Source organism: Streptomyces sp. NPDC037301 (genome assembly GCF_055602785.1).
On sequence record NZ_JBVJWD010000003.1, the window covers coordinates 267931 to 325601 of the forward strand.

The following is a 57671-nucleotide window of genomic DNA, read 5'->3' on the forward strand; positions in this document are numbered from 1 at the left end:
GTCCGTTGTTGACCGTGCCCATGACATTTACTTCTACGGTGTAAGTAGATGTAAATATGACTGATTGCGAATCTAGCCACAGACACCAGTAAAAGGGAAGAAAACCCGCCAAATAGGGCATACCTTCATGTGAAGTTTCGGTTGACGGTTGGATGATCCGCGTCGCTCTCCTCCGTGTGCGGGTCCTCACGTAGAGTGCCGAACTCGGCCGTCCGACCCGTAACTCTTTCGAGTGACCATCGTTGAGAGGGCGGAGGCGGTTGACAGAAAAAGCGATCGGGCAGATGTCCGAGAGCGTCAACCGCTCAGGTGACGACTTGTAACAGCCTGGAGGCTCAAGGTGACGCGCATCAGCTGCGGAGGACGGTCATGACATCCGTCCTCGTCTGCGACGACTCCCCGCTTGCCCGAGAAGCGCTCCGTCGCGCGGTCGCGACCGTGCCCGGCGTCGAGCGTGTGACGACGGCGGCCAACGGCGAGGAAGTCCTCCGCCGCTGGGGCGCCGACCGTTCGGATCTGATTCTGATGGACGTACGCATGCCCGGTCTGGGGGGTGTGGAGACGGTCCGGCGGCTGCTCTCCGCCGACCCCGGCGCCAGGATTATCATGCTGACCGTCGCCGAGGACCTGGACGGTGTCGCGCTCGCGGTCGCCGCCGGTGCCCGCGGCTATCTGCACAAGGACGCCTCCCGCGCGGAGCTGCGGGCCACCGTCACTCAGGCGCTGGCCGATCCGACGTGGCGGCTCGCCCCCCGCCGGCTGCGGTCGGCCGAGATGGGTGCGGCGCCGACGCTCACCGCGCGTGAGATCCAGGTGCTCGAAGGAATGAGCCACGGCCGCTCGAACGCCGAGATCGGCCGTGAGCTGTTCCTCTCCGAGGACACGGTGAAGACGCACGCCAGGCGTCTGTTCAAGAAGCTCGGCGCCTCGGACCGGGCGCATGCCGTGGCGCTCGGCTTCCGCTGGGGCCTGGTCCGCTGAGGACCGGCCATGGCCGGCAGTCCTCGATTCCCCGTCCGCACACCGGCGGACGGGGCGATGTGACCGACGTGCGCGGGGCGGGCTCCGCCCCGCCGGTGGAGCCCTCCGCGCCGGCGGTATGTGACGCTTCCCGGCCGATGCCGCATCCTTGAGATGTGGAGTTCCTCGGGAACGATTCGGTCGAGCGGAAGGGGAGGGCGCAGGACATGACTTCCGGCGCACCCGCTCATAACGCTTCGGTGCACAACTACGGACCCGGCGGCACGGATGACGCGGCTCCGGGGCAACATGGTCCGATGCGCGACGACGAGACGACAGCGATCGGTGCACTGGTGCACCGTGCCGTCGAGGGCGACGCGCAGGCCACCCATGATCTGCTGGCCCATGTCCACCCCCTCGCGCTGCGCTACTGCAGGTCCCGGCTGAACCGGCTGCCCGGTGATGCTCGCCACTTCGTGGAGGACCTGGCGCAGGAGGTCTGTGTCGCGGTGCTGATGGCTCTGCCGCGCTACAAGGACACCGGCAGACCCTTCGAAGCCTTTGTCTTCGCCATCGCGGGCCACAAGGTCGCCGATCTCCAGCGGGCCGCCATGCGGCACCCGGGATCGACGGCCGTGCCCTCCGACGAGATGCCCGAGCGGCCGGACGATTCGCTCGGGCCCGAGGAGCGCGCACTGCTCAGCAGCGATGCGGCCTGGGCCAAGAAGCTTCTTGCCAACCTCCCGGACAACCAGCGTGAGCTGCTCGTTCTGCGGGTCGCGGTCGGTCTGACCGCCGAGGAGACCGGACAGATGCTGGGCATGTCTCCGGGTGCGGTCCGGGTCGCTCAGCACCGGGCGCTCAGCAGGCTGCGGGCCCTCGCGGAGCAGTGAGCCGGGCCCTGCCCGGGTCCTGTACGAAGTTACAGAACCGCTAGGTGATCTTGCTCGTGGAATGAGACACCCCCGGAGGCCGTTAGCATGGACATCCGCACCGATCAAGGCTATTTGGGGAAGGTGTCATGACTGCAAACGTCGACGGAGTGCCCGAGAAATTCGCGACGCTCGGGCTGACATACGACGACGTGCTGCTGCTGCCCGGCGCGTCCGACATGACGCCCGACCAGATCGATACCTCCTCGTACATCTCCAAGAACGTGCGGGTGAACATCCCGCTGCTCTCCGCCGCGATGGACAAGGTCACCGAGGCCCGCATGGCGATCGCCATGGCCCGGCAGGGTGGCGCCGGTGTGCTGCACCGCAACCTCTCCATCGCCGACCAGGCCAACCAGGTCGACCTGGTGAAGCGCTCCGAGTCCGGCATGGTCACCGACCCGATCACGGTGCACCCGGACGCGACGCTGCGCGACGCCGACGAGCTGTGTGCCAAGTTCCGTATCAGCGGTGTCCCGGTCACCGACGGCGCGGGCAAGCTGCTCGGCATCGTCACCAACCGTGACATGGCCTTCGAGTCGGACCGCACGCGCCAGGTGCGCGAGGTCATGACGCCGATGCCGCTGGTCACCGGCAAGGTCGGCATCTCCGGCGTGGACGCCATGGAGCTGCTGCGCCGCCACAAGATCGAGAAGCTTCCGCTGGTCGACGACGCGGGGGTCCTCAAGGGCCTCATCACCGTCAAGGACTTCGTCAAGGCCGAGCAGTACCCGAACGCCGCCAAGGACAAGGAAGGCCGGCTGCTGGTCGGCGCCGCCGTGGGTGTCGCGGGCGACGCGTACGAGCGGGCCCAGGCGCTCATCGAGGCGGGCGTCGACTTCATCGTCGTCGACACCGCCCACGGTCACTCCCGGCTGGTCGGCGACATGGTCGCCAAGATCAAGTCGAACTCCTCGGTCGACGTCATCGGCGGCAACATCGCCACCCGTGACGGCGCCCAGGCGCTGATCGACTCGGGCGTCGACGGCATCAAGGTCGGCGTGGGCCCCGGCTCCATCTGCACCACCCGCGTCGTCGCCGGCATCGGCGTCCCGCAGGTCACCGCGATCTACGAGGCCTCGCTCGCCGCCAAGGCGGCCGGTGTCCCGGTCATCGGTGACGGCGGCCTGCAGTACTCCGGCGACATCGCCAAGGCCCTGGTGGCCGGTGCGGACACCGTGATGCTCGGCTCGCTCCTCGCGGGCTGCGAGGAGTCCCCGGGCGAACTGCTCTTCATCAACGGCAAGCAGTTCAAGTCGTACCGCGGCATGGGTTCCCTCGCCGCGATGCAGACCCGTGGCGACCGCAAGTCGTTCTCCAAGGACCGCTACTTCCAGGAGGGCGTCGCCTCCGACGAGAAGCTGGTCCCCGAGGGCATCGAGGGCCAGGTCCCCTACCGCGGCCCGCTCTCCGCGGTCGTCCACCAGCTCACCGGCGGTCTGCGCCAGTCGATGTTCTACGTCGGCGGACGCACCGTCCCGGAGCTCCAGGCCAACGGCCGGTTCGTCCGGATCACCTCGGCGGGTCTCAAGGAGAGCCACCCGCACGACATCCAGATGACGGTCGAGGCGCCGAACTACAGCAGGAAGTAACGCAACAGCGCAGCTGAGGGGCGGCCCGGGGTTCCCGGGACCGCCCCTCAGCCGTGTGTCGGGGATACTGGACAACGCAGACGTAGAGGGAAAGGCCACACCATCGTGACTGAGATCGAGATCGGGCGCGGCAAGCGCGGCCGCCGGGCGTACGCATTCGACGACATCGCCGTCGTTCCGAGCCGTCGTACCCGCGACCCGAAGGAGGTCTCGATCGCCTGGCAGATCGACGCCTACCGTTTCGAGCTGCCGTTCCTGGCGGCCCCCATGGACTCCGTGGTCTCCCCGCAGACCGCGATCCGCATCGGTGAGCTGGGCGGCCTCGGTGTCCTCAACCTCGAGGGCCTGTGGACCCGGCACGCCGACCCGCAGCCGCTGCTCGACGAGATCGCCGAGATGCCCGTGGAGTCCGCGACCCGCCGCCTCCAGGAGATCTACTCCGCTCCGATCCAGGAGGAGCTGATCGGGCAGCGCATCAAGGAGGTGCGCGACTCCGGTGTCGTCACCGCCGCCGCGCTCTCCCCGCAGCGCACCGCGCAGTTCTCCAAGGCCGTCGTCGACGCGGGTGTGGACATCTTCGTCATCCGCGGTACGACGGTCTCCGCCGAGCACGTCTCGGGTGCGGCCGAGCCGCTCAACCTCAAGCAGTTCATCTACGAGCTGGACGTCCCGGTGATCGTCGGCGGCTGCGCCACGTACACCGCAGCCCTGCACCTGATGCGTACCGGTGCGGCCGGTGTCCTGGTCGGCTTCGGCGGCGGCGCCGCGCACACCACGCGCAACGTCTTCGGTATCCAGGTCCCGATGGCGACCGCGGTCGCCGATGTGGCCGGGGCCCGGCGCGACTACATGGACGAGTCCGGCGGCCGGTACGTGCACGTGATCGCGGACGGCGGCGTCGGCTGGTCCGGCGACCTGCCGAAGGCCATCGCCTGTGGTGCGGACGCCGTGATGATGGGCTCCCCGCTGGCCCGCGCGACGGACGCGCCGGGCCGCGGCCGCCACTGGGGCATGGAGGCCGTCCACGAGGACGTGCCGCGCGGCAAGCTGGTGGACCTGGGCTCCGTCGGCACGACCGAGGAGGTCCTCACCGGTCCTTCGCACACCCCCGACGGTTCGATGAACATCTTCGGTGCGCTGCGCCGGGCGATGGCGACGACGGGGTACAGCGACCTCAAGGAGTTCCAGCGCGTCGAGGTGACGGTGGCGGACTCGCAGCACCGCCGCTGATCGCTCTCGGCAGCACGGAAGGAGGCCCGGACCGCAGGCGCGGTCCGGGCCTCCCGTATGTCGTGGGCGACGGCTTCGATCAGTCGGACACCTTGCGCGCGGCCGAGAAGGCCACGACGCCGGCGATCACGATGAAGACGAAGGTCAGCGGGTCCGCGTCTTCCTTCCACACCTTGTTCAGGTCGCTGAAGTGGTCGAAGAAGATCTCGCTGACCGAGAGCGGGAGCTGCTTGCTGATGATGATGGCCTCACCGAGCAGCTGGCCGAAGTAGACACCGATCAGCGCGAGGACGGCGCTGATGACCGGCAGGACGGGGTTGCGGCCGCCGAGCTTGCCCGCGGCGAAGCCGACGATGGCGCCGACACCCACGGCCGCGTAGCCGATCTCGTGCTTGGTGGCGCCGACGATCCCGCCGTAGATGCCCGCGGCGACGAGGGCCGCGACGACGGCGGCGATCAGGCCGAGGCCCAGGTTGTTGCGGGCCGGGGCCGGCGGGGCGAACGGTGCGCCGCCGAACGGAACGCCGGGCTGACCGGGCTGGCCGTACGGACCGGGCTGCTGGCCCGCGAACGGGTTGCCGGTCGGGGCGGCGGGCTGGCCGGGCTGCTGGCCTGCGTACGGGTTGCCGCCGGCAGGCTGGGCGCCGTTCGGCTGGTTCGCCGGTGGCACGGGCTGGCTCATGGTGGAATCCCCCCTGGGACGGAAGCGCACGACTGTGCGAGAAGTGACGCCGCAGGCTAGCAGCCGCCTACGACATCGCCCACCGAAATCCTTGGGGAGCTCTTCACCGACCCTTGGGAACCCTTTTCTCACAACCGGTGTGCGGCCCCCGCCGGGGTCGCGCCCCGGGTGTCCAGGAGGAGCTGGGCCTTCACTGCGAGGCCCTGGAGATCGTACGTACGGTGGTGCTGGAGCAGCACCGTGAGGTCGGCGCTCGATGCCGCCTCGTACAGCGAGTCGGCGCGCGGGACCGGGAGTTCACGCACCCGCCAGTCCAGGACATGCGGGTCGTGGTAGCCGATCTGGGCGCCCATGTCCATCAGCCGGGTCGCGATCTCCCGGGCGGGGGAGGCCTCCTGGTCGGCGAGGTCCGGCTTGTAGGTGACGCCGAGGAGCAGCACCCGGGCGCCGCGCACGGACTTGCCGTGCTCGTTCAGGAGGGTGGCGCAGCGCTGGATCACATACTGCGGCATCCGGTCGTTGATCTCCTGGGCGAGCGAGACCATCCGCAAGGGGTGGCCCGGGGTGCGGCTGTTGTAGGGGAGGTAGCCCGGGTCGACGGGGGCGCCGTGGCCGCCGACGCCGGGGCCCGGACGGAACGGCTGGAAGCCGAAGGGCTTGGTCTCGGCGCATCTGATGACGTCCCAGAGGTCGACGCCGAGATCGTGGCAGAGCACCGCCATCTCGTTGACCAGGGCGATGTTGACGTGCCGGAAGTTGGTCTCCAGGACCTTCGTCATCTCGGCCTCGCGCGGCCCGCGGGCCCGGACGACCTTGTCGGTGAGCCGGCCGTAGAAGGCGGCGGCGGATTCCGTGCAGGCGGGGGTGAGGCCGCCGATGACCTTGGGGGTGTTGGCGTAGACGTGGGTCCTGTTGCCGGGGTCGAGGCGGCTGGGGGAGTAGGCGAGGTGGAAGTCGCGTCCGGCGCGCAGCCCCGAGCCCTCTTCGAGGAGGGGCAGTACATAACTCTCGGTGGTGCCGGGCTGCACGGCCGATTCCAGCAGGACGGTGGTGTGCGGGCGCAGCCGGGCGGCGAGCGCGCGGGCCGCGTCGCCGACGGCGGTGAGGTCGAGGGTGCGGTCGGCGCCGAGCGGGGTGGGCGCGCAGATCACCGCGGTACGGACCCGGCCCAGTTCGGCCGGGTCGGTCGTGGGCCGGAAACCCCCCGAGAGCATCCGGCGCACGTCCGAGGCGGTGAGCGACCCCTCGACGGGGGTGTGGCCCGCGGCGAGTTCCGCGTAGGCGCGTGGGTCGGTGTCGTAGCCGACGGTCTGGACACCGGCGGCTACGGCGGTTTGGGCGAGGGGCAGGCCGAGGTGGCCGAGTCCGATGACTGCGAGGTCTGCGGGCATGTGGATGGGCCGTCCTTCCCTTGGACCGACCGGCAGATGGAGGGCGCCACCCTCCGTTTGCCGGTCGGTCCAAGACCATGAGAGCAGAAAGCGCAACCGCTGGGGACAGCGCAATGTCAGACTAGGCGTAAATATGACCTATATGTCGCATTGTGAGGCCTCAGCCGTCCTGGTGTTGTCCACAGGCGGTGGCCGAAGTCGTGTACGGCGGACAGAATCGAGAGGTGGGCACGGGTCGCCCGACCGCTCGGTCGGGTCGCACCGCGTGTCGGACCACCCCGATCTACCCGGGAGGCAGCAGTGAGGACAGCGACACTGGGACCTGCGGAGCGCGCCGAGGCGCTTGCCGCGATGGCCGAGCGCGAACTGGACGTGCTGGTCGTGGGGGCGGGCGTGGTCGGCGCCGGTACGGCGCTGGACGCGGCGACAAGGGGACTCTCGACCGGCCTCGTCGAGGCGCGCGACTGGGCCTCGGGCACATCGAGCAGGTCGAGCAAGCTGATCCACGGCGGGCTGCGGTATCTGGAGATGCTCGACTTCGCGCTCGTCCGGGAGGCGCTGAAGGAGCGCGGGCTGCTCCTGGGACGGCTGGCCCCGCATCTGGTGAAGCCCGTGCCGTTCCTCTATCCGCTGCAGCACAAGGGCTGGGAGCGGCTCTACGCCGGTTCCGGCGTGGCGCTCTACGACGCGATGTCGGTGTCGTCGGGGCATGGCCGCGGCCTGCCCGTCCACCGGCATCTCTCCCGCCGCCGCGCCCTGCAGGTCGCCCCGGCGCTGCGGAAGGACGCCCTGGTCGGGGCGTTGCAGTACTACGACGCGCAGATGGACGACGCCCGCTATGTGGCGACCCTGGTGCGCACCGCCGCCGGATACGGCGCCCATGTGGCGAACCGGGCACGGGTGATCGGCTTCCTCCGGGAGGGTGAGCGGGTCGTCGGCGCCCGCGTGGAGGATGTCGAGGCGGGCGGGGAGTACGAGGTCAGGGCCAAACAGGTGGTCAACGCGACCGGGGTCTGGACGGATGACACCCAGGCGCTGATCGGGGAGCGCGGGCTGTTCCACGTCCGGGCGTCCAAGGGCATCCACCTGGTCGTCCCGAAGGACCGCATCCACTCCTCGACCGGCCTGATCCTGCGGACCGAGAAGTCCGTCCTCTTCGTCATCCCGTGGGGGCGGCACTGGATCGTCGGGACGACGGACACGGACTGGGACCTGGACAAGGCGCACCCGGCGGCGTCCAGCGCCGATATCGACTATCTGCTCGAACACGTCAACTCGGTCCTGGCCACACCCCTGACCAGGGACGACGTCCAGGGCGTCTACGCGGGGCTGCGGCCGCTGCTGGCCGGCGAGTCGGATGCGACCAGCAAGCTCTCGCGCGAGCACACGGTGGCGCACCCGCTGCCGGGCCTCGTGGTCGTGGCGGGCGGCAAGTACACGACGTACCGGGTGATGGCGAAGGACGCCGTGGACGAGGCGGTGCACGGCCTCGACCAGCGAGTGGCGGAGTGCGTCACCGAGGACGTTCCGCTCCTGGGCGCGGAGGGATACCGCGCGCTGTGGAACGCCCGGGCGAGAATCGCGGCCCGTACGGGGCTCCATGTCGCCCGGGTGGAGCATCTGCTCAACCGCTACGGCTCCATGACGGAGGAGCTGCTCGATCTGATCGTCGACGACCCGGCGCTGGGCGAGCCGCTGCCGTCGGCGGACGACTATCTGAAGGCCGAGATCGTCTACGCCGCCTCGCACGAGGGGGCCCGCCACCTCGACGACGTACTGACCCGCCGGACCCGGATCTCCATCGAGACCTTCGACCGGGGCACGCTCAGCGCCCGGATCTGTGCGGAGCTGATGGCGCCGGTGCTGGGCTGGGACGCGGGGCAGATCGACCGGGAGGCCGAGCACTACGAGAAGCGGGTGCAGGCGGAGCGGGAGTCGCAGCGGCAGCCGGACGATCTCACGGCGGACGCCGCACGGCTCGGGGCGCCGGACATCGTGCCGCTCTAGGCCAGGTCAGGTGTGGGATGCGCGGCCGCAGAACTCCGCGTCGAGGAGCGCCGGTTCGAGTGTCGTCGCAGCGGTCAGGGTGTCCGTGTCGATGCGGTACGTCAGGGTGTGCCGGCCGTCGCGCGTGGCGGCGGTACGGACGTAACTGCCTGCTATGTGGCCGTTGTGGCCCCAGACGGTGGTGCCGCAGGAGAGTTTCTGCGGATAGATGCCCAGGCCGTAGACGCCGTGCGTGGCACCGGTGTTCAGCAGGGTCGCCAGCTGGGCGGGCGGGAGGAGACGCCCGCCCAGCAGCGCCGCGTAGAAGCGGTTCAGATCGGTGAGCGTGGAGATCAGCTCCCCGGCCGCACCTGCCGTGCGCGGGTCGAGCGCGGTGACATCGCGCAGGCTGCCGTCGGCCGGGTCGCGGGCATAGCCGCGGCCGTGCGGGGCGGGCAGGGAGGTACGGGCGCCTGGCAGGGAGGTACCGGTGAGACGGAGGGGGGTGATGATGCGGTGGCGGATCTCGGTGGCGTAGTCGTGTCCGGTGACGCGCTGAACGACGAGTCCGAGAACGACGTAATTGGTGTTGGAGTAGGCGTAGCCGCCGGGGGCATTCGTCGGACGGTGAGCCATGGCGACACGGACCGCGGCGGTGGCGGAGACGGGGTGGGCGGAGGTGTCGGCGGTGTAGTTGTAGAGGCCACTGGTGTGGCTGAGCAGGGCGCGCAGGGTGATGCGGCGGCCGTCGTTGCCGTTGCCCTGGATCAGGCCCGGCAGCAGTCGGTCGACGGTGTCCGAAAGCTGCAGCCTTCTCTCCCGGGCGAGTTGGAGTACGACCGTCGCGACGAAGGTCTTGGTGATGCTGCCGGCCCGGAACCGGTCCGTCCTGCGGATGCCCGGGCCCGTCGAGCGATAGGTGTCGTACGGTGCGGAAGAGGCGCGATGGGCCAGCAGTGCCGCCGTGGGAGCACCGCCCCGGGCGACGAGCCGGGGAAGATAGGCCGCTGCGGGCGTGAGGTGTGGTTCGCTGGGCAGGGTTGCTGTTCCCAGGCCGAGCAGCGCTAGCAACAACGGGGTGGCGAGCAGCGCCCTGAGTGTCGGCATGGCGGGGAATCCCTTCCTCGGGCCACATCATGACGGGCCTGTGGACCCGGCACCACGGCCGGTCCCGGGGTGAGGGACAATGAACGCTCTGCCAGGGCGGGTTGATCGCAGAGGGGACGCATGTCGGAGGCGGAGCAGGCACGGGAGCCCCAACGGGACAAGGACGGACGTCTTCTTGCGGGGCGGTACCGGCTCGGGGAGGTGCTCGGCCGGGGCGGTATGGGCACGGTCTGGCGTGCCGTCGACGAGACGCTGGGCCGCACGGTCGCGGTCAAGGAGCTGCGGTTCCCTTCGGCCATCGACGAGGACGAGAAGCGCCGGCTCATCACGCGCACGCTGCGTGAGGCGAAGGCGATCGCCAGGATCCGCAACAACGGCGCAGTGACGGTCTACGACGTGGTCGACGAGGACGACCGGCCGTGGATCGTGATGGAACTCATCGAGGGCAAGTCCCTCGCCGAGGCCATCCGCGAGGACGGGGTGCTGACACCGAAGCGCGCCGCCGAGGTCGGGCTCGCCATCCTCGACGTGCTGCGATCGGCGCACCGCGAGGGCATCCTGCACCGCGATGTGAAGCCGTCCAACGTACTGATCGCCGAGGACGGCCGGGTCGTGCTGACCGACTTCGGTATCGCGCAGGTCGAGGGCGACCCGTCGGTCACCTCGACGGGCATGCTCGTCGGCGCCCCGTCGTACATCTCCCCGGAGCGCGCCCGGGGGCACAAGCCGGGACCGCCCGCCGACCTGTGGTCGCTCGGCGGACTGCTGTACGCCAGCGTCGAGGGCTCCCCGCCGTACGACAAGGGGTCGGCCATCGCCACCCTGACCGCGGTGATGACCGAGCCGCTCGACCCGCCGAAGAACGCCGGTCCGCTGGAGGAGGTCATCTACGGCCTGCTCGCCAGGGACCCCGATCAGCGGCTCGACGACGCCGGTGCGCGCGCCTTGCTCAACGGCGTGATCCACGCTCCCGAGAAGCCGGACCCGGTGGTGCCCCCGCCCGCCGACGCCACCCAGATCATGGCGCTGCCCGGCCAGGCCGCCGAACCGGGCACCAAGGCGGCGTCGAAGTCCGGGGAGTCGGGCGAGGGCGCCCGGGACCGGCTGCGGGGCGCACTGCGCTCCGCACGGAACGCGAAGGCGACACCCGCCGCAGCGGTGGGTGCGGCCGCAGCATCGAGCACTGCGCCGCCCCCTCCCTCGACTGCTCCCTCGACTGGTTCCTCGAAGCCTGCCCGGCCTTCGGCTCCGGCGAAACCGGCCGCGGCCTCCGCCGCCGTACCGTCGCCGCGTCCCGCCACGTCGCCGACCACCCCGCCCCGTGCTTCCCTCACGGACGTGGTGTCGCGCCGCACCCTGGCGATCATCGCGGCCGTGATCGTGCTCGCCGTGATCGGTACGGTCCTCGCCCTCACGCTCGACGGAGGCGGCAAGGACGACGCGAGCGGCGGCAATGGCAAGGACGGCAAGTCCACCTCGGCCGGGGCCTCGACGACCGGCGGCTCCGCGGACACCGAAAGCGGCAGTGGCGGTGACAAGGCCCAGGGCCAGGGCGACAACCAGGGCAAGGGCGACAACTCGGACAAGGGGTCTGGCGGTTCGAAGGGTGACGCCGCTGACGCGCTGCCCGCGGGATACGGAGCCATCAAGAACAAGCAGTTCCACTTCGCGATGGCGATGCCCGAGGACTTCCGGCTCACCGACACAGCCGGTCGTAACTCCGGTGGCATCTACAACGTCGACAAGGGCGCCTTCCCGCGCGTCCAGGTCGACTACACCGATTCGCCCGGCGACGACGCCGCCGCAGCCTGGAACGCCGCAAAGGGCGCCGTCGCGGCCAGCAGCAACGGCTACCGCCACCTCGGCGTGAAGGCGGTCCAGTACAACGGCTACCCGACCGTCGCCGACTGGGAGTTCGAGCGCACCCAGCAGGGTCAGCCGGTCCGGGTGCTGAACCGGGGCTTCAAAGTCGATGCCACCCACGGCTACGCGATCATGATCAGCTGCAAGGTGAGCGAGTGGGACAGCAAGGAGTGCCGGACGCTGCGCAAGGCCGCGTTCGACACGTTCGAGCCCACCGACTGATCCATGGGGTGAAAAGGGCCGGGATGTGCCGACCCTGACGCGCGGCCGTCACTTGCCACGTATCGTGAGAGCCTGAAGACCGTACGCAGCCGCAACGGCGCGTCAATTGCACGGTAAGTGACCGCAATTGATGGATTCGTGCGGTCTTCGTGGCCGGGGGGGACAGCGCGCTCTGGGGAGGCGTCGTGGATGACTATGCGGGTCGGGTACTTGCCGACCGCTATCGCCTTCCGCTACCCCCGTCCGACGAGTACGAACTGGTCGAGACCCGGGCGTTCGACACCTACAGCGGGCAGGAAGTCCTGGTCCGACAGGTGCCGTTGCCCGAAGTGGTGGACGCCGAGGTGCTCGATGCCGACGGTCCGGCCCCGGCGGCCCGGCGGGTCACCGGGCGCGCCGTGCGACGGTCCACGGACCCGGCGGTCCGGCGCGCCATCGAGGCGGCGCAGGCGGCGGCCCAGGTCCCTGACCATCCCAGGCTCGACCAGGTCTTCGACGTGTTCGACGAGGCCGGTTCGCTCTGGATCGTGAGCGAATTCGTCATGGCCCGCCCGCTCGCGGCCCTGCTGGCGGAGCGCCCGCTCAATCCCTTCCGGGCCGCAGAGATCGGCTCCGACGTGCTGACGGCGCTGCGGGTGCTGCACGCCCATGGCTGGACCCACCGCAACATCACCGTCCGCACGGTGCTGGTCTGCGACGACGGCCGCGTCGTGCTGACCGGTCTGGCGGCCGGGGCGGCGGAGGAGGCGCTCTGCGGGTACGTACCGACGCCTCAGCCCGACGACGAGGACGACGACGGGTACGGCGGCCGCCCGGCGTACGAGACGGGCCCGACCGGGCCGTACGCACCGCCGCCCACGCCGGCCCCGCCCGTTGCTCCGGCCGAGGTGCCGGCTCCGCGCGGCCCTGCGGCGATCGAGACGGGCCGGGCGACCGTTGATCCGTACGGCGATGACGATCCGTACGCCGACGATCCGCACCCCGACGACCGGTACGCCGATGACCCCCATGACGGTGTGCCGGGCGAGCTGGAGGCCGTACGGCGGCCGGTGAATCCCGCCCTCCCGGCGCCTGCCCCCGCAGCGGCCGGCGCCGCGCAGTCGCAGGCCGAGCGAGCCGGAGCCGTCGCCGCCTACCGTGCGGGCGCCCGCGCCGCCGCCCGCGTCGGCGAGGACCGGCGCCGGGCCGGGGCGGGCGAGGCGGAGGACACCGGCAGTCTCCCCGTCCAGCGCGCCGCGCGGCCGGAAAGCGCGGGGCCGCCAGGCCCGGACCACGGTCACCCGCAGCCGACCGGCCCCTGGAACCAGCCCGCCGAGGACCCGTACGAAGACGACCCGTACGACGACGAGGACGACGACGGCTACGGAGGCGACGGCCAGTCGCCGCCCGGCCGACGGCTGCATCTCACCGGTATTTGGAGCGACGGCCCGGGATCCGGGCGCCCCGTCCCCGCCGGAGGTTCGGGCGAGGACGCCCTGCGCGCCGATGCCAGCCGCCACGGCAACTCCCCGGCGCCGCCCGCGCACCGGCCCGAGCCGCAGCAACAGCCGGGCCGCTGGGACGAGATCGTCGCCGGCGGCCGTACGGGCCCCGCCTACCGAGGCCCCGCCACCACCCTCGCTGCCGAGCGCGCCCGGCAGGCACGGATCGCCGTCGTCGGCGCGGTCACCGAGCGCTGGGCGCCCGAGCAGGCCGGACCCGTCCACGAGAATTGGCAGCTGGCGCCGCCGATCGGCCCCGCCACCGACCTCTGGGCGCTGGGCGCGCTGCTCTACCGCGCCGTCCAGGGCCACGCCCCGTACCCCGAGGAGAACGCGGCCGAGCTTGTCCAGATGGTGTGCGGGGAGCCGCCCGCATTCGCCGAGGAGTGCGGTCCGCTGCGCCCCGTCGTCGAGTCGCTGCTGCGCCAGGACCCCACCGAGCGGCCGGACTTCGAGGAGCTGCGAGGCTGGCTGCGCTCCCTCGTACGGTCGGCGCCCGAGCCCGAGGCCGGTCTGGACGTCGTGCCACTGCCGTCCGTCGACAGCGCCCGGCTTCCCGTCGTACGCCGCCGGGGCGAGCTGGTCCGCAGGCGCCGGGGCCGCCTGGGGCAGAGCACGGCCCACGGCCGCCACCGTCACACGAAGGAGAAGTCCGACCGCCACGACAGACCTCGGGCGGAAAAAGCACCCAGGGCGCCGCGCGAGCCCAAGGGCCCCAAGGAGCTGCGCACCCTGCCGCCCCGCCCCCGCCCGGGCGAGGGGCGGGCGCCGCGACGGCTCGGGCGGCTGTTTCTGGTGCTGATCCTGCTGGCCCTGGTCGCGGCCATCGCGTACGCCCTGATGTTCATGCCCAAGGCGGACAGCGACTCCGGCACCCGTTCCTCGGGCCCGGCGTCGTCGACGTCCGGTTCGCCGGAGCCCGGCGCCGGTGAGACCGGCGGGCAGTCGCCCTCGCAGCCGTCCGGCGCGCAGCAGCCGCAGACCAGCCGCTCCGCCGTCGCGCTCGCCCCCGGCTACGCCCTGCGCAAGGACCCGGAGGGTTTCGAGGTCGGCGTGCTCAAGGGCTGGCAGCGCAGCCCCGCCAACGCGGACCGTCAGATCCGGTACGGCAGCGACGGCTTCAGCCTGCTGATCGTCCCCGGACGCGACACCGTCAAGGCCAACGGCGACGACCCGCTGGCGTACCAGGCCGACAAGGAACTGGAGTTGCAGCCGTTCCGCGACTCCAGCTGGTCGGGGTCGAGCGGGCTGCGCCGGATCGATGTCGGCCGACAGGCCATGGCCGAGGGCCAGTTCACCTGGCAGGATGCCTCCGGCCGCGAGGTGTTCGCCCGTAATCTCGCGATGATTGTCGACGGCCGCTACCACATTCTCCAGGTCATCGGCCCGGAGGACCGGCGCGACAAGGTTTCGGACATCTACGAACAAGCCATCGCCTCTTACCGCGTGACACCCTGAAGCATCCCGGTACGGCACCCGAAGGGTGGCGGAGCGACAAGCATCACAGTGCGGTCTCTTGGGGGATGCGAGGTTCCGTGGCCTGCATCCCCTCCGTAATCTGGCCTCCGAAGGAACGGGGCGGGGATACGTGGATCGATCACAGGGCACGGAAGCGGGACTGGTACTGGCCGGAAGGTACCGGCTCGGCGAAGTCCTCGGGCGCGGCGGCATGGGCAAGGTCTGGCGCGCCCACGACGAGGTGCTCCACCGCACGGTCGCGGTCAAGGAGCTGACTGCCGGGCTGTACGTCGCCGAGGCCGACCGGATCGTGCTGCACGCCCGCACGCAGAAGGAGGCCCGCGCGGCCGCCCGGATCACGCACCCGGGCGTGGTCACGGTCCATGACGTGATCGAGTACGACAACCGGCCCTGGATCGTCATGCAGTACGTCGACGGCCCGTCACTCGCCGACGCGGCCAAGGAGTCCGGCGAGATCGAGCCGCGCGAGGCCGCCAGGATCGGCCTCCATGTGCTGGGCGCCCTGCGCGCCGCACACGGTGCGGGGGTCCTGCACCGGGACGTGAAGCCCGGCAACGTACTCCTGGCCAGTGACGGGCGGGTGCTGCTCACCGACTTCGGGATCGCCGCGATAGAGGGCGACTCGACCATCACCAGGACCGGTGAACTGGTCGGCTCCATCGACTATCTGGCGCCCGAGCGGGTACGCGGCGGCGATCCGGGCCCCGCCTCCGACCTGTGGTCCCTCGGCGCCACGCTCTACACCGCGGTCGAGGGGCGCTCGCCGTTCCGTCGTACGTCCCCGATCTCGACCATGCAGGCCGTCGTCACCGAGGAACCGCCGCCGCCCGGGCGGGCGGGCCCGCTGGCCCCCGTGATCACCGCGCTGCTCCGCAAGGACCCCGAGGACCGGCCTTCGGCGGCGGAGGCGGAACGGATGCTGCTGGACGCCATGGAGGGTCGCGAGCCCCAGGCCGCTCAGGCGTACGTACCGACGCAGCGCGTCCCGGACGAGGTCCTGCGTTCGCTGGGCCCGGACGGCACGTCGGGGGCGGCTACGGATCAGCCGCCCCACCCCGTGGCCGCTTCCACCGCCCCGTTGTCGCCCCCGGTGACCCGGCGCAGCCGGGGCCGGTGGCGTACGGCGGTGCTGGTCATCGCCGCAGCCGCGCTGGTCGGCGGCGGCGCGGGGCTCGCCGCGATGAAGTACGGGGACCGTGCGGACAGCGCCGCCGAACGGAGCAGCACGGGCACGCACGCGACCGACACCCCCAAGAGGACCGACACCCCCGAGAGTCCCGGCACTTCGCCCGCGCCGAAGCCCGATCCCTCGGGGAACGGCGTACCCAAGGGCTGGCAACGGGTGAACGACCCCGAGGGCTTCAGCCTGATTGTCCCCGACGGCTGGGAGCGCCGGGCGGACGGCAACCAGATCGACTACACCCCGGACAACGGTGTGCATTACATCCGGATCAGCATCGACCCGGCGCCCGACTTCGAGAACCCCTACATGCACATGCTGAACCTGGAGAAGCAGCTCGCCAAGCGGCTGCCCGGGTACCAGCGCAAGACCCTGCACTCCAATACGTACCGCGACCGGGAGGGCTCGCTCTGGGAGTTCACCTGGACCGAGACCAAGGACCATCCGGGCCCGCGCCATGCGATCGACCAGATGTACTACGGGGAGACGGGCGGCCCGGAGTACGCGATGTACATGACGGGTCCGGCTTCGGACTGGGACACGACCCGGGAACAGTTCGACACGATGCTGCGCGGATGGCGTGCGCCCGGCAGCTCCGGCTGAGGCTGCCGGACCGTGCCGGCGACCACAGGGGTCCTGATCAGGGGCTTTGTTGCCAGTGATCACTGGCTTGTTTGTGGGGACTGTGAAAACCCATTACTCACGGGTACCCAAAGCGTGCGGCTGGACGTACTCTCGCCCTCATGACGGACTCGAAGGCCTCCACGTCCACCTCAGCAGCCCCGGTCGGCACCAACCCCGTGGCCCCCGCCCCCGCGGGGGTGCGTACCGCCGCCGATGTGGTGACACCCGAGGTGATCGCCCAGCTGACCCGTGGTGTGGTCGGCTCCGGCCGTACGGCCAACCACACCCCCTTCACCGGGGAGAAGCTGGCGGATCTGCCCGAGTCCACCCCCGAGGACGTGACGACGGCCTTCGAGCGGGCCCGTGCCGCCCAGCCGGCCTGGGCCGCGACCCCCGTCCGCGCCAGGGCGGCCGTCCTGCTCCGCTTCCACGACCTCGTGCTCAGCCGCCAGGCCGAGGTGCTCGACCTCATCCAGCTGGAGACCGGCAAGGCCCGACTGCACGCCCACGAGGAGGTGCAGGCCGTCGCCGTCGCGGCCCGCCACTACGGGCGCAGGGCCGGCTCGTATCTGAAGCCGAAGCGGCACACCGGAGTCGTGCCGACCCTCACCAAGGTCACCGAGCTGCGCCAGCCGCGCGGAGTCGTCGGGCAGATCGCGCCGTGGAACTACCCGCTCGAGCTGTCCGTCGGCGACGCGCTGCCCGCGTTCGTCTCCGGCAACGCCGTCGTGATGAAGCCCGACACGGAGACCGCGCTGACCGCGCTGTGGGCCCGGGACCTGCTGATCGAGGCCGGCCTGCCCGCCGAGGTGTTCCAGGTGGTCCTCGGCGACGGACCGGTCGTCGGCCCCGAGGTCGTCAAGCACGCCGACTACGTCTCGTTCACCGGTTCCACCCGCACCGGCCGTGAGGTCGCGCAGGGTGCGGCGGCCCGGCTCGTCGGCGTCTCGCTGGAGCTCGGCGGCAAGAACGCCATGCTGGTCCTCGAGGACGCCGACGTGGAGAAGGCCGCCGCCGGCGCCGTCCGCGCCTGCTTCTCCTCCGCCGGACAGCTCTGCATCTCCATCGAGCGGCTGTACGTCCACGAGTCGGTAGCCGACGACTTCGTGGAGCGGTTCGCCGCCCGTACGAAGGCCATGCGGCTCGGCAACTCCCTCGCCTACGGCGCCGACATGGGCTCCCTGGTCGGCGAGCGCCAGCTGGAGACCGTCACCCGGCATGTCGCGGAGGCCGTCGAGAAGGGTGCCAAGCTCGTCGCGGGCGGGGTCGCCCGTCCCGACATCGGCCCGCTCTTCTACGAGCCGACCATCCTCGACGGCGTCGAGGCGCCGATGGCCGTCTGCAACGAGGAGACCTTCGGCCCGGTCGTCTCCGTCTACCGCTTCACCGACGAGGACGAGGTCGTCGCCCTCGCCAACGCCACCCCGTACGGCCTGAATTCGAGCGTCTGGACCAAGGACTCGAAGCGCGGCCACCAGGTCGCCGCCCGGCTGCGGACCGGCACGGTCAACATCAACGAGGGATACGCCCCCGCGTACGGCAGCGTGCAGTCCCCGATGGGCGGCATGAAGGACTCCGGTCTCGGCCGGCGGCACGGCTCCGAGGGCATCCTCAAGTACACCGAGGCCCAGACCGTCGCCCAGCAGCGGCTGATCCCGATCGCCCCGTCCTTCGGCATGGACGACGAGAAGTACGCGGCGTTCATGACCCGCAGCCTGAAGGCGATGAAGGCGTTCCGCCTGCGCTGAACCCCGTAACACCGCAGCACGTTCTGCCCTTTTCGTACCGAGGAGAGCCATGTCCGAGGACAGCCCTGCCCAGAATCAGGCCGAACCGGCCGGCGAGAGCGACGACGCGGCGTACGACTACGACGTCCTGGTCGTCGGCTCGGGCTTCGGCGGTGCGGTGTCGGCCCTGCGGCTGACCGAGAAGGGATACCGGGTCGGCGTCCTGGAGGCGGGCCGCCGCTTCGCCCCCGGCACTCTCCCCAAGAACTCCTGGGACATCAAGAACTACCTGTGGGCCCCCGCACTCGGGCTCTACGGCATCCAGCGCGTGCATCTGCTCGGCAAGGTGATGGTGCTGGCCGGTGCGGGCGTCGGCGGTGGCTCGCTCAACTACGCCAACACGCTGTACGTACCCCCGGCGCCGTTCTTCGAGGACCGCCAGTGGGCGTCCATCACCGACTGGCAGGACGAGCTGAAGCCGTACTACGACCAGGCCAAACGGATGCTCGGGGTCCGGCTCAACCCGACGATGACCCCCTCCGACGTCCATCTGAAGGCGGCCGCGCACGCCATGGGCGTCGGTGACACCTTCCATCTCGCCCCGGTCGGCGTCTTCTTCGGTGACGGCAAGGACGCCGACGGCATGGCGACGGCGAAGCCCGGTGAGACGGTCGCCGACCCGTACTTCGGGGGTGCAGGCCCCGCCCGCAAGGCCTGCACCGAGTGCGGCGAATGCATGACGGGCTGCCGCCACGGCGCGAAGAACACCCTCAACGAGAACTACCTCCACCTCGCCGAGAAGGCCGGAGCCGTCATCCACCCGATGACCTCCGTCGTCGCGATCACGGACCACCCGGAGGGCGGCTACCACGTCACCACCGTCCCGACCGACCGCCGCAAGGCGGAGCCCAAGCTGCTGCGCGCCCGCAAGGTGGTCGTCGCGGCGGGCACGTACGGAACGCAGACCCTGCTGCACACCATGAAGGACCGGGAACTGCTGCCCCGGCTCTCGGACCGGCTCGGCGAGCTGACCCGTACCAACTCCGAGGCGCTCGTCGGCTCGCAGACCAGCGACCGGCGCTACCGCAAGAAGCACGGCACCGCGAAGGCCGACTTCACCCAGGGCGTCGCGATCACCTCCTCGGTCCACCCCGACGAGAACACCCACATCGAGCCGGTCCGCTACGGCAAGGGCTCCAACGCGATGGGCGCGATGTCGATTCTCCAGGTGCCGTACGGCAGTCGCCGGGTGCTGGGCTGGCTCGGCAACGTGGCCAAGCACCCGACGCTCGCCGTGCGGTCGCTCTCCAACCGCCGCTGGTCGGAGCGGACCATCATCGGGCTCGTCATGCAGTCGCTGGACAACTCCCTGACGACGTACCGCAAGCCGGGCGGCATAGGGAAGGGCCTGCTCACCGCCCGGCAGGGGCACGGTGCTCCCAACCCGACGCAGATCGAGGAGGGGACGCGCAGCGCCTCACTGCTCGCCGACGAGATCAACGGCTTCGCCGGCTCGAACGTCGGCGAGCTGATGGGCACCCCGCTCACGGCACACTTCCTCGGCGGCTGCCCCATCGGTGCGAGCGCCGAGGACGGGGTGATCGATCCGTACCACCGGCTCTACGGACACCCCGGCATCTCGGTGGTCGACGGCTCGGCGGTCTCCGCGAACCTCGGCGTCAACCCGTCGCTCACCATCACCGCTCAGGCCGAGCGGGCGATGTCCTTCTGGCCCAACAAGGGTGAGGCGGACCCGCGTCCGGAGCAGGGCGAGGCGTACGAACGGCTGGCCGCGGTCGAGCCGCAGGCACCGGCGGTGCCGAAGGAGGCCTTCGGTGCGCTGAAACTGCCGTTCCTCGGGCTGCCGACCGTCCCGCCGAAGAAGAAGTCTTAGACCGACCGGCAAATGGGGGGCGGCGTCGCGGGGCTGGGCACGCACTCCCCCAAGGCCTTAAGGGCCAGGGGGGACCCCCTCCGGCGTTGTCGTCAATCACCAACTTCCCCAAGCTCTCGGCTTCGCTCGAGCAGGGGAGACCCCATCGCGTTGGCTCAATCCTCCGCCTTGCAGCTGCACGCACCCAGCCCCGCTCCTTCTCCCACCCCCCATTTGCCGGTCGGTCTTAGCAGCCACAGCGAATCGGGACAGCAGAAGGGGCTGCACCCCCCTCCGAGTGCAGCCCCTTCGTGCTTACGGTGACCAAACGCCTTACGCGCCGGTGTCACCGTTCCTGCGGCGCCGCACGATGAACATCGCGCCTGCACCGAGCACTACGGCCGCGCCGCCCGCCGTGGCGAACACCGGCACCGCGGGGGACGAACCCGTCTCCGCGAGGCTGCCGGAGACCAGGCCCGTCGGGTTGCCGGCCGGCTTCGCGGCCTGGGCAGCCAGTACCGCGGCAGGGGCGCTCACTGCCGTGGCGGCGGTGAGCGCCATGGCGCGGCGAAGCTTCATGTGACCTCAGAAGTCCGGCGTACCGCTGTGAGCGGTACGGCTGTCGGGACGGGCCTGCCGTGCCGGGGCACGGGCGGGGCCGGTGGTTCCGCATGGTTGACCCGTGGCCCGCCGCAATGGTTGTCCGGATGCTCACAGAACCTTTATGTGACGCCGCTCACGTTTCTCTCCGTGCTCAATCCGTGACCTGAGGCCGCGCAACTGTTCACCGGGCCACGCGGTCGAACTCGTATCGCTGTCACAGCGGTCGCACCGCCCCCACCGACCTCAGAGAGTCCGCGATGAGAACCATTTCCCCGCGAGCCGCGCTGCGCCGCGCCGCCGGCGGTTTCGCCGCCGTCGGTCTGCTGGCCGCCGGCTCGCTCGCTCTCGGCACCCCCGCGCAGGCCGCCGGCCCGGAGCTGGTGATCGGCGGCCCCGCCGCGACCGCCCTGCACCCCTACCCGGCGAGCGGTTCACCGCGGAAGTCGACGGTCGAGATCACGGTCGACAACCCGTCGCGGAACGCAGAGCCCGGCACCTTCGACGGCGACTTCACCGTGACCTTCGATCTGACCGGGATCGCGGGCATCGCCGACGCGGCCTTCGGCGAGACCGGCGGCGCGGACTGCGAGGTCACCGGCCCCACCGCCGTCTGTCGCGGCCACGGCCTCGGGCCCGGCCGGAGCGCGCTCGCCGAACTCGGCCTCTTTGCCGCCGAGGGCAGCCGCATCGGCGACTCGGGCACCATCCGGGCCACCGGCAAGGCGGACGGGGCGACGTTCACCGCCTTCTCCGCCGAGGTGGTCATCGGTGGCCCCGACCTGGTGATGGAGCGGCTCCCGTTGAAGCAGAACCTGAAGCCCGGCGAGACCCAGCCGGTTCCCGTCACCTTCGCCAACAACGGCACACGGGCGGCCGACGGCGTCCTGCTCACCCTGATGTACACGCGCGGCCTGGACTTCATCGAGCGCTACGCGAACTGCGAGTACAGCGAGGGCGAAGCAGGCCGGGGCTTCCCCGCCGGAACCACCGCCCGCTGTTCCGTCCCCGGCACGTACGAAGCGGGGGCGACCTACCGGCTCGCCGTACCGCTCTCCCTCAAGGCCACCGAGCACGCCTTCCACGACACATTCGTCTACCGCATCGACGAGGACGTACCGGGGCGGGGCGCGCAGCGTTCGGCGGCGGGCGTCACCGCGGGCAAGGGCGCCGCGCTCACCCTGAAGGAGGCCGCCACCGTACGGGGCGTGGATCTCGATCCCCGGGACAACCAGCAGGAAGCCGACTTCGTCACCGCGAACTCCGCCGACTTCGTGGCCTACGGCGCCCGGGCGCGGGGCCCCGCGGGCGAGACCGTCGCGGCCACCATCGGCTTCCGCAACAAGGGCCCGGCCTGGGTCGGCCACCCGAGATCCGGTGAGCCCGTCGCCACGGTCGACTTCACCGTCCCCGAGGGCGCCTCGGTCACCGGCAGTCCCGCCGCCTGCCGGGGTGTGACGGCCGACGGTCAGTATCGCGAGAGCCGGAGCGGAGCGCCCCGCTATGTCTGCGACACGTCCATGGCCGTTCGGGACGACGCCGACTTCGCCCTGCGCTTCCATCTGAAGATCGACAAGGTGGTGACGGGAGCCTCCGGCACGGTCACAGTACGCACCCCGCTCCTCGCCGAGTCCCCGAAGCTGCCGTTCGACCCGAAGCCGGGCAACAACACCGCGCTGCTGGTCCTGAACAGCGACGACGGCGACAGCGGCTCCGGATCCACCGCCTCGGGCGGGGCCTCCGGCTCAGGCTCGGCCGGCCAGGCCACCGCCGGCGGCCGGACCGGCGGCTCCGGCGCCACGTCCAACGGCTCGACCACCTCAGGAGCCGCAACGGGCGGTTCCACCACGGCCGGTTCCACCGGCGGCGCCCTGGCAGCGACCGGCACCGTCGCGCTGCCGGTGGCCGCCGGTGCGGCGGTCGCACTCGCAGCGGGCGGTGTGCTGTACGCGACGGCCCGCCGCCGCCCCCAGCGGGGCTGACGCCCGGCCGGGGCCGGACGAGGGCATGAGCAAGGGCCCCGTGGACCGGGAGGCGGCCCACGGGGCCCTGCGCGATCAGCATGGGGACGCGGCCTCGGTACCGAGCTGGACGGCTGCGCCCCGCGCAGACCGTTTCGACCGGATACGGTCGGCTCCGGGCGTCCCCGGAGCCGACCGTTCTTGGGGTGACCGGGCTGCTGTCCCCTGCCGACCGGTCACGCACGCTGGGGCGCGGTCCCACGGCGTACCTGCAGTACGCCACACGCTCCAGCGGAGCCACGCGTGGTTTCTTTCCAAAGCCGCCCCTGGCTGGCACGGACACCGGGACCAACGAAGCCACGACGGCCCCGGTCACGCGCCGTACGGGTGAGAGTCGGCCCGAACTGGGATACGCCCGGACACCCCCTGCCCGTGGGATGTCAGGCCCGGCCGCGGCAGAGCTCGAGCAGCGTCATGGCGAGGGAGGTGCCGGGCTTGCCGAGCGCGTCCCGGTACTGGCCGAGGATCTCCATCTCGCGCGAGAGGTTGATCCGACGCCCGCCGGAGGTGATCCGGGCCTCCTGGATGACCGCGGAGATGGCCATCCGCTCCTGGACGAGTCCGATGATCCGGTCGTCGAGGGCGTCGATGCGGGACCTCGCGTTGTCGATCAGCGCGGCGGCCTCATCGGTGTGCGCGCCGGTCTTCTCGGCGGTGGTCTTCGCAGTGCCGGTCTTCGCGGTGCTGCTCTGCACAGGGGCGGTGCTGGTCATGGTGGTGACTCCTCGCGGGGTGCGGCCCCCGAATCCGACCGGTCCGGAACGCCAGAACGCCCCGGGCCTTTCGGCCCGGGGCGCCTGGAACGTTGCTTGTCAGTGGATCAAGCAGCACGACCATGGCAGCCGGCGGGCCGGATGCCATAGGTAAAGACGAAGGTCGTGTGCTGTCGCATGGAACTCAGTATGGCCCCGCCTGTGCGGGCGGGCCAACACGGGGCCCGGATGCTGAGACACCGGCTGTCCCCGGCCCGGGGCCTGCGCTTCCCGCAGCCCCGTCCGGGCGTGACGACGGCCGCCTCCGCAACCCCGGTAGAATCGACAAAACCGACCCCCTTTCACCGCCGGAAGGCCGCCCCGTGCCAGCAGCACCCCCCGCCGCCCCCGACATCGCCACCGACGTGGTCCTCGTTGTCGACTTCGGGGCGCAGTATGCCCAGCTCATCGCCCGACGCGTCCGTGAGGCCCGGGTCTACAGCGAGATCGTCCCGTCCACGATGCCGGTGGCCGAGATGCTGGCCAAGAACCCCCGGGCGATCATCCTGTCCGGCGGCCCCTCCTCGGTGTACGCGGAGGGCGCACCCTCCCTCGACCGTGCAATCTTCGAGGCCGGGGTTCCGGTCTTCGGCATGTGCTACGGCTTCCAGCTGATGGCCACCACGCTCGGCGGCACCGTCGACGACAACGGTGCCCGTGAGTACGGCCGCACCCCGCTCACCGTCTCCAAGGCCGGCTCCACGCTCTTCGAGGGCACCCCCGCCGAGCAGTCGGTCTGGATGTCGCACGGCGACGCCTGCTCCGCCGCCCCCGAGGGCTTCACCGTCACCGCGTCCACGGACGTCGTACCGGTCGCCGCCTTCGAGAACGACGAGAAGAAGCTCTACGGCGTCCAGTACCACCCCGAGGTCCTGCACTCCACGCACGGCCAGCAGGTCCTGGAGCACTTCCTCTACCGCGGCGCCGGCATCGAGCCGACCTGGACCACGACCAATGTGGTCGAGGAGCAGATCGCGCTGATCCGCGAGCAGGTCGGCACCAAGCGCGCCATCTGCGGCCTGTCCGGCGGCGTGGATTCCGCAGTCGCCGCAGCCCTCGTGCAGAAGGCCATCGGCTCGCAGCTGACCTGCGTGTACGTCGACCACGGCCTGATGCGCAAGGACGAGACCGAGCAGGTCGAGAAGGACTTCGTGGCCGCCACCGGCGTCCAGCTGAAGGTCGTCGACGCCGAGGAGCGCTTCCTGAACGCGCTGGCCGGGGTCTCCGACCCCGAGCAGAAGCGGAAGATCATCGGTCGCGAGTTCATCCGCGTCTTCGAGCAGGCCCAGGCCGAGCTCGTCGCCGAGGCGGGTGCGGCCGGCGAGGACGTCGCGTTCCTCGTCCAGGGCACGCTCTACCCGGACGTCGTCGAGTCCGGCGGCGGCACCGGCACCGCCAACATCAAGTCCCACCACAATGTCGGCGGCCTCCCCGACGACATCGAGTTCCAGCTCGTCGAGCCGCTGCGCCAGCTGTTCAAGGACGAGGTCCGGATGGTCGGCCAGGAGCTCGGCCTGCCGGAGGAGATCGTCCAGCGCCAGCCGTTCCCCGGCCCGGGTCTCGGCATCCGTATCGTCGGCGAGGTCACCAAGGAGCGGCTCGACCTGCTCCGCGAGGCCGATGCCATCGCCCGCGAGGAGCTGACGGCGGCCGGCCTGGACCGCGACATCTGGCAGTGCCCGGTGGTCCTGCTCGCCGATGTCCGCTCGGTCGGCGTCCAGGGCGACGGCCGTACCTACGGTCACCCGATCGTCCTGCGCCCGGTCTCCTCCGAGGACGCCATGACGGCCGACTGGTCGCGTCTGCCGTACGAGACGCTCGCCAAGATCTCGACCCGCATCACCAACGAGGTCGCCGACGTCAACCGCGTCGTGCTCGACGTGACGAGCAAGCCGCCGGGCACCATCGAGTGGGAGTGACCTTTTTGCAGGGTCAACGCTGATGCCGTCGCTCATTCGTTTGGGCGGCGGCATTGTCGTACCGGCTGGGTACGCTGGCTCAGGAGACGAGACTCACTCCCATGGGAGCAATCATGAGCGCCGCGCCCGAGTTCGAGTTGGACGAGAAGTACAACTATCCGGTTCCCCCGCCCGGGGGCTGGACGGCTGACGATCTCGACCGGTTGCCGGATCTGCCGCGACGCACAGAGTTGATCGACGGGAGTCTCGTTTTCCTGAGTCCGCAGACCGAGTTTCATATGCGGACCATGCGGCTGCTGGAGAATGCACTTCTGGACCAGGCCCCGGACGATCTCGATGTCTTCCGGGAATTCAGCATCGGACTCGACAAGCGGAACCGTCCGGAGCCGGACGTGCTGGTGGTTCCTCTCGGAGCGGACACCGGGCCGAGAGAGACGTGGCTCCGGCCGGAGGACGTCATTCTTGCCGTGGAGGTCGTCTCGGAGGAATCCGAAGGCAGAGACCGTGAGGTCAAGCCCCGCAAGTACGCTGCCGCGGGTGTGCGGCACTTCTGGCGAGTGGAGCAGAACGAAGGTCTGCCGGTCGTGTACGTCTACGAACTCGATCCCGCGCTGAGCGCTTACGTGGCCACGGGCATCCACCACAACAGGCTGAAGCTGGACGTCCCCTTCCCCATCGAGATCGACCTCACCGCGATCAGTCGTCGCCGCCCATAGAAAAGGGGTGGCACCGCCCCCCGCGCCCGTGCCAGGCTCCGCCCTCATGTCTGCCGATGAGATCCGCGCCCTCATGTCCGCCGCCCACAACGACCGTCTGACGTGGAACACCCCGCTCTCCGAGGAGCATGCCGTCCAGCTCGTCGCGGCCTGTGCCCCCGGCGCAGGGGCGCGGATCGTGGACCTCGGCAGCGGCTGGGGCGAACTGCTGATGCGGCTGGTGGAGTCGGCGCCCGGGAGCACCGGGGACGGCGTCGAGACCGATTCCGAGGCCGTGGCGCGGGGGCGGGCGCTCGCCGGGGAGCGGGGGCTCGCGAAGCGCGTACGGTTCCATGAGACGCCTGCCGCCGAGTGGGCAGACAGCGGTTACGACCTGGCCGTGTCCATCGGGGCCTCGCACGCCTGGCCGGGGTCCACCCCGGAGGCACTGAAGGCGCTGCGGGCGGCCGTGCGGCCCGGTGGGCGGGTGCTGTTCGGGGAAGGGTTCTGGGAACGCGAGCCATCGGCGCAGGCGCTGGCCGGGCTGGGGGCCGAGCCGGGGGACTTCGGTTCGCTGCTGGAGCTGATCCGGCAGGCCGAGGCCGTCGGGCTGCGGCCGCTCCAGGTGACCGTTGCCGACCAGCGCGAATGGGATCTCTTCGAGGCGAATGCCAATATCGGGCGGGGCGAGCGCTGGGCGCTGGCCAACCCGGCGCATCCGCTGCACGACGGTGTCGTCGCGGCGGTCGACGACCGGCGCACCGGGTACTACGGGGGCTACCGGGGAACGTTCGGCCTCGCCTACCTCGTGCTGAGTGCGTGACAGGGGCCCGAATCCATATCTGGACCGATGCATGAATCGGTACGTGATCCCTCTGGCCACCTGCGGCAACCGGCGGTAACTTCCGATCCCGTACGCCCTGGGAGCCCCGAGGAGTCGCCATGCCCGAGCCCACACCCATACCTGTGGACCAGCTCCACTTCGCGATGCCGCCCGTCCACGAGTCGGTGGAGGACGAGCGCGCGTACCGCAAGGAACGGCTGGCCGGGGCGCTCAGGTTGTTCGGGGAGTACGGGTACGAGGACGGCGTCTCCGGTCACATCACCGCGCGGGACCCGGAGTTCACCGACTGCTTCTGGGTCAACCCCTTCGGGGCCTCCTTCGACGGGCTCACGCCGGACGAGCTGATCCTGGTCAACGGGGAAGGGCAGGTCGTCGAGGGGCGGCACCACGTCAATCAGGCGGCGTTCGCCGTCCATGCGCAGGTGCACCGGGCCCGCCCGGACGTCGTCGCCGTCGCGCACACCCACTCCCTGCACGGACGGGCCCTGTCCGCGCTCGGCGAGCTCATCGAACCGATCACCCAGGAATCCTGTGCCTTCTACGAGGACCACGTCCTGTATGACGGGTACACCGGGGTTGTCGTGGACGAGGAGGAAGGGTGCCGGATCGCCGCCGCGCTCGGCGGCCACAAGGCGATCGTGCTGCGCAATCACGGGCTGCTGACCGTCGGCGACTCGGTGGACGCGGCCGCCTGGTGGTTCATCGCGCTCGAGCGCTCCTGTCAGGTGCAGCTGGCCGCACGGGCGGCCGGAAAGCCGGTGCTGATCGAGCACCGGGACGCGGTCACCACCCGTGAGCAGCTGGGCAGCGACCTGGTGGCCTGGATCAACTACCAGCCACTGTGGCGCCGGATCAGTCGCACATTCTGACGATACGCGCCGACGGGCCGCCCCGATGCGGGCCCGAGCCCTTCCGTACGGCACAATTCGCAGCAATCGCAGCCGAGTTGGCTGGACCGGGGCTTGAAAGGGCGGCGTTCTCCGTGGCGTTGGACGAGGCGAGGGCGAGCAGCACGCACGGCGGCGGTTGCACGTGCGGCGACTGCCCGCACGGGGCGCGCGAGGGCCACCGGCGTGCGGTGGCCGCCTTCCTGGCCAAGCGGGACGAACTCGCCGCAGGTCAGGGGTTGCCGCCGGGGGTCGCCCAGTCCGCCTCCGCGACCCGCCAGTGGGTCTCGGACGAGCTGACCCAGTCCGCCAGGACCGTCGCCGAACGGGGCCGGGAGGCGGGCGACGTCTGGCTGTACCGGGTGTGGCGGCGCACCCTGATCGCGGTGTGGGGGAGCGTCGCCGTGCTGGTCGTCGCCGAGGCCGCCACCGCCATCGGTGCGGGCTGGACCAACGCCCGTACGGCCGGACTGGTCGCCGGACTCGTCACCGCGGGCCTGCTCACCGGCGCTGCGCATGTCCACCGGGCCCGCGGCGGCCTCCTCGCCCCGGTGATCGGCGAGGACAACCGGCTTTCCACCTCCCGGGCGGTCGCCGCGTCCTGGGTGCTGCTCGCTGTCTTCTCCGTACTCGTGCTGGCGCTCCAGCTGGCCGGCGCCTCCGGCCACGCCGAGCGCGACGGACTGATCGAGGGGCTGGATCTGGCCAGGGGTGCCGGGGTGGTGACCGTGCTTGCGCTGGTGTGCGCCGTCGCCGTGGTTGTGCGCCGGGTGGTGACCGTACGGGCGCTGTCCGGGCGGCTGCAGAAGCTGCGGGCCGACCGGCCGCGCGCCGCCGATCTGCTCACCGACGACTCCGGGCGGGGCAGCTTCACGGATGTGCAGTACGTGCTGGTGAGCACCGTCGCCGTACTGTTCGCCGCGGTCCGCCTCGCCCGCAGGCCCGAGCAGCTGCCCGACCTGCCCTGGGGTCTGGCGCTGCTGGTCACCGTCTCGGCGCTCGCGTACTTCGCCGGGAAGTACGCGGAGGGCGGGCGTCCTGTGGTGCTCTCGGTGGTCCGGGCCCGGGAGGCCGGGGATCTGGACGCGCCGATCCGTACGGGCGACGACATCGAGATCCGTGGTGCGGGCTTCGTGCCGCCCGGTGCCGGGGCGCCGGACCGGCTGGCCCGCATGGTCGTCCGGATCGGCCGGGTCCATGTGCATGTGCCGCTGATCCCGGTGACCGGCGGCTTCGCCAACCCGACCGACAGCGTGCTCACCGTGCCGGTACCGGTGGAGGTGGAACCGGGGCTGGTGGAGGTGCAGGTCGTGACCGCTGCCGGGGTGGAGACGAACCGGGTCGAGATCGATGTGACGGACTGACTGCCGCAGCCCGCGCCCGGCCGAAGGGTGACAGATACCGGCCGACCGGACGCCTCACCGGGTGAGCCGGGCGTCCACCGCGTACGTATGGTCTGTCGACGGGTCTACGGAAGGTGGGGCAGCCACATGCAGGACATTCAGAGTTACGGCACGGCCGTACGCGGTCTGGGTGAGCCGAGAGGGCTCAAGGAGCTGGCGCGGGAGCATGCCCTGCTGCCGCTGCGGATCTTTCTCGGTGTCACTTTCATTTACGCCGGGCTCGACAAACTGACGGACAGCTCCTTCTTCCGCGCGAGCGGCGCCGGCTCCATCGGCGAGATGATGCACGCGGTACGCGACTCGTCCGCGATCCCGGCCCTCGTCGATCTCGCGCTGAAGAGTCCCGGCGCCTTCGGGTACGCCATCGCCCTCGGTGAACTCGCCGTCGGCATCGGCACCCTCATCGGGCTGTGGGCACGGCTCGCCGCGCTCGGCGGGGCGCTGATCTCGCTGAGCCTGTGGCTGACCGTGAGCTGGCAGGTCGATCCGTACTACTTCGGCAACGACCTGGCCTACCTCATGGCCTGGCTGCCGCTGCTGCTCGGCGGGGCCGCGGCGTTCTCCGTGGACGCCCTTCTCGCGTCACGACGGCGACGGATCGTGTAGTTCACCCAGGTTGCGGTGGCGGCCAGCCAGAGGCCGCCGAAGAACAGCGGGAAGAAGAAGACCCACGGGGCGTCCCAGACCCCCGCGGCGTCCGCCGCGTATCCCGCTGCCAGAGCGAGCATGACCAGGCCCGCCACCGCCCGCCCCGGACGGATCTCATGACGCAGCACGGGTGACCTCCACCTGTCCGATGCCGACTTCGAGAGTGAGCTCGACCGTGCCGGCCGGTTTGCTGCCCGGGGGCGGCGGAAGCGTCCTGCGCTCCTGCTGCGACGGGTTGACGTCCACAGCGCGCTGCAGACTGTCCGGCGCGTCGCCCGTTTGGTTGACCGGCAATGTGATGTCACCGAGGCCTGCCCGCGCGTCCACCTTCACTGTCACCGCCTTCGGTACGACGACGACCGCGCGGCCCGCCCCGACGTTCACCCCCGTACGGACGGTGTCGCCCCGGGGGACCGTGATCTCGGTGAGGTCCAGCCGTGCCACCCCGGAGCCCAGTTCGTAGTGCGGCCGGACCGCCGCCACCGAGGCAGGCTGCCAGCCCTCGCGCACCCACTGGGTGGTGATGTCCTTGGGCAGCGCGGACGAACCCGCCAGCAGGGCCGCCGTGGTCATCGACAGCATGACCGTGCCGAAGCCGGTCCGTCCGAGGAACGCACTGACCAGCATGCCGAGCCCGAACACCGCGAGCGCACCGGCCAGACCGATCTGCAGACTCGTGCCGAACGGCTGGGAGTCCCAGCTCAGCCCCGTGCCCAGACCGCCCGCGATCAGCGCGAACAGGAATACGAGACCGCCGATCGAGGCCGGGCCCCGGGTGCCGGCCTCCTGCGGGGGCGCGCGGAACGGGTCCTGAGGCGTCGCCCCCCGGGGGCGTACCGCCCGGCCGTCGAGCGTCACATCGGCCGGACCCCACAGGTAGCCGGGGCCCACCGGACCCGAGGTGCCGTCCTTGATGATCGGATCCCGCCACCACGACGGGCTGCCCGGCGACGGCGGAGCCTTCACCTCGGGCGGCGCGTCCGCCACCGCCTGCGCGGTCGCCGGATGCAGCGGGTCCTCGGGCGCCGCCGTCCTGCGGTTCTGCGTCCAGACGGCGAAACCGACGACCGCGAGCGACAGCATCGCGGAGAACGCCAGCGTGCCGCCGTTGCCCAGCATGGAGAGGAACAGCCCGCAGCCGATCAGCGCGAGCAGCACCGCGATCAGCGACGCACCCTCGACGCGGCCGGACAGCAGCCGGCGCGCCTCGTTCTCGTCCTCGCCCTCCAGGGAGATCAGCAGCCAGGCGAAGCCGTAGAAGATCAGTCCGATGCCGCCGGTGACGGACAGCACACCGAGCACGATCCGGAAGATCACCGGATCGACGTCGCAGTACCGGCCGAGCCCGCCGCACACCCCGGCCACGACTTTGTGCCGCGGGCTGCGTCGCAGCTGCGGTCCCGGTCCGGGGGGCGGTGCGACACCGGGGGAGGCGTCCTGGGGAACGGTCATGGCTCCATGGTGACGGGCCGGGCGCCCATCCGGGACCCGCACCGACCCTGGTCGATCCCTGATATTGGCCCGGCGGTCCCCTGGGGGAGGCAACCCGGTACCGGCCGGGCGGCTCCCGCGGGAGGCGCCCGGGCGCACTCTCAGGGTCGAGTCGGGGGCGGACCCTGATGCCGTCGCCCGTACGGACATGTGACGATCGGGTCATGCCAGCCGCCACGCCCCGAGCCACAAGCTCCCTCAACGCCGACCCGGAGGAGCCGCCGCTGCGCAAGCTGTACCGCAGCGCCGACGGACGGCTGCTCGGCGGCGTCGCGCGCGGTCTCGCCGGGCATCTCGGGCTGCCCGTCGCCTGGGTGCGGTTCGTCTTCCTCGGCCTGTTCTTCGCGGACGGCCTCGGCGCGCTGCTCTACGCCGTGTTCTGGATCGTCGTCCCGCTCGGTGTCGGTGGTGTGGATGCGCCGCGCTCCGTCTTCGAGACCGCCCCGGACGGCAGACGCCGGCTCCGCAAACCCGACAAGGGCCAGGTCTTCGCTCTCATCGCGCTGTTCATCGGCGCCATCATCTTCGTCGGCAACGTCGACATGGGCAGCAAGGCCGACCGCTACATCTGGCCCACGCTGCTGATCGGCGCAGGTTCCGTACTGGTGTGGCGGCAGGCCGACAACGCCCGGCGCGCCCGCTGGATGGAGGTCGGCAACCGCCGCCGGGTGCTGCATCTGGCCCGGGGGCTTGCCGGGGTGGCCCTGGTCGGCCTGGGCCTGGCCGTCTTCATGGTGGTACGCGGGTCCGCGGCCCAGCTCGGCAACGTCCTGACCGCCGCGATCGCCGTCCTCACCGGCATCGCGCTGCTGGCCGGCCCCTACCTCGTACGCATGACCCAGGACCTCTCCGAGGAACGCACGATGCGCATCAGGGCCCAGGAGCGTGCCGAGGTCGCCGCCCATGTCCATGACTCGGTGCTGCACACCCTCACCCTGATCCAGCGCAACGCGGAGGACGCGGGCGAGGTCCGCAGACTGGCCCGCGCACAGGAGCGCGAACTGCGCAACTGGCTGTACAACCCCGAGGGCACCGGCAAGGACGAGGACGACGAACCCGAGACCCTCGCCGAGGCGGTCAAGCGCGCCGCCGCCGAGGTCGAGGACAAGCACGGCGTTCCGCTGGAGGTCGTCGTCGTCGGCGACTGCCCGCTGGACGAGAAGCTGGCCGCACAGATGCAGGCCGCACGCGAGGCGATGGTCAACGCCGCCAAGTACGGTGGCGAGGGCGGCGCCGTGCAGGTCTACGCGGAGGTCGAGGGCCGCACGGTCTTCGTCTCGGTACGCGACCGGGGCCCGGGATTCGATCTGGATTCCGTACCGGGGGACAGAATGGGCGTACGAGAATCAATCATCGGCCGGATGCAGCGCAACGGTGGTACGGCGCGGCTGCGTTCGGTGCCCGGCGGGGGCACGGAAGTCGAGCTGGAGATGGAGAGGGCGAGCGATGACCAAGACCACTGAGGCGACCGGGGGCCCGGAGCGCCGGGTACGGGTCGTGCTCGTCGACGACCACCGGATGTTCCGCACCGGCGTCCAGGCCGAGATCGGCCGCACCGAGGAGACGGGCGTCGAGGTGGTCGGCGAGGCCGCCGATGTCGACCAGGCGGTCACTGTCATCACGGCGACCCGCCCCGAGGTCGTCCTCCTCGACGTCCATCTGCCCGGCGGCGGCGGCGTCGAGGTGCTGCGCCGCTGCGCCCCGCTGATGGGCGCCGCCGAGAACCCGGTGCGGTTCCTGGCCCTGTCCGTCTCGGACGCCGCCGAGGACGTCATCGGCGTCATCCGCGGTGGTGCCCGCGGCTATGTCACGAAGACCATCACCGGCACCGACCTGGTCGACTCGGTCTTCCGGGTCCAGGACGGCGACGCGGTGTTCTCGCCCCGGCTGGCCGGCTTCGTCCTCGACGCCTTCGCCTCCACGGACGCGCCGCCGGTCGACGAGGACCTGGACCGGCTGACGCAGCGCGAGCGCGAGGTGCTGCGGCTGATCGCCCGCGGCTACGCGTACAAGGAGATCGCCAAGCAGCTGTTCATCTCGGTGAAGACGGTCGAGTCGCATGTCTCGGCGGTGCTGCGGAAGCTGCAGCTGTCGAACCGGCACGAGCTGACCCGGTGGGCGACGGCGCGGCGGCTGGTCTGAGTCAGCCGGCCGCAGGGGCGGGGCCGAGCGAGATGTTCAGCTTCTCGCCGACCCTGCGGTAGCCGATCCCCGCGTAGATCCGCTCCACATCCGCGTCGCCCGGCTCCAGCCACACCACCCGGCAGCCCCGCTCGAAGGCGGTCGCGGTCAGGTGGGCACAGAGCGCGGCGCCGATGCCGCGGCGGCGGAAGGTGCCGGCGACGGCGAGGCCGGCCAGTTCGGTGAGGCCGTCGACCGGGACCGAGCAGCCGCCCGCGCCCGCCGGGATGCCGTCGACCGTGGCGAGGGCCGCGACCCCGCCGCCCCCGGCCGCCGCGCGCAGCCAGGCAGCCTCGCCGCCCTCGGGCTCGCCGGTCCCGCCGTATCCGTGGTGCTGGACGAGCGCGGCGGCGTCGAACTCCGCGTCGGTGACCGGTTCGGCGATCGCGAGGGAGTCCACCGGCTTCGGCGGCAGCAGGCCGCCCGGGGCACAGGCCAGGATCGGGGCCCGGTTCTCGACGGTGAACCCGGCGGCGAGCAGCGCGGGTTCGACCGCGGGTGCCCAGCCGGGCAGAAACTCCAGCCGCGGCATCCGGTCGTACTCGCGGAACGCCGCGATCAGTGCGTCGAGGTCCTCCGCCGTCGGCTCGGCGTCCTGATCGGGTATCGCGTAATTGGCGTACTTGATCGACCAGTTCGGGTTGTACCGCACGGTGAAGGGGCCGACCCGGAGATGGTCGGGGGAGCGCAGGGCGAGCGTACGGGCATGGGTCTGGACATCGAGGTCCATGGGCATGTGCGGTTGTCCTCCGGCCGGTTGATCAGAAGTCGGGAGCCTATGCCACCCGGGTCGCTCCGGCGAAGGGCATCTGGTCGATCGGCGCGATCCGGACCGGTGCTCCCGGGCGCGGGGCGTGGATCATCAGGCCGTTGCCGATGTAGAGCCCGACGTGGCTGACGCCGGAGTAGAAGAACACCAGGTCGCCCGGGGCGAGTTCGGAGCGGGAGATGTGCTGTCCGGCGTTGATCTGGGTGTACGTGGTCCGGGGGAGCGAGACACCGGCGGAGCGCCAGGCGGCCTGGGTGAGCCCGGAGCAGTCGAACGAGGACGGGCCGGTCGCGCCCCAGACGTACGGCTTTCCGAGCGCCCCGTACGCGAACGCGATGGCCTCGGCGGCACGGGTGTTGGGAGTCTGGGCTGGACCGCGTGCGGTGCTGCGGTCGGCACGGTCGGCGGAGCGCGCGCTGTCCGAGCTCTCGTAGGCGGCACGCTCGGCCGGGGACAGGGTGGCGAGGAGCCGCTGTGCGTCGGCCAGTTTGGTCCTGATCGTCGCCTTGTGCTTCTTCAGCTCGGCCTGGCGGGTTGCCAGCGCAGCCAGCTTTCCCTTGGCCTGCGAGCGCAGCTGGGCGATCCGGGCGACCTGCCGCTCCACCCCGTCGACCTCGGCGGCCCGGCGGTCGCCGATCCGGTCCACGTACGACGCGCGCTCCAGATACTGGTCGGGGTCGGAGGAGAGCGCCAGCTGTACGGCCGGGTTCAGGCCGCCGGTGCGGTACTGCGCGGCGGCGAGCGAACCCAGTGCGTTGCGCGAGGCGTTGAGACGCTCGGTCCTGCGGGTTGCCTCGTCGCGCAGGGTGTCGACGGCATCGGCGGCGGCGGACGCCTTCTCCTTCGCGCCGTTGTACTGCTCGGTGGCGACTTCCGCGTCGTGGTACAGCCGGTTCACCTCCGCCCTGACCTGGGCGGGGGTGAGCTGGGGATCGGCGTGTGCGGAACCTGGCAGAGCGGCAGCGGTGGCGGCCCCGGCGATGGCGAGGGTGGCTGCGGTGCGGGCAGCAGAGCCGGTGTACGGGCGCTGCTTGGGTTTCCGGTGCGCTGCCACGGGGGCGTGCGTCCTTCCTGGCGACTGCCCGTCGGGGACTACCGGCGGGCCCGCCCGAGGTCCGGCGGCGGGTCACCAACAGGGGGAGCGGCCCGCCGCCGGATTTCTCGGCGGGGTGACCGGTTCGCCGTCCGGGTGCGGAGCGGCGGTGAAGCCGGTCACCTGGGTAGGGACGCTAAACCCGGGGCACGGGGAAGAGTCGTAATGACGCCTATTGCCCGAATTTGGCGCGGCGCTGTCGTCGATTGATCGGAAAAATTGCACCAGAGTCAGGCAATTGGTGCGGGCGAGAGTGAACAGGAAGCCGACCTGCCTGCGGAGTGGTGATATGGCCGGGGCTAGGCTGCGGAGCCATGGACGTACTCATCAATGTCTTCGTCGCCCTGCACATCATCGGCATCGCCTCTCTGCTGGGCGGTTTCCTGACCCAGATGAAGGCGATGGGCGCGGGCACGGCCCGTTTCGTCCCGGCGATGCTGCACGGCGCACTGACGATGCTGGTCACCGGTGTCGCGCTGGTCGGGCTCAACGAGGCCGACGGCCACCACGTGAACAACATCAAGATCGGGGTCAAGCTGCTGCTCCTGGTCGTGATCCTTGCGCTCGTCTACGTCAAGCGGGACGAGGAGAAGGTCGACAAGGGCGCCTTCGCGGCGGTGGGCGGGCTGACGCTCGCCAACATCTTCATCGCCACGCTCTGGACCTGAGCCGGCCCGTGCCGCCCGACAGCATCGCGCGCGCCTCGCCCAGCTTCTTCTGGACGTCCTCGATGCTGGGATTCGGGGTGGGGCGGCCGTGGCGCTCGGTACGGAGAACAGGGTCACGGACGCCAGTGCCGCCGTGGTGAGCCCTGCGGCCGGTGTGGTGGTGCGCACCCGGGTGCGCGGTCTGCGATGCGACGCCAAGGCCGGCATCTCCTTCCGCGGACCGCTACCGGGTCAGCTGTCGGGTTCGGGTGGAACGGAAGGCCGCCGTATCCCCTTACACGGAGTGGGTGACCGCTGCCTTTGTGTGCCCGGTCGTCGGGTGCGGTTCGCCATGCGGCCGTCGTGTGTCGTTGCGGCGGCCTAGACTCGACAAGCGATGAGCAGCCTCTTTGACGACAGCTTCCTGGCCGGCCTCCAGCACTCGGAGGAAGAGCCCCCGCCGCCCCCCGAGGACTCCGCACCCGAAGCGGTGCCGGAGGACCTCTTCGCGGGCGTATTCGACGGGCCCCCGCCGCCCAGGGACGCGTACTACCGCGACGGCGCGCACCGCCCCGTCATCGACTCCGCGGCGCTCCTCGACGGGCTGAACACCGAGCAGCGCGCCGCCGTGGTCCACGCGGGCTCCCCGCTGCTCATCGTCGCCGGGGCGGGCTCCGGAAAGACCCGGGTGCTGACCCACCGGATCGCCCACCTCCTCGCCGAGCGCGGGGTGCACCCCGGCCAGATCCTGGCGATCACCTTCACCAACAAGGCCGCCGGCGAGATGAAGGAGCGCGTCGAGCAACTCGTCGGACCGCGCGCCAACGCCATGTGGGTCATGACCTTCCACAGCGCGTGCGTACGCATCCTGCGCCGCGAGTCGAAGAAGCTCGGCTTCACCTCGTCGTTCTCGATCTACGACGCCGCCGACTCCAAGCGCCTGATGGCCCTGGTCTGCCGCGATCTCGACCTCGACCCGAAGCGCTTCCCGCCGAAGGCGTTCACGGCCAAGGTCTCCAACCTGAAGAACGAGCTGATCGACGAGGAGACCTTCGCCGGCCAGGTCGGAGGGGGCACCTCCCATTCGAGCGGAGCCGAGAATGGGGGAGGCTTCGAGAAGACCCTCGCCCAGGCCTACGCGATGTACCAGTCCCGGCTGCGCGAGGCCAACGCGCTGGACTTCGACGACATCATCATGACGACGGTCCATCTGCTCCAGGCCTTCCCCGACGTCGCCGAGCACTACCGCCGCCGCTTCCGGCACGTCCTGGTCGACGAGTACCAGGACACCAACCACGCCCAGTACACCCTCGTGCGCGAACTGGTCGGCCCGGCCGGCGAGGGCGACGCCCCCGCCGAGCTGTGCGTCGTCGGTGACGCGGACCAGTCGATCTACGCCTTCCGCGGCGCGACCATCCGCAACATCCTCCAGTTCGAGGAGGACTACCCGAACGCCACCACGATCCTCCTGGAGCAGAACTACCGCTCCACGCAGACGATCCTGTCCGCTGCCAACGCGGTCATCGAGCGCAACGAGAGCCGCCGCCCCAAGAACCTCTGGACGAACGCCGGCACGGGCGCCCGGATCACCGGCTATGTCGCCGACACCGAGCACGACGAGGCGCAGTTCGTCGCCGACGAGATCGACCGGCTGACCGACGCCGGCGACGCCAAGGCGGGCGATGTCGCGATCTTCTACCGTACGAACGCGCAGTCCCGTGTCTTCGAAGAGATCTTCATCCGCGTCGGACTGCCCTACAAGGTCGTCGGCGGTGTGCGCTTCTACGAGCGCAAGGAGGTCCGGGACGTCCTGGCCTACCTCCGGGTCCTCGCCAACCCCGAGGACACCGTCCCGCTGCGCCGCATCCTCAATGTGCCCAAGCGCGGCATCGGCGACCGTGCCGAGGCGATGATCGACGCGCTCTCCATGCGCGAGAAGATCACCTTCCCGCAGGCGCTGCGCCGGGTCGACGAGGCGTACGGCATGGCGGCCCGATCGGCCAACGCCGTCAAGCGGTTCAACACGCTGATGGAGGAGCTGCGCACGATCGTCGAGTCCGGCGCGGGCCCGGCGGTGGTTGTGGAGGCAGTGCTGGAGCGCACCGGCTACCTCGCCGAGCTCCAGGCATCCACCGACCCGCAGGACGAGACCCGCATCGAGAACCTTCAGGAACTCGCCGCCGTCGCCCTCGAATTCGAGCAGGAGCGGGGGGAAGAGGAAGGTGCGGGCACGCTCGCCGAATTCCTGGAGAAGGTCGCGCTCGTCGCCGACTCCGACCAGATCCCCGACGAGGACGAGGACGGCTCCGGTGTCATCACGCTGATGACGCTGCACACCGCTAAGGGCCTCGAATTCCCGGTGGTCTTCCTGACCGGCATGGAGGACGGCGTCTTCCCGCACATGCGCGCGCTGGGACAGGTGAAGGAGCTGGAGGAGGAGCGGCGGCTCGCGTACGTCGGGATCACCCGGGCCCGCGAGCGGCTCTATCTGACCCGGGCGGCGATGCGCAGCGCGTGGGGGCAGCCCTCGTACAACCCGCCGTCGCGGTTCCTGGAGGAGATCCCGGACCAGCACCTGGAGTGGAAGCGGACCGGTCCGATGGCGGCCCCGGCCGGACCGACGTCGGGGATCACGTCGTCACTGTCCTCGTCGCGCGCCCGGTCGGGCCCCTCGGGCTTCGCGACCCGGCGCACCTCGGACAAGCCGACGGTCACGCTGGTGGTCGGGGACCGGGTCACGCACGACCAGTTCGGGCTCGGCACGGTCACGGCGGTCGAGGGCGTCGGCGACCAGGCGAAGGCGACGGTCGACTTCGGGGACGAGCGGCCGAAGAAGCTGCTGCTGCGGTACGCGCCGGTCGAGAAGCTGTAGTCCGGTAGTCGAGTGGGCGGCCGGGGCAGTTGCACCGGCCGCCGGGTGGCTCAGGTGGGGTCGAGTCCGTGGCTGCGGAGCCAGGGCAGCGGGTTTATTGCCGCTCCGCCCCCGGGCCGGACCTCGAAGTGCAGGTGCGGGCCGGTGGAGTTCCCTGAATCCCCGGAGTACGCGATCACATCGCCGGCCTTCACCGGGCCGGAGCGGATCTTGGTGCTGCTGAGGTGGCAGTACCAGGTCTCGGTGCCGTCGGCCATGGTGACGATGGCCATGTTCCCGTAGGCGCTGTTCAGCTGGGTGCGTACGGTGCCGTCGGTCGCGGCCATCACGGGCGTGCCGTACGAGACGGGGAAGTCGATGCCCGTGTGCACGGACATCCAGTTGACGCCCGCCTGGCCGAAGTACGCGCTGAGGCCGTGCTGCGCGACCGGCAGGAGGAATTTGGGGCGCAGCGCCTCCTTGCGGGCGGCCTCTTCCGCGCGCTTCTTCTTCTCGGCGGCCTGCCGCTCCCTCAGGTCGATGCGTTCCTGGGTACGGCTGGCGCGGTCGGCGAAGTTCTCCGCGTCGGCGCTGAGGTTGGCGAGCTGGGTGTCCAGCTTGTTGTTGGCGGCGACCGGCTTGACGGAGCCGGGGTCGGCGGCCGCCATCGTGGTGGTGTTGTCCTTCTTGTCCTCGCCGCCCAGTCCGCTGACGGAAGCCGCGGCGATACCGGCCACGCTCATCACGCAGGCGGAGGGAACGGCGACGGTGAGGAGCGCGGAACGCTTTGCGGGGGAACGCCGCCGACTGCGGCTGCCGCCGCCACCGCGGATGGCGGGGCGTCCGATGGGGCGGTGGGTGTCGGGCGCGGCGTCGGCCGTGTCGTCGGCGGCGGCTTCGTGCACGTCGGTGTCGAAGCCGGCCTCCGCCCCCGTCTCCGGGAGGCTGAACTCGGCGGTGCGATGGGGCTCGTACGGGTCGAAGGAGCCCTGGTCGGCATAGGACTCGTACGACTGGTGCGCCTCGTGCGCCTCTTGTGCCTCGTGTGTCGTCGGCGCCTCGTGCAACATCTGTGCGGTTTGCGTGGTTTGCGCGGCCTGCTGTTCCTGCTCGGGCGTGGCGCCGGTGTTCCAGGCGGTTGCGTCGTACGCGCCGGTGTCGTACGCGGCCGTGTCGGTCGTCGCCCACTGGCCGGTCTGGTACCAGCCGTTGGTGTCCCACTGGCCCGTGGAGTCCGGGGCGGCGCCCTGGGCCGGAATTTCGGCGAAGGTGGCGGTAGCGGTGGCGGCCGTGGTCGCTGCCGTGCCGTAGTCGGCTCCGGGCGTCCAGGTGGCTGTGGTGTCGTACGTGGGGCCTGCGGCGTACTGCTGCTGGGACTCCGCTGCGTACGGGGCGTAGGCGTCGTACGAGGTGGTGGCGTGTGTACCCGTGTCCCACTGCGTGGAGTCGTACTGGCCGCTGTACCCGGCCTGGCCGGTGTCGTAGCCGCTGCCGTGCGTGCCGTCGTAGCTGCCGGGAAGGGAGCCGAAGAGCGGGTCGCTGTCGAAGCCGCCGGTGGCTTGGCTGTCGTATCCGGCGTACCCGGCGTGGGGGTGCTGGTCGTTCACCAACTTCTCTCTCGCCTCGGCAGCAGGAGCTGTGGCCTGGGGTCCGGTGGAGGGATCCCAGGGGGAGCAGTGGCCGCGACTTTACCCGGCGGTACGTGACGTCGACAATCTTCGGCAGGCTCGGGCGGCTCAGGAAACGGGCAATCGGCCGTCTTTCGACGGGCTGTCCACACAGCCTTGGCTCTATGTTCGAAACGCGTTCTATTTTTGGGGCCTCCGGCGGGGTGCGGTGAGGTGAGGCCGGGCCGGTCAAGCCACCGAAGCTGCTCCTGCTGCTCCGGTGGCTCCTGTGGCTTCGATCATCGATTCGCGGGATTCCAGCGCCTGCCGGACGGCGGTGGCGACGGTGGGGTGCACCGGGAGCGCGAGATGGCCGATGCCGCTGACGCGTACGTTCAGCGCGTCGAGATCCGGATGGTCGATGCAGGCCGCCTCGGCCGGGACGATCACCCGGTCCAGTTCGCTCCAGAAGCTCACGAACCGGGTGCGGCAGCCGGGCGCCGGCCTGCGCAGTTCCTCGATCGGCGCGGAGCCCGTACGCATCTGGCGCACGATGGGGTGAGCGCTGGCCAGTGGGGCGATGGACGTGCCCCCGTGCGGTGTGCCGAGGGTGACCAGGGTGCGGACCCGCTGGTCACCGCCCAGCCGCTGCACGTAATAGCGGGCGATCAGGCCGCCGAGGCTGTGCCCGACGATGTCGACCCGGTGGTGTCCGGTGCGGGCGCAGATCTCCTCGACGTGCCGCCCGAGCAGCTCGGCCGCCGTACGGATGTCACAGGTCAGCGGTGAGTAGTTGAGCGACTCCAGATGGCGCCAGCCGTGCCGGACGAGGGAGCGGCGGAGCAGGACGAAGACCGAGCGGTTGTCGATGAAGCCGTGCAGAAGCACGACCGGCGGCCGCTCGCCGCCCTCGGCGGGAAGGGCGGAGGTCCCGGCCGGGGCAGTGGGGGGTGCGGTGGTCGGTTCGGCCGGGCGCTGCGGGGGCCGCCGCTCCCCGGCGATGCCGGTGGGGTAGAGGAGCACATGCCCGGCGAGCACCACCAGTTCGAGTGCGGTGGCCTTGAGCAGCGCGGATGGCAGCCGGACGCAACACAGACACGGCCGGCGCAGCAATAGGGGAAGGAAAGGCAGGACCTTCATGGCCGACCTCCTGCTTCGGCAAGCGGGGGAGGCGGCTCCGGTCCCCGTATGCCCTCATGGGGTGCCGTTGCGGAGGTACGGGCGGCCCGCCCGGCCATCCGGCCGGGGTTCGGCCCCGATTCGCAGGCCCCGCTCACCGGTGGTGACCGGCGAACGATCGGCCGACAGGCCCGATGACGGGCCCGGCAGCCCGTACCACCGTGCCGCGCGGCTGGCGGCGCGGTGGTACGGCGACCTCTTGGCGGCTCCCCTGGCGGCCGGTCCCGCACGGCAGGTGTGCCGCGTCAAGCGGGAACGGCGCCCGGTGAACATGTCCCACGTGTGATTTCCCCCTCCCCGTCCACCGCGAAACGGCGGGTTGCGGGATGCTGTCGATAACGTTCGTTCACATCCCCGGCCCTTCAGGCACGGGAGACGCATGTGGAGGCAGTGATGGGTGTGACCGGTCCGATCCGTGTGGTGGTGGCCAAGCCAGGCCTGGACGGCCATGATCGCGGGGCCAAGGTGATCGCGCGGGCGCTGCGCGACGCCGGTATGGAGGTCATCTACACCGGGCTCCACCAGACGCCCGAGCAGATCGTGGACACCGCGATCCAGGAGGACGCCGACGCGATCGGCCTCTCGATCCTCTCCGGTGCGCACAACACGCTCTTCGCCAAGGTGATCGAGTTGCTGAAGGAGCGCGAGGCGGAGGACATCAAGGTCTTCGGCGGCGGCATCATCCCGGAGGCGGACATCGCACCGCTGAAGGACCAGGGCGTCGCGGAGATCTTCACTCCGGGGGCGACGACGGCGTCGATCGTCGACTGGGTCAACGCGAACGTCCGCCACCACGCGGAAGCCTGACCTCTCCCCACCGCAAGGCAGCGGGCCGACAGGCTCGTCTGCCCGCGGCGGTGTGCTGGTGACGGCTGCGCGGGGGTGGCCGGCGGGGGCCGCTTGCCCTGGAGCCCCTGGAGCTGCTTGCCCGGAGTCACTGCCTGCGGCCGACTCTGCGGACTGCGCCCGGGACCGGGTGCCTGGGCATCGGCCACTGGCCCCGTCGGACGCCTGGCCCCGGCTCCGCCCAGCCCCGTCCCGGGCCCCGGCCCCTGTCGGGCACTTGGCCCCCGAGTCCCCGGTCCCCTCCCGGGCCCCCGGCACGCCCGTGCCGCTCACCTGGGACCGGTGACCGAGGCCGGCCGCCGGCCCCGCCGGACACTCGGCTCTCGGGCTCCGGCCCACTCGGGCTCCGGTCCTTCGGGGCCCTGTCCCCAGGCCCAGGCGTCCGGTTCCTGCCGATTCCCCTCGGCCGGAGTCCGCTGCTCCCCCCTCAATCCGGTATCAGTTCCAAGTCCATCGCCGAGCGCAGCCGCAGCGTGGAGACCAGTCGTTGGAATGCCTCCGACCAGTAGCCGTTCGCGCCCGGTGAGGCGTCCTCCGGTTCGTCCGGGGTGGTGGTGAGGACCGCCAGGCGGTCCGCCTCGGCCGGGTTCAGGCAGCGCTCGGCGAGGCCCATCACGCCGCTGAAACTCCAGGGATAGCTGCCCGCGTCCCGGGCGATGTCCAGGGCGTCGACGACCGAGCGGCCGAGTGGTCCGGCCCAGGGTGTCGGGCAGACCCCCAGCAACTGGAAGGCCTCCGACAGTCCGTGCGCCGCGATGAAGTCGGCTACCCATTCGGCCCGTTCGGCTGCGGGAAGTATGGCGAGCAGTTTCGACCGCTCGGCGAGCGACGCCGTACCGGGCCGGCCGTTCGACGGGGGGACGGACGGGGCGCCGAGCAGTGCGCGGGCCCACTCCGGATCCCGCTGCCGCACTGCTGCCCGGCACCACGCCGCGTTCAGTTCCTCGGCCCAGCCGTCGGCCACCGGCAGGCCGACGATCTCCTGTGCGGCGCGGCCACCGAACCGCACCGGCCAGGTGGCGAGGGGGGTCGCCTCCACCAACTGGCCGAGCCACCACGACCGTTCGCCCCGCCCGGACGGCGGCACCGCCACCACGCCGTCGCGCTCCATCGACGCATCGCATTCGTGCGGGGCCTCCACGGCGACGGAGGCCTCGTCGCCGGTGAGATCCGGGCTCACACAGGACATCGCGCGGCCCGCCATCCGTTCGGCGAACGCCGACTCCGGCAGCGCCGACAGCAGTTCGGCAGCGGTCGAACGGACATTGCGACTGCGGTCGGAGAGCGCCTGTTCCAGGAAGGTCTCGTCCACTCCGGACAGTCCGGTGCGCAGTGAGTCGAGAAACATCAGCCGGTCCTCGGCACGCTCGGTGGTCCATGTGGTGGCGAGCAGCCCGAGCGCTCCAGCGGGATCGTGTGCCCGTACGGCCCCGAGCAGGGCGACCCGTTCGGCGAACAGGCCCTCCTCCCACAGCCGGGCGACCGCTTCCGGCTCCGTGACGTCCGGCAGCAACGAGCCGCCGGACGAGCCGCGCAGCGCGAACTTCCACTCGGGGTTCAGCCCGGCCAGCCACAGCCCGCGCGGCCCGGCGAAGGCCAGGGCCTGCGGCCGCAGGTCGGTACGGGACCTGGCCGCGTCCAGCAGGGACGGGAGCAACGCGGCCGGGGCCCGGTAGCCGTGTTGATTGGCGGTGGCCAGCCACTGGGGGATCAGCTCCGTGAGATCAGGAGCCGCACCCCGCCGGCCGCCCGAGCCGCCCGGTGCCGACCGGTCCGCGAGCAGCTGGGCGAGCCTGCGTCGCGCGGCCGGGGGCAGCGGCGGCCGCGGGTCGGCGGGCGCCGGCTCGGGCCGGGCGGCCGCGGAGGGGGGCAGCAGCCCCGCTCTGCGTTGCACGGTGTGGAGCGCCGCCGCGTCCAGAAGTCCGCCCGGTCCGCCGCCTCCCTCGGCCGGGCGGCGGTCGGTGCCGAGAAGCGCCGAGGTGACGAGCTCTTCCCAGGGCGCGGGTGTGACGGTGTGAGGCATTGGTCCCCCTTCGAATCCAACGTCAGATGAGCGGCACGGTCTCGGACGTCGTGTCGACGCTGCTGATCCCGACTCCGTCGGCATCGGCTCCGCAAGCTCCGGCGTCCGCGTTCGTGGACCAGGCCGCGAGCGGGTCGAATCCGCGGTGGCCGCATTCGCCGAAGACCGTGATGGGCGAGCCGCCGGAGAGTGCGACGAGCTTCCACAGGCCCGGCCGGGACAGCGCCGAAGGGGCGACGGGCAGGGCCGCATCACCCGCCGCGTCGACCAGCTGCCAGCCGTCCCCGGACGGTACGGGTATGACCTCGCGCAGTGTCACCGGCCAGGCGTCCAGCCAGGGATCGTCCAGCAGGGCGTCTCCGTACGCACCGATCGCGGCCGCCGCCGTACCGCCCGGCGGTGGCGTACCGGTCGGTGACGGAACACCGAACTGCCCGCCCAGCTCCGCCCGTAGCCGGCCGGCGCCCGGATAGAGCGTGATCTCGGCGTCGATCGTGACGCCCACCGGCAGTGCCAGCGCGGGGGCGCGCCCTGCCGCCCCGAAGGAGAGCAGCAGAGCCGTGCGGCCCGAGACCCTCCCGTACAGCCAGATGCGGCGCGTGACGATCTTGCCGTCCGGGGTGTCGTACTGGGCGAGGACCAGCCAGCGGTCGCGGATTGGTGGGCCCTCGGCGGGGGCGGTCAGCCCCACACGGGTACGGACCGTGGCCGCCAGCGGCTCCGGCAGCCGGTCGATCCCCAGCCATGCGCTGTCCAGCAGATGGAGCAGCGCGCACTCCTCCAGCAGCCGCACCGGCCAGCCCGGCCCGGACATCGGGATGGAGCTCAACTCCCGTACACGGGCGGCAAGTCCGGGCGCCTGAGCATCCACCATGCGGGCTGCCGTCTCCTCCCACAGCCCGTACCCCGACTGATCGGCCGCTGCCAGACCGCCGCGCAGCAGATCCGTCAGCCGCTGCTCCAGCTCCTGTGCACCGCCGGTGATCCGCCCGGCCCGGCGCTCGGCGCGCCGCCGGGCGGCCTCCGGGTCGGCCGGGCCTGCGCCCGAGGCGCCGCCCACCGTCGGCCCGCCCTTCTCCCCCTTGTCCGACGCACGCTTGCGACGGCCCGTCAGCCACTCACCGGCCCAGTCCGGCACCTCGCCGGCGGGCAGGGCCGATTCGCCGGACGCCCAGACCAGCAGCAGGCCCAGCGCGTGCTTGCACGGGAACTTCCGGCTGGGACAACTGCACTTGTAAGCAGGGCCGGTGGTGTCCACCACCGTTTGATACGGCTTGCTTCCGCTTCCCTTGCACAGCCCCCACACCGCACCCGAACCGTCGCACCCGCCGCCCGACCACGGACCGGCCGAACCGAGCTTGCTCCCCGCCTTGCGTGACGTGTCGTCAGGAGCCAGGGCCAGGACCTGCTCCACCGTCCAGCGCGCCGCCGGGTCGGCGGTGCGCAAGGGTTCTCCCCCGTGAGATAGCAGCATGGGAACGACGGTAGAACGCACCACTGACAATCATCCTGACCTGCTGATTCGCCGTCATGCGCACCACTTGACTTTACCTTTCCTTTGCGATTCGCTGCGAACTCCAGACCTTTGGATCCGGGGGATCAGCTGATGAACCGCACCGTCCGTAACATCCGCACCGTCCGCACCGTCCGCACCGTTCGGACGGCCGTCTGCGCAGCCGTCGTTCTCGGTCTCGCCGTGGGCCTCGGCGCCTGCTCCGAGACCGTCGATCAGGTGGACAAGGCCGTGGACGAGACGTACGAAGTCACCTACGAGGTCACCGGCACGAGCGTGGACGAGATCCAGTTCCACGCGGGCGGCGGCAAGGCCATGGACCCGGAGATCGAGACGGTCAAGTCCCCCAAGCTGCCGTGGCGGAAGACCGTCACGCTGCGCGGGATCATGCCGCCCGCCGTCATACCGATCGCCCTGGACGAGGACGGGGCCGACGTCACCTGCTCGATCACCCACAAGGGCAAGGTCATCAAGGAGGCCAAGGGCGCGGGCCTCGTCACCGCCGGCGGTTGCGTCGCGGTCTCGCCGGTGACCGGCTGAACGCTCCGCCCGTAGTCGCCGAATCGGCCCCGACCTGCGGTCGGGGCCGATTGTCAGTGCCATGGTGCACGGTGGAAACCACATCAGGTCGACCGATCTGGAGGGGGATCCATGACCGTGTCCGAAACCACCGCCGCCGTTGGCGTACAGGCCCTGCGACCGCATGCCGAGGACGCTTTCGCCCATGAGCTGAAGGCCCTTGCCGCGGCCGACGACCGCCCGCGGCCCGCTCGTTGGCAGCTGTCCCCATGGGCCGTCGCCACCTACCTGCTCGGCGGCACACTGCCGGACGGCACGGTGATCACGCCCAAGTACGTCGGTCCGCGCCGCCTCGTCGAAGTCGCCGTGACCACACTCGCCACCGACCGGGCCCTGCTGCTCCTCGGCGTTCCCGGTACCGCCAAGACCTGGGTCTCCGAGCATCTCGCGGCCGCCGTCAGCGGCGACTCGACGCTGCTCGTCCAGGGCACGGCGGGCACCCCGGAGGAAGCCGTCCGCTACGGCTGGAATTACGCACAACTGCTCGCGCACGGGCCCAGCCGCGGCGCCCTGGTGCCGAGTCCGCTCATGCGCGCCATGTCCGACGGCATGACCGCCCGGATCGAGGAACTCACCCGTATCCCCGCCGATGTGCAGGACTCGCTGATCACGATCCTGTCGGAGAAGACCCTCCCCGTCCCCGAACTGGGCCAGGAGGTCCAGGCGGTCCGCGGTTTCAACGTCATCGCCACCGCCAACGACCGCGACCGCGGGGTCAACGAGCTGTCCAGCGCGCTGCGCCGCCGGTTCAACACCGTCGTGCTGCCGCTGCCGGCCACCCCCGACGCAGAGGTCGACATCGTGTCCCGGCGCGTCGACCAGATCGGGCGTTCGCTCGACCTTCCGGCCGCGCCCGACGGCATGGCCGAGATCCGGCGCGTCGTGACGGTCTTCCGCGAGCTGCGTGACGGTGTCAGCATCGACGGCCGCACCAAGCTCAAGTCTCCCTCGGGGACGCTGTCTACGGCCGAGGCGATCTCCGTCGTCACCAACGGCCTTGCGCTGGCGGCGCACTTCGGCGACGGGGTGCTGCGCCCCGGTGATGTGGCGGCGGGCATCCTGGGCGCGGTCGTCCGCGATCCCGCGGCCGACCGGGTGGTCTGGCAGGAGTACCTGGAGACCGTGGTCCGGGAGCGGGACGGGTGGAAGGACTTCTACCGCGCCTGCCGCGAGGTATCCGCATGACCGCGGCCGCGCGTTCCGCCGGACCGCTGCTGCTGGGAGTGCGGCACCACGGCCCGGGCTCGGCCCGAGCCGTCCGTGCGGCCCTGGAGGCCGCCCGCCCGCGGGCGGTGCTGATCGAGGGACCTCCTGAAGGTGACGCACTGCTGCCGCTGGCCTCCGACGAGCAGATGCGGCCGCCGGTCGCGCTTCTTGCCCATGCTGTCGACGACCCGGGACAGGCGGCGTTCTGGCCGCTGGCCGCGTTCTCGCCCGAGTGGGTCGCGATCCGCTGGGCGCTGGCGCACGACGTCCCGGTCCGCTTCATCGACCTGCCCGCGGTGAACTCCCTGGCCATGGCACAGGCAGCGGAGCGCGAGACGGATGGGGGCGGGGACGGGGAAGTGGAGGGGAATGGGGGAGTGGAACGGGACGGATCCGGGGAGCCGTCTACGGTCGGCTCGCCTGCGCATGCCCCGATCGACCCCATCGGTGTACTGGCCGAGACGGCGGGTTACGACGACCCGGAGCGCTGGTGGGAGGACGTCGTCGAACACCGCGCCCAGGGCGGCGAAGCCGTCGACCCGCGGGCACCGTTCGCCGCGCTCGCCGAGGCGATGACGGCCCTGCGTGAGGTGTACGGGGACGGCGGCCACCCCCGTGACACCGTCCGCGAGGCGTATATGCGTATCCAACTGCGCAAGGCGGTAAAGGAGTTCGGGGACGACATCGCGGTCGTCTGCGGCGCCTGGCATGTGCCCGCGCTCGTCACGAGGACCACGCTCGCCGCCGACCGGGCCCTGCTCAAGGGGCTGCCCAAGGTCAAGGCCGAGCTGACCTGGGTGCCCTGGTCGCACCGCCGGCTGGCCCGGCACAGCGGATACGGGGCGGGCATCGACTCGCCCGGCTGGTACGGACACCTCTTCGAGACCGCCGACCGCCCGATCGAGCGGTGGATGACCAAGGTCGCCGGACTCCTGCGCGACGAGGACCGGTTCGTCTCGTCCGCCCATGTCATCGAGGCCGTCAGGCTCGCCGAGACCCTCGCCGCCATGCGCGGCCGCCCGCTGGCCGGGCTGAGTGAGACGACCGATGCGATCCGGGCCGTGATGTGCGAAGGCTCCGATGTGCCGCTCGCGCTCGTACAGGACCGGCTGACAGTCGGTGAGACACTCGGCGAAGTGCCGGACACCGCCCCCGCCGTACCCCTGCAGCACGACCTCACCCGACAGCAGCGCACACTCCGGCTCAAACCGGAGGCTGTGGAGCGGGAGGTGGAGCTCGACCTGCGCAAGGACACCGACGTGGCCCGCAGTCGGCTGCTCCACCGGCTGCGGATCCTCGCCGTCGGCTGGGGCGAGCCCGTCGCAGGCCGGGCGAGTACCGGAACCTTCCGGGAGAGCTGGCGGCTGCGCTGGGAGCCCGAGCTGTACGTACGGGTCGCGGAGGCCGGGACATGGGGCACCACCGTGCTCTCCGCGGCGACCGCCAAGGCCGAGACCCAGGCGGCTTCGGCGACCGCACTCGCCGAGGTCACCGCACTCGCCGAGCACTGCCTCCTCGCGGAACTGCCCGACGCGCTGCCCGTGGTGATGCGGGCCCTCGCCGACCGTGCCGCACTCGACGCCGACGTCGGCCATCTCGCCGACGCCCTGCCCGCGCTGGCCCGCACCCTGCGCTACGGCGACGTGCGGTCCACGGACACTGCGGCTCTCGGCGAGGTCGCCGCCGGGCTCGCCGAACGGATCTGCGTCGGACTCCCTCCCGCCTGCACCGGCCTGGACGCCGACGGCGCCGCCGAACTGCGCCGCCGGGTGGACGGGGTCCACACAGCGATCGGGCTGCTCACCGGAGTCGTTCGGGCGGATGATGACGGGGCCGGGCTGCGTGAGCGCTGGACCGCCGTGCTGCACAAGCTCGCCGCCCGGGACACGGTCGCGGGTGTCATCCGGGGCCGCGCGGCCCGCCTGCTGCTCGACGAAGGACGGCTCGCGGAGGACGACGCGGCACGGCTGATGGGCCTGGCCCTCTCGCCCGGCACACCCCCGGCCGACGCCGCGGCCTGGATCGAGGGGTTCGTCGGCGGTGCCGCCGGGGGCGGCATGCTCCTCGTCCACGACGAGCGACTGCTGGGCCTGGTCGACGCCTGGCTCACCGGGGTTCCAGCCGACACCTTCGCCGATGTGCTGCCCCTGTTGCGCCGCACCTTCTCGGTGTACGAAGCGGGCGTACGGCGCACGCTGGGCGAACTCGTACGGCGCGGTCCGTCCTCCGGGGGGCCGACAACCACCGCCACCGGGACGACGGCGCCCGGCTTCGGCCCCGGACTCGACGGAGCCAGGGCCGACGCGGTGGTGCCGGTGCTGCGTCTGCTGCTCGGTCTGGACACCGGCACCGGTCCGGACCCGGGCGGCATCGACCCGGACAACAGGGATCCGGACGAGAGAGTCGGGAACGTCAAGGAACCGCTGGGGGCGACGGGATGACCACGGACACGGCCGGCACCGCACCGCACCCGGCCCACAGCTTGCCGCCCGGCCCGGCGGACCGCTCGGCACGACCCCGCCCGCAGTCGGGCCCGGCGGACGACGAGCGGCTGCGTCGGTGGCGGCTGGTCCTGGGCGGGGACAGCGCAGAGAGTACCGGCTGCACCCTCACCGGACGCGACGCCGCGATGGACGGCGCACTGACCGCGCTGTACGGCGGCGGAGGCAGACCCGGGGGCCGGGGCGGGAGCAACCGCTCGGCCGGACTGGGGGCCTCCGCCCCCTCCGTGGCCCGCTGGCTCGGCGACATCCGCAGATACTTCCCCAGTTCCGTCGTCCAGGTCATGCAGCGTGACGCGATCGACCGACTCGGCCTCTGCGCACTGCTCCTCGAACCGGAGATGCTGGAGGCCGTCGAGGCGGACGTCCATCTCGTCGGAACGCTCCTCTCGCTCAACAAGGTCATGCCCGAGACGACGAAGGAGACCGCAAGAGCCGTCGTGCGCAAGGTCGTCGGCGATCTGGAGAAGCGGCTCGCCACCCGCACCCGGGCCACACTCACCGGCGCGCTGGACCGCTCGGCCAGGATCGACCGGCCCCGCCACCACGACATCGACTGGGGCCGAACCATCCGGGCCAACCTCAAGAACTACCTCCCCGAGTACGGCACCGTCGTCCCCGAGCGGCTCATCGGCTACGGGCGGGCCGCGCAGTCCGTGAAGAAGGACGTCATCCTCTGCATCGACCAGTCGGGGTCGATGGCCGCCTCCGTCGTCTACGCCTCCGTCTTCGGCGCGGTGCTCGCCTCCATGCGAACCCTGCAAACCAGGCTTGTCGTCTTCGACACGGCGGTGGTGGACCTCACCGACCAGCTCGACGACCCCGTCGACGTACTCTTCGGCACCCAGCTCGGCGGCGGCACCGACATCAACCGGGCGCTCGCCTACTGCCAGTCGAAGATCTCCCGCCCCGCCGACACCGTCGTCGTCCTCATCAGCGACCTCTATGAGGGCGGCATACGCGACGAGATGCTGAAGCGGGTCGCCGCGATGAAGGCATCCGGCGTGCAGTTCGTGACGCTGCTCGCGCTGTCCGACGAGGGTGCACCCGCCTACGACCGCGACCATGCGGCGGCCCTCGGGGCCCTGGGCGCACCGGCATTCGCATGCACCCCGGATCTATTCCCGGAAGTGATGGCAGCGGCGATCGAGAAGAGACCACTTCCCACCCCTTGATCTTCGCAGGGAATCCGGCCTTCGGGCCGGGCGGGAGCACGGCCCCGGCCCGGGGGTCTGACGTCGATCACTCCGGCGTTGTGACCGATGCGACAGACGCGGTGCCCTCCTTCGGTACTCCCGGGTACCCGGCCCGGAGCGTCTGAGACCGGCGGCCCCGGACCGCCCGGACCAACAGCATCCGCCCGGTCCGGGGCCCGTCCCCGCCGCATCGCACGAGTGCCCTTCTGTCCACTGAGACCCGGGCACCGGCGGGATCTGTGACCGTAATCACCGCTCAGGTGCGATCTGCGATTTAGGGTCCTGCGGAGCGCGGGGATAACCTGCGAGATGGACATGCCGCGTACCCCGGGTCACCGTGTGCGCCTTCCTAGTGACAGAGCAGTCACGTTGCCCCTCGCGGCACGCCCACGCTGAAAACGAACCGCGAGACCACTGAAAAGGGACGGACGCGCGTGGACCTGTTCGAGTACCAGGCGAGGGACCTCTTCGCCAAGCACGGTGTACCGGTGCTGGCCGGTGAAGTCATTGACACGCCTGAGGCAGCCCGCGAGGCGACCGAGCGGCTGGGCGGCAAGTCTGTCGTCAAGGCGCAGGTGAAGGTCGGCGGCCGCGGCAAGGCCGGCGGCGTCAAGCTGGCCGCCACCCCCGACGAGGCGGTCGCCCGCGCGACCGACATCCTCGGCATGGACATCAAGGGCCACACGGTCCACAAGGTGATGATCGCCGAGACCGCGCCGGAGATTCTTGAGGAGTACTACGTCTCGTACCTCCTCGACCGCACCAACCGCACCTTCCTGGCCATGGCCTCGGTGCAGGGCGGCATGGACATCGAGGAGGTCGCGGAGAAGACCCCCGAGGCCCTCGCGAAGGTCCCGGTCGACTCCAACACCGGTGTCACGATCGAGAAGGCCCGCGAGATCGTCGCCCAGGCGAAGTTCCCGGCCGAGGTGGCCGAGAAGGTCGCCGAGGTCATGGTGACGCTGTGGGACACCTTCGTCGCCGAGGACGCGCTCCTCGTCGAGGTCAACCCGCTCGCCAAGGTCGCCTCCGGCGACGTCCTCGCGCTGGACGGCAAGGTGTCTCTCGACGAGAACGCCGATTTCCGTCAGCCCGAGCACGAGGCGCTCGAGGACAAGGCCGCAGCCAACCCGCTCGAGGCTGCCGCCAAGGCCAAGAACCTCAACTACGTCAAGCTCGACGGCGAGGTCGGCATCATCGGTAACGGTGCCGGTCTGGTCATGTCGACCCTGGACGTCGTCGCGTACGCCGGTGAGAACCACGGCAACGTGAAGCCCGCCAACTTCCTCGACATCGGTGGCGGCGCCTCCGCCGAGGTCATGGCGAACGGCCTGGAGATCATCCTCGGCGACCCGGACGTCAAGTCCGTCTTCGTCAACGTCTTCGGTGGCATCACCGCGTGCGACGAGGTCGCCAACGGCATCGTCCAGGCTCTTGCGCTGCTCAAGAGCAAGGGCGAAGAGGTCACCAAGCCGCTGGTCGTGCGCCTCGACGGCAACAACGCGGAGCTGGGTCGCAAGATCCTTTCCGACGCCAACCACCCGCTCGTTCAGCGCGTGGACACCATGGACGGCGCGGCCGACAAGGCCGCCGAGCTCGCCGCGGCTGCGAAGTAAGGGACGAGGGACTCCAACACCATGGCTATCTTCCTCACCAAGGACAGCAAGGTCATCGTCCAGGGGATGACCGGTGCCACCGGCATGAAGCACACCAAGCTCATGCTCGCCGACGGCACCAACATCGTCGGCGGCGTGAACCCGCGCAAGGCCGGCACGTCCGTCGACTTCGACGGCAACGAGGTACCCGTGTTCGGGACCGTCGCCGAGGCGATGGAGAAGACCGGCGCGAACGTGTCGGTTCTCTTCGTGCCGCCGGCCTTCGCCAAGGCCGCCGTCGTCGAGGCGATCGACGCCGAGATCCCGCTCGCCGTCGTGATCACCGAGGGCATCGCCGTCCACGACTCCGCCGCCTTCTGGGCGTACGCGGGCTCGAAGGGCAACAAGACCCGGATCATCGGCCCGAACTGCCCCGGCCTGATCACCCCCGGTCAGTCCAACGCCGGCATCATCCCGGGCGACATCACCAAGCCCGGCCGCATCGGTCTCGTGTCCAAGTCCGGCACGCTGACCTACCAGATGATGTACGAGCTCCGTGACATCGGCTTCTCGTCCGCCGTCGGCATCGGTGGCGACCCGGTCATCGGCACGACGCACATCGACGCCCTCGCGGCGTTCGAGGCCGACCCCGAGACCGACCTGATCGTGATGATCGGTGAGATCGGCGGCGACGCCGAGGAGCGTGCGGCCGACTTCATCGCGAAGAACGTCACCAAGCCGGTCGTCGGTTACGTCGCGGGCTTCACCGCCCCCGAGGGCAAGACCATGGGCCACGCCGGCGCCATCGTCTCCGGCTCGTCCGGCACCGCGCAGGCGAAGAAGGAGGCCCTTGAGGCCGCCGGCGTCAAGGTCGGCAAGACGCCGACCGAGACCGCCAAGCTGGCACGCGAGATCCTCGGCGCCTGATCGCTTCACCGCGACGGAGCAGCACCGCAGTGTCGCGTCACCGCACAGACGGCGCGGGCCCGTACCCCGGTCAGGGGTACGGGCCCGCGCCGTATCTGTTTCTCGGTCTGTTTCTCGGTCCGGCTGCCCGTCTGCCGGTCCTCCCGGTCAGCCGGCGTCGGGGACCAGCCGGGCCGGACCCTGTACGAGCTCGCCCTGAAGCTTCTTCTGCAGATTCAGGTCCTGCGGCGTCAGCTTCTGCGGGCCGCCTCGTGGCGGCACCCCGCCGACCTGCTGAGCGGGCGACTCCGGGGTTTCGTACCGGGCCGGAGCCGTCGCCAGGGTGAACAGCGTCAGACCGATGAGCAGCACCGTGAAGGAGATGGCCGCTCTGGTCCACACCTGGGCCTTGCGCTCGCTGTCCGTACGGATCGCGTCGGGCGAGGGGAGCGAGGCGGGGGGCTGGGCCCGGGCGAGTGCGCCGAGCTGCCGATGCAGGAGCGCCGACTGCTCGGTGGGGGACGACGGCTCCGTCAGCTCGGGCAGCCGCTCGGCGACCGCGGCACGTGCGTTCATCAGCCTGCTCGCGGTCGCCGGGGTGCTGGCCTCCGTCTCCGCCGCGGTCTCCGGAAGATCCAGGCCGACACCGTCGTAGAGCAGCAGGGTGCGGCGGTACGACGGCGGCAGGTCGAGCAGCGCGCCGAGCAGTGCGCGCGCACCGGGTTCGGCGGGCGGCGGGTCGAGGGGGCGGTGCGTGCGGCGCAGCCGGTGCCAGGGCGACATCGCGTACTCGTACGCGGCGGCCCGCACCCAGCCCGCCGGATCACGGTCCACCGCGACCTCCGGCCAGTGTTCCCAGGCCCGCGCGAAGGCCCGCGCGACGGCCTCCTGGGCGAGGTTCCGGCGCCCGGTCAGCAGAAACGTCTGGTGGAAAAGGGCGGCGGCGCAGCTCTTGTACAAGGCATCGAATGCCTCGGCCGGTGCTTCAGACGCTTCAGGTGTTTCAGGCGCGGCACGGGTGGCGGATGGGCTGCCTGTGACAGATGTGCCGGATGCGCCGTACTTGTCCGGCAGTTCGGGGGTGGTGCCCGGCTCGGTCGGGGCCATGGCGGTGCTCCCAGTGGCTTCGACGGGGGTCGGCGGTCGGGACAGCGGACGGGACGGCGGCTGTTTCGTGGCGGTCACCGGCTCGGACAGCCTCGCGACCGCCGCCGGTGTCGCCGGGCGGGTCGCCCGTTCGGCGCATCGGACGAGCTCTCTGTCATGAAAGACCCCCCGCGGGCCCCGCAATGGGCGAAAAAGTACATAAACGTATATTGGTCGACACGGCGGTCGTTCGCCTGTTACACGGAATAAGCGCGTGTCGTTGGGAGCATTGCCGTGTGACCCAAGTGACCGAACGCAGCCCGTCGTTGTCGGCAGAGCAGGGCCGGTCCGCCGTTCTGGCCTTCGCCTTCCTGCGTGGGGCGCTTGCGGCCGGGCTGGGGCTGGGCACACTCACCGTGCTCGTCATGGGGCTGTGGATCAGCTCCCCGGCTCCCGACAACGGCCCCGGCGGGGCCCTCCACGTGGCGGCCGGGCTCTGGCTGCTCGCCCACGGTGCCGAGCTGATCAGGACAGACACGCTCGGCGGAGCCCCCGCCCCGGTCGGCCTCGTCCCGCTGCTGCTCGCCGTGATGCCGGTGTGGCTGGCGCACCGTGCGGCCCGGGACGCCCTGGAGTCCGTCGAGGGGCGCCCGGCGCCCTCGGCAGCGGGTGCGTTCGCCATGGTCAGCGGCGGATATCTGCTGGTCGGAGTCGCTGTCGCGTTCTATGTGCGGGGTGGTTCGCTGTCCGTGTACGCGCCGTCGTTGATCTTCCCTTCGGCCGTTGTGGTGATGGGCGCGGCGGCTGCCGGGGTCTGGACGGCAGCGGGGCGCCCGATCGCGCCGCCGTCCTGGGCGCCGGCGCGCCTGCACGAGAAGCCGGCGCGTACCCGGTTCAGGGAGCACGCGGAGACGGTGTGCCGGTCGGCCGCGGCCGGGGTGGCGGTGCTGCTCGGTGGCGGGGCGCTGCTCGTCGCGGTGGCGCTGGTGTGGCATGCACAGGCGGCTCAGCAGTCGTTCGTCCAGCTCTCGGGCGACTGGTCGGGCCGGGTCCCGGTACTGCTGCTCGCGCTGGTGCTGGTGCCGAACGCGGCGGTGTGGGGTGCCGCGTACGGACTCGGTCCGGGCTTTGCGCTCGGTACGGCGTCCGCGGTCACCCCGCTCGCCTTCTCGGGGCGCCCGGCGCTGCCCGTTTTCCCGTTGCTCGCCGCGGTGCCGGCCCAGGGTCCGGGGACGGTCCCGAACTGGGCGGCCGGGGCGGTGCCGGTCGTGGCCGGGGTGACGGTCGCATGGTTCACGGTACGGCGGGCCGCGCCCGCCCACGCGGGGCGGGAGGAGGCGTGGAGCCTGTGGGAGACCGCGCTGACGGCCGGCCTGGGAGCGGTGGGGTGCGGGGTCGGCACGGCGGCGCTGGCCGCGGCCGCGGGGGGACCGCTCGGCACCGGGGCGCTGGCGGAGTTCGGCCCGGTGTGGTGGCTGACGGGTGCGGCGGCCCTGGCGTGGACGGCGCTGCTCGGCGTCCCCGTGGCGCTGCTGCTCCGGGCCTGGCGGCTGTGGGGCGGCGACGGGGGATCGCGGGTGCGTCGAGCAGCGGAGGAGACGGCAGCGGCGGAGTGCGCGCCCGCAGCTCAGGCGCCTGCGAGGGGCCCCGGGCAGGTGTCTCGGGAGCCGGGTGGCGGCGGCCGGCGGTGGTGGAAGCGGTCGGGGCGCCGGGATGAGGGCGAGGTGGCCGAGCCGGCGCCCGGACCGGGAGCCGTTCGTGTGCCCGTCCGCGCTTTTGGGGGCGTACCCGCTGCGGCGGCTGCCCGCGCAACCGGCGGCGCTGCGCCGGCGTCCGCGGCGGACGGGAGGAGTGGCGACTTTGAGCCGTACGACTTCCTGCCGACCGACCCCTGGCACGAACGGACGGCCCTGCCGGGTGAGGCTGGGCCGTCCGTGGATCCGTAAATCCGTGAAGTGTCAGTTCTTGACGCCGAAGAAGGGTTCCAGCGGCTTCGGCAGCAGATCGTTGCAGGCCAGCTGGCCGGACTTGGTCAAGGCGTCGTTCACACAGGTGTAGTAGTCGCGGTAGGCGAGCTGCACCGTGAACGTCGTCGCGACGATCGAGAGCGCGAGCAGCGCCGTCACCAGGCCGCTGACCGCAGCCGTGGTCTGCTGCTTCCCGTAGCCAGGAGCGGCGGGGGCGCCGGGCGCGGACGCCGGAACACGCCCGGAACCGGAACCCTGGAGGGGGCCGGCGGCCGGCGTACCGGACGCCGCGGCCGGCCCGGGTGCTCCGGCGGCGCCCGGCGCGGACGCGCCACTC

General features: G+C 71.1%; 42 protein-coding genes and 2 pseudogenes (1 of these 44 running past the window's edge). 29 read left to right on the plus strand and 15 right to left on the minus strand.

The genetic code is table 11. The annotated features are described in order from the left end of the window. Positions 1–369 precede the first annotated feature (369 nt). The 4 genes from ACZ7IB_RS07350 to ACZ7IB_RS07365 all read left to right on the plus strand — a co-directional run bounded on the left by ACZ7IB_RS07350 (position 370) and on the right by ACZ7IB_RS07365 (position 4714). Entirely contained in the window at positions 370–981 is a 612-nt protein-coding gene (locus tag ACZ7IB_RS07350; protein ID WP_003948568.1) for a response regulator transcription factor, read from the plus strand. A 296-nt stretch (positions 982–1277) separates the two neighbouring features. Continuing rightward, complete coding sequence (locus ACZ7IB_RS07355) at positions 1278–1853, plus strand: sigma-70 family RNA polymerase sigma factor (RefSeq protein WP_148838753.1); 576 nt, start codon at positions 1278–1280, stop codon at positions 1851–1853. A 128-nt stretch (positions 1854–1981) separates the two neighbouring features. Then, on the plus strand, positions 1982–3484 hold the full coding sequence (gene guaB, locus ACZ7IB_RS07360) for an IMP dehydrogenase (protein ID WP_114246150.1): 1503 nt from the start codon (positions 1982–1984) through the stop codon (positions 3482–3484). A gap of 105 nt (positions 3485–3589) precedes the next feature. After that, positions 3590–4714 (plus strand): GuaB3 family IMP dehydrogenase-related protein, encoded by a 1125-nt coding sequence (locus tag ACZ7IB_RS07365; RefSeq protein ID WP_072486665.1) that lies wholly within the window; start codon positions 3590–3592, stop codon positions 4712–4714. A 79-nt stretch (positions 4715–4793) separates the two neighbouring features. On the opposite strand, the gene ACZ7IB_RS07370 is transcribed toward ACZ7IB_RS07365, so the two are convergent. Both ACZ7IB_RS07370 and ACZ7IB_RS07375 read right to left on the minus strand, forming a co-directional pair. Further along, positions 4794–5396: a hypothetical protein gene (locus ACZ7IB_RS07370; RefSeq protein ID WP_470909937.1), complete on the minus strand. Its 603-nt coding sequence runs from the start codon at positions 5394–5396 to the stop codon at positions 4794–4796. Positions 5397–5524: 128 nt separating this feature from the next. Next, a complete protein-coding gene (locus ACZ7IB_RS07375) occupies positions 5525–6787 on the minus strand; it encodes a nucleotide sugar dehydrogenase (RefSeq protein ID WP_470909939.1) in 1263 nt (420 codons plus the stop codon). A 300-nt stretch (positions 6788–7087) separates the two neighbouring features. On the opposite strand from ACZ7IB_RS07375, the gene ACZ7IB_RS07380 reads away from it, so the two are divergent. After that, on the plus strand, positions 7088–8794 hold the full coding sequence (locus ACZ7IB_RS07380) for a glycerol-3-phosphate dehydrogenase/oxidase (RefSeq protein ID WP_470909940.1): 1707 nt from the start codon (positions 7088–7090) through the stop codon (positions 8792–8794). Between the two features lie 6 nt (positions 8795–8800). Here the strand turns inward: ACZ7IB_RS07380 and ACZ7IB_RS07385 are convergent, their stop codons facing one another. Beyond that, positions 8801–9880: a serine hydrolase domain-containing protein gene (locus tag ACZ7IB_RS07385; protein WP_470909941.1), complete on the minus strand. Its 1080-nt coding sequence runs from the start codon at positions 9878–9880 to the stop codon at positions 8801–8803. 120 nt (positions 9881–10000) lie between these two features. Here ACZ7IB_RS07385 and ACZ7IB_RS07390 point away from each other — a divergent pair, with 120 nt between their 5' ends. From ACZ7IB_RS07390 to ACZ7IB_RS07410, 5 genes are all read left to right on the plus strand, one after another. After that, positions 10001–11965: a serine/threonine-protein kinase gene (locus ACZ7IB_RS07390; protein WP_470909943.1), complete on the plus strand. Its 1965-nt coding sequence runs from the start codon at positions 10001–10003 to the stop codon at positions 11963–11965. A gap of 185 nt (positions 11966–12150) precedes the next feature. Further along, positions 12151–14904, plus strand: a complete 2754-nt coding sequence (locus ACZ7IB_RS07395) for a protein kinase (protein ID WP_470909944.1) — start codon at positions 12151–12153, stop codon at positions 14902–14904. 130 nt (positions 14905–15034) lie between these two features. Next, complete coding sequence (locus ACZ7IB_RS07400; protein WP_470909946.1) at positions 15035–16708, plus strand: serine/threonine-protein kinase; 1674 nt, start codon at positions 15035–15037, stop codon at positions 16706–16708. 140 nt (positions 16709–16848) lie between these two features. Further along, positions 16849–18477 (plus strand): succinic semialdehyde dehydrogenase, encoded by a 1629-nt coding sequence (locus ACZ7IB_RS07405; protein WP_470909948.1) that lies wholly within the window; start codon positions 16849–16851, stop codon positions 18475–18477. 49 nt (positions 18478–18526) lie between these two features. Next, complete coding sequence (locus tag ACZ7IB_RS07410) at positions 18527–20350, plus strand: GMC oxidoreductase (RefSeq protein WP_470909950.1); 1824 nt, start codon at positions 18527–18529, stop codon at positions 20348–20350. A gap of 312 nt (positions 20351–20662) precedes the next feature. Here the strand turns inward: ACZ7IB_RS07410 and ACZ7IB_RS07415 are convergent. Beyond that, positions 20663–20809: pseudogene (locus ACZ7IB_RS07415) on the minus strand (LAETG motif-containing sortase-dependent surface protein); the annotation flags it as partial. Positions 20810–21189: 380 nt separating this feature from the next. On the opposite strand from ACZ7IB_RS07415, the gene ACZ7IB_RS07420 reads away from it, so the two are divergent. Continuing rightward, complete coding sequence (locus tag ACZ7IB_RS07420; protein ID WP_470909952.1) at positions 21190–22911, plus strand: COG1361 family protein; 1722 nt, start codon at positions 21190–21192, stop codon at positions 22909–22911. Positions 22912–23330: 419 nt separating this feature from the next. Here ACZ7IB_RS07420 and ACZ7IB_RS07425 read toward each other — a convergent pair whose 3' ends face one another. Beyond that, complete coding sequence (locus ACZ7IB_RS07425; protein WP_266358647.1) at positions 23331–23663, minus strand: chorismate mutase; 333 nt, start codon at positions 23661–23663, stop codon at positions 23331–23333. Between the two features lie 362 nt (positions 23664–24025). Between ACZ7IB_RS07425 and guaA the strand changes: the two genes are divergently transcribed. From guaA to ACZ7IB_RS07455, 6 genes are all read left to right on the plus strand, one after another. After that, complete coding sequence (guaA, locus tag ACZ7IB_RS07430; protein ID WP_327273440.1) at positions 24026–25621, plus strand: glutamine-hydrolyzing GMP synthase; 1596 nt, start codon at positions 24026–24028, stop codon at positions 25619–25621. Between the two features lie 113 nt (positions 25622–25734). Next, entirely contained in the window at positions 25735–26337 is a 603-nt protein-coding gene (locus ACZ7IB_RS07435; RefSeq protein ID WP_470909955.1) for a Uma2 family endonuclease, read from the plus strand. A gap of 46 nt (positions 26338–26383) precedes the next feature. Beyond that, a complete protein-coding gene (locus ACZ7IB_RS07440; RefSeq protein WP_470909956.1) occupies positions 26384–27139 on the plus strand; it encodes an SAM-dependent methyltransferase in 756 nt (251 codons plus the stop codon). Between the two features lie 119 nt (positions 27140–27258). Beyond that, positions 27259–28029 (plus strand): class II aldolase/adducin family protein, encoded by a 771-nt coding sequence (locus ACZ7IB_RS07445; RefSeq protein ID WP_470909957.1) that lies wholly within the window; start codon positions 27259–27261, stop codon positions 28027–28029. Positions 28030–28142: 113 nt separating this feature from the next. After that, entirely contained in the window at positions 28143–29411 is a 1269-nt protein-coding gene (locus ACZ7IB_RS07450; protein ID WP_470909958.1) for a hypothetical protein, read from the plus strand. 126 nt (positions 29412–29537) lie between these two features. Beyond that, positions 29538–30056, plus strand: a complete 519-nt coding sequence (locus ACZ7IB_RS07455) for a DoxX family protein (protein ID WP_470909959.1) — start codon at positions 29538–29540, stop codon at positions 30054–30056. 156 nt (positions 30057–30212) lie between these two features. On the opposite strand, the gene ACZ7IB_RS07460 is transcribed toward ACZ7IB_RS07455, so the two are convergent. Continuing rightward, positions 30213–31550 (minus strand): PspC domain-containing protein, encoded by a 1338-nt coding sequence (locus tag ACZ7IB_RS07460; RefSeq protein ID WP_470909960.1) that lies wholly within the window; start codon positions 31548–31550, stop codon positions 30213–30215. A gap of 203 nt (positions 31551–31753) precedes the next feature. Here ACZ7IB_RS07460 and ACZ7IB_RS07465 point away from each other — a divergent pair, with 203 nt between their 5' ends. Together ACZ7IB_RS07465 and ACZ7IB_RS07470 are read left to right on the plus strand one after the other, a co-directional pair. After that, positions 31754–33052 carry a PspC domain-containing protein gene (locus tag ACZ7IB_RS07465; RefSeq protein ID WP_470909961.1) on the plus strand — a complete coding sequence of 433 codons (1299 nt, stop codon included), beginning with the start codon at positions 31754–31756 and terminating at the stop codon, positions 33050–33052. After that, a complete protein-coding gene (locus tag ACZ7IB_RS07470; RefSeq protein WP_342285371.1) occupies positions 33036–33731 on the plus strand; it encodes a response regulator transcription factor in 696 nt (231 codons plus the stop codon). The genes ACZ7IB_RS07465 and ACZ7IB_RS07470 overlap by 17 nt, the downstream gene beginning before the upstream one ends. Before the next feature lies 1 nt (position 33732). Here ACZ7IB_RS07470 and ACZ7IB_RS07475 read toward each other — a convergent pair whose 3' ends face one another. Both ACZ7IB_RS07475 and ACZ7IB_RS07480 read right to left on the minus strand, forming a co-directional pair. Then, positions 33733–34506 carry a GNAT family N-acetyltransferase gene (locus ACZ7IB_RS07475; RefSeq protein WP_470909963.1) on the minus strand — a complete coding sequence of 258 codons (774 nt, stop codon included), beginning with the start codon at positions 34504–34506 and terminating at the stop codon, positions 33733–33735. A 40-nt stretch (positions 34507–34546) separates the two neighbouring features. Further along, positions 34547–35593, minus strand: coding sequence for a C40 family peptidase (locus tag ACZ7IB_RS07480; protein ID WP_470909967.1), 1047 nt, complete (start codon positions 35591–35593; stop codon positions 34547–34549). A 353-nt stretch (positions 35594–35946) separates the two neighbouring features. On the opposite strand from ACZ7IB_RS07480, the gene ACZ7IB_RS07485 reads away from it, so the two are divergent. After that, positions 35947–36300, plus strand: coding sequence for a hypothetical protein (locus ACZ7IB_RS07485; RefSeq protein ID WP_114246172.1), 354 nt, complete (start codon positions 35947–35949; stop codon positions 36298–36300). A 40-nt stretch (positions 36301–36340) separates the two neighbouring features. Here the strand turns inward: ACZ7IB_RS07485 and ACZ7IB_RS07490 are convergent. After that, a pseudogene (locus tag ACZ7IB_RS07490) lies at positions 36341–36507 on the minus strand (glycoside hydrolase); the annotation flags it as partial. 169 nt (positions 36508–36676) lie between these two features. On the opposite strand from ACZ7IB_RS07490, the gene pcrA reads away from it, so the two are divergent. Continuing rightward, positions 36677–39151 (plus strand): DNA helicase PcrA, encoded by a 2475-nt coding sequence (gene pcrA, locus ACZ7IB_RS07495; RefSeq protein WP_470909969.1) that lies wholly within the window; start codon positions 36677–36679, stop codon positions 39149–39151. Between the two features lie 50 nt (positions 39152–39201). Here pcrA and ACZ7IB_RS07500 read toward each other — a convergent pair whose 3' ends face one another. Beyond that, positions 39202–40737 (minus strand): M23 family metallopeptidase, encoded by a 1536-nt coding sequence (locus tag ACZ7IB_RS07500; protein ID WP_470909971.1) that lies wholly within the window; start codon positions 40735–40737, stop codon positions 39202–39204. 249 nt (positions 40738–40986) lie between these two features. Then, complete coding sequence (locus ACZ7IB_RS07505; RefSeq protein ID WP_470909973.1) at positions 40987–41877, minus strand: esterase/lipase family protein; 891 nt, start codon at positions 41875–41877, stop codon at positions 40987–40989. 432 nt (positions 41878–42309) lie between these two features. Here ACZ7IB_RS07505 and ACZ7IB_RS07510 point away from each other — a divergent pair, with 432 nt between their 5' ends. Beyond that, positions 42310–42723, plus strand: coding sequence for a cobalamin B12-binding domain-containing protein (locus tag ACZ7IB_RS07510; protein ID WP_093899677.1), 414 nt, complete (start codon positions 42310–42312; stop codon positions 42721–42723). Positions 42724–43189: 466 nt separating this feature from the next. Here ACZ7IB_RS07510 and ACZ7IB_RS07515 read toward each other — a convergent pair whose 3' ends face one another. Together ACZ7IB_RS07515 and ACZ7IB_RS07520 are read right to left on the minus strand one after the other, a co-directional pair. After that, positions 43190–44785 (minus strand): DUF5691 domain-containing protein, encoded by a 1596-nt coding sequence (locus tag ACZ7IB_RS07515; protein ID WP_470909976.1) that lies wholly within the window; start codon positions 44783–44785, stop codon positions 43190–43192. A gap of 22 nt (positions 44786–44807) precedes the next feature. Then, positions 44808–46259, minus strand: a complete 1452-nt coding sequence (locus tag ACZ7IB_RS07520) for an SWIM zinc finger family protein (RefSeq protein ID WP_470909978.1) — start codon at positions 46257–46259, stop codon at positions 44808–44810. Positions 46260–46391: 132 nt separating this feature from the next. Between ACZ7IB_RS07520 and ACZ7IB_RS07525 the strand changes: the two genes are divergently transcribed. From ACZ7IB_RS07525 to sucD, 6 genes are all read left to right on the plus strand, one after another. Further along, a complete protein-coding gene (locus ACZ7IB_RS07525; protein WP_470909980.1) occupies positions 46392–46838 on the plus strand; it encodes a hypothetical protein in 447 nt (148 codons plus the stop codon). Positions 46839–46949: 111 nt separating this feature from the next. Continuing rightward, entirely contained in the window at positions 46950–48062 is a 1113-nt protein-coding gene (locus ACZ7IB_RS07530; RefSeq protein ID WP_470909982.1) for an ATP-binding protein, read from the plus strand. Next, positions 48059–50524, plus strand: a complete 2466-nt coding sequence (locus ACZ7IB_RS07535; protein WP_470909983.1) for a DUF5682 family protein — start codon at positions 48059–48061, stop codon at positions 50522–50524. Before ACZ7IB_RS07530 ends, ACZ7IB_RS07535 begins: the two co-directional genes overlap by 4 nt. After that, entirely contained in the window at positions 50521–51759 is a 1239-nt protein-coding gene (locus ACZ7IB_RS07540; RefSeq protein ID WP_470909984.1) for a VWA domain-containing protein, read from the plus strand. The genes ACZ7IB_RS07535 and ACZ7IB_RS07540 overlap by 4 nt, the downstream gene beginning before the upstream one ends. 455 nt (positions 51760–52214) lie before the next feature. After that, positions 52215–53396, plus strand: a complete 1182-nt coding sequence (sucC, locus tag ACZ7IB_RS07545; protein ID WP_266358625.1) for an ADP-forming succinate--CoA ligase subunit beta — start codon at positions 52215–52217, stop codon at positions 53394–53396. A gap of 21 nt (positions 53397–53417) precedes the next feature. After that, positions 53418–54302 carry a succinate--CoA ligase subunit alpha gene (gene sucD / locus ACZ7IB_RS07550; protein ID WP_266358624.1) on the plus strand — a complete coding sequence of 295 codons (885 nt, stop codon included), beginning with the start codon at positions 53418–53420 and terminating at the stop codon, positions 54300–54302. Positions 54303–54449: 147 nt separating this feature from the next. Here sucD and ACZ7IB_RS07555 read toward each other — a convergent pair whose 3' ends face one another. Next, on the minus strand, positions 54450–55388 hold the full coding sequence (locus ACZ7IB_RS07555) for an RNA polymerase sigma factor (protein ID WP_470909986.1): 939 nt from the start codon (positions 55386–55388) through the stop codon (positions 54450–54452). A gap of 284 nt (positions 55389–55672) precedes the next feature. On the opposite strand from ACZ7IB_RS07555, the gene ACZ7IB_RS07560 reads away from it, so the two are divergent. Next, on the plus strand, positions 55673–57313 hold the full coding sequence (locus ACZ7IB_RS07560; RefSeq protein ID WP_470910444.1) for a cell division protein PerM: 1641 nt from the start codon (positions 55673–55675) through the stop codon (positions 57311–57313). A 12-nt stretch (positions 57314–57325) separates the two neighbouring features. On the opposite strand, the gene ACZ7IB_RS07565 is transcribed toward ACZ7IB_RS07560, so the two are convergent. Beyond that, positions 57326–57671 carry the final stretch of a hypothetical protein gene (locus ACZ7IB_RS07565; RefSeq protein WP_470909988.1) on the minus strand. It continues 566 nt past the right edge of the window, so only the last 346 of its 912 coding nucleotides appear in the window; the start codon falls outside the window, past its right edge; it ends in the stop codon at positions 57326–57328.

Coding starts and splice junctions, on each gene's coding strand:
- ACZ7IB_RS07350 (WP_003948568.1), top strand. CDS start 370: ATGACATCCGTCCTCGTCTGCGACGACTCCCCGCTTGCCCGAGAAGCG.
- ACZ7IB_RS07355 (WP_148838753.1), top strand. CDS start 1,278: ATGCGCGACGACGAGACGACAGCGATCGGTGCACTGGTGCACCGTGCC.
- guaB (WP_114246150.1), top strand. CDS start 1,982: ATGACTGCAAACGTCGACGGAGTGCCCGAGAAATTCGCGACGCTCGGG.
- ACZ7IB_RS07370 (WP_470909937.1), bottom strand. CDS start 5,396: ATGAGCCAGCCCGTGCCACCGGCGAACCAGCCGAACGGCGCCCAGCCT.
- ACZ7IB_RS07375 (WP_470909939.1), bottom strand. CDS start 6,787: ATGCCCGCAGACCTCGCAGTCATCGGACTCGGCCACCTCGGCCTGCCC.
- ACZ7IB_RS07385 (WP_470909941.1), bottom strand. CDS start 9,880: ATGCCGACACTCAGGGCGCTGCTCGCCACCCCGTTGTTGCTAGCGCTG.
- ACZ7IB_RS07390 (WP_470909943.1), top strand. CDS start 10,001: ATGTCGGAGGCGGAGCAGGCACGGGAGCCCCAACGGGACAAGGACGGA.
- ACZ7IB_RS07405 (WP_470909948.1), top strand. CDS start 16,849: ATGACGGACTCGAAGGCCTCCACGTCCACCTCAGCAGCCCCGGTCGGC.
- ACZ7IB_RS07410 (WP_470909950.1), top strand. CDS start 18,527: ATGTCCGAGGACAGCCCTGCCCAGAATCAGGCCGAACCGGCCGGCGAG.
- ACZ7IB_RS07420 (WP_470909952.1), top strand. CDS start 21,190: ATGAGAACCATTTCCCCGCGAGCCGCGCTGCGCCGCGCCGCCGGCGGT.
- ACZ7IB_RS07425 (WP_266358647.1), bottom strand. CDS start 23,663: ATGACCAGCACCGCCCCTGTGCAGAGCAGCACCGCGAAGACCGGCACT.
- ACZ7IB_RS07435 (WP_470909955.1), top strand. CDS start 25,735: ATGAGCGCCGCGCCCGAGTTCGAGTTGGACGAGAAGTACAACTATCCG.
- ACZ7IB_RS07440 (WP_470909956.1), top strand. CDS start 26,384: ATGTCTGCCGATGAGATCCGCGCCCTCATGTCCGCCGCCCACAACGAC.
- ACZ7IB_RS07445 (WP_470909957.1), top strand. CDS start 27,259: ATGCCCGAGCCCACACCCATACCTGTGGACCAGCTCCACTTCGCGATG.
- ACZ7IB_RS07455 (WP_470909959.1), top strand. CDS start 29,538: ATGCAGGACATTCAGAGTTACGGCACGGCCGTACGCGGTCTGGGTGAG.
- ACZ7IB_RS07460 (WP_470909960.1), bottom strand. CDS start 31,550: ATGACCGTTCCCCAGGACGCCTCCCCCGGTGTCGCACCGCCCCCCGGA.
- ACZ7IB_RS07465 (WP_470909961.1), top strand. CDS start 31,754: ATGCCAGCCGCCACGCCCCGAGCCACAAGCTCCCTCAACGCCGACCCG.
- ACZ7IB_RS07470 (WP_342285371.1), top strand. CDS start 33,036: ATGACCAAGACCACTGAGGCGACCGGGGGCCCGGAGCGCCGGGTACGG.
- ACZ7IB_RS07475 (WP_470909963.1), bottom strand. CDS start 34,506: ATGCCCATGGACCTCGATGTCCAGACCCATGCCCGTACGCTCGCCCTG.
- ACZ7IB_RS07485 (WP_114246172.1), top strand. CDS start 35,947: ATGGACGTACTCATCAATGTCTTCGTCGCCCTGCACATCATCGGCATC.
- pcrA (WP_470909969.1), top strand. CDS start 36,677: ATGAGCAGCCTCTTTGACGACAGCTTCCTGGCCGGCCTCCAGCACTCG.
- ACZ7IB_RS07505 (WP_470909973.1), bottom strand. CDS start 41,877: ATGAAGGTCCTGCCTTTCCTTCCCCTATTGCTGCGCCGGCCGTGTCTG.
- ACZ7IB_RS07510 (WP_093899677.1), top strand. CDS start 42,310: ATGGGTGTGACCGGTCCGATCCGTGTGGTGGTGGCCAAGCCAGGCCTG.
- ACZ7IB_RS07515 (WP_470909976.1), bottom strand. CDS start 44,785: ATGCCTCACACCGTCACACCCGCGCCCTGGGAAGAGCTCGTCACCTCG.
- ACZ7IB_RS07520 (WP_470909978.1), bottom strand. CDS start 46,259: ATGCTGCTATCTCACGGGGGAGAACCCTTGCGCACCGCCGACCCGGCG.
- ACZ7IB_RS07525 (WP_470909980.1), top strand. CDS start 46,392: ATGAACCGCACCGTCCGTAACATCCGCACCGTCCGCACCGTCCGCACC.
- ACZ7IB_RS07530 (WP_470909982.1), top strand. CDS start 46,950: ATGACCGTGTCCGAAACCACCGCCGCCGTTGGCGTACAGGCCCTGCGA.
- ACZ7IB_RS07535 (WP_470909983.1), top strand. CDS start 48,059: ATGACCGCGGCCGCGCGTTCCGCCGGACCGCTGCTGCTGGGAGTGCGG.
- ACZ7IB_RS07540 (WP_470909984.1), top strand. CDS start 50,521: ATGACCACGGACACGGCCGGCACCGCACCGCACCCGGCCCACAGCTTG.
- sucD (WP_266358624.1), top strand. CDS start 53,418: ATGGCTATCTTCCTCACCAAGGACAGCAAGGTCATCGTCCAGGGGATG.
- ACZ7IB_RS07555 (WP_470909986.1), bottom strand. CDS start 55,388: ATGGCCCCGACCGAGCCGGGCACCACCCCCGAACTGCCGGACAAGTAC.